Source organism: Pseudoxanthomonas sp. CF385, assembly GCF_900104255.1.
Lineage (GTDB): Bacteria > Pseudomonadota > Gammaproteobacteria > Xanthomonadales > Xanthomonadaceae > Pseudoxanthomonas_A.
Window position 1 is genome coordinate 673500 of sequence record NZ_FNKZ01000002.1, and the last position, 57547, is coordinate 731046.

Genomic DNA, 57547 nt, shown 5'->3' on the forward strand with positions numbered 1-57547 from the left:
TGCGTGACTACTCGCTGGCGGGGCAGTACCGCCGCCACAGCCTGCCCACGTTCGACGCCGATGCCGAAGGCATCGCGCTGTGGTCCTGCAGTGCCGAGGACGGGTACTGGATCGCGGTCGACCAGCTGACGCCGACCCGCTTCCGCGTGTTCGATCGCGCGACGCTGGCCCCGGCCGGCGTGTTCTCCGGCCGCGTGACCGCCAACACCGATGGCGAGGCCGTCTACGCCATGCCCACCCCGCGCTTCCCGGCAGGTGCGCTGTTCGCGCTGCACAACGATGTGTCGCTGGCCGCGTTCGACCTGCGCGACATCGGCCACGCCCTGGGGCTGCGCGAAGACTGCCTGCGGTGACCGGCCGGCGGGCCCTGGCGGCGCTGTGTGGCCTGGCCCTGCTGCTGGGCACGGTCGGCGATCTCGCCGCCGCCCGCCTCTACCGCTGGAAGGACAAGCAGGGCTATACGCAATACGGCGACCAGCCGCCGCCATCCGACCAGTTGGCGGGCAGCAGCCTGGACGTGGTGCGCTTCCGCAACCCGCCCAGCGCACTGGTGCGGCTGCGCCTCGAGAAGCAGGGCCTGCGCTACGAAGCCTGGGCCGACAATCTCATGCACGGGCCCGTGGAAGTGCAGCTGGGTTTCCGCCGCCAGCGCGACGTGCGCAGCGCCCCCGTCCTCCCGGCCCGCGCCATCGTGCCGGCGCGCAGCAGCGTGCTGGTGGCCAGCATCAGCGTGACCGATCCCCTGCGCGGCGGGGATTTCGAACTGACCCTCGACGGCATGCCCGGCGACCCCGGTAGCCGACCGCAGGACTACGACTACCGCCTGCCGTTCGACTACGGGCGCGTGCGTGTCGACCAGGGCCCCGGCGGGCGTTTCAGCCACAGCGATGCGCAGAACCTGCATGCGGTGGATTTCGCGGTGCCGGAAGGCACGCGGATCGTCGCCGCACGCGAAGGGCTGGTGATGCAGGTGGAATCCGATTTCGACAAGGCCGGCCTGAACCGGGAGAAATACGGCGGCCGGGCGAACTTCATCCGCATCCTGCATTCGGACGGCAGCATGGCGCTGTACGCCCACCTGAAGGCGGAAGGCGCGCAGGTGCGCGTGGGCCAGTACGTGCGCAAGGGCCAGTACATCGGCCTGTCGGGGAACACGGGCTTTTCCACCGCGCCCCATCTGCATTTCGTGGTGCAGGCCAACCGGGGCATGCGCCTGGAATCGGTGCCCTTCCGGATGTTCGGGCCGCTGGGCCAGCTGCAGTTCCCGTCCGCGCGCTGACCGGCGACCCTGTCCGCACCCGGTATAATCGCGCCCTTCCCGCCTTTCCAGCGCCCGTCCGGGCGTCCGACCCATGTCCGATCCGAAAAGCGCCGTGGCCAACGAAGCCACCCGTCGCCGCACCTTCGCCATCATTTCCCACCCCGACGCCGGCAAGACCACGCTGACCGAAAAGCTGCTGCTGTTCGGCGGCGCGATCCAGATGGCCGGCTCGGTGAAGGGTCGCAAGGCCGCGCGCCACGCGACCTCGGACTGGATGGCGCTGGAGAAGGAGCGCGGCATCTCGGTCACCTCGTCGGTGATGCAGTTCCCGTACGAAGGCAAGATCATCAACCTGCTCGACACGCCGGGCCATGCCGACTTCGGCGAAGACACCTACCGCGTACTGACCGCCGTCGACAGCGCGCTGATGGTCATCGACGTGGCCAAGGGCGTGGAAGAGCGGACGATCAAGCTGATGGAAGTCTGCCGCCTGCGCGACACGCCCATCATGACCTTCATCAACAAGCTGGACCGCGAAGGCAAGGATCCGATCGACCTGCTGGACGAGGTGGAAAGCGTGCTGGGCATCCAGTGCGCGCCGGTCACCTGGCCGATCGGCATGGGCCAGCGCCTGAAGGGCGTGGTCCACCTGATCACCGGCGAAGTGCACCTGTACGAACCCGGCCGCAACTTCACCCGCCAGGACTCCACCATCTTCGCCTCGCTGGACGACCCGCAGCTGGAAGCGCGCATCGGCAGCGAGATGCTGGCCGCGCTGCGCGACGAACTGGAACTGGTGCAGGGCGCCAGCCATCCCTTCGACAAGCAGGCCTACCTGGACGGCAAGCAGACACCGGTGTTCTTCGGCTCGGGCGTCAACAATTTCGGCGTGCAGCCGCTGCTGGATTTCTTCGTCGAACACGCTCCGTCGCCGCTGGCGCGCGAGACCACCGGCCGCGAAGTGCAGCCGGACGAGAACAAGCTCACCGGCTTCGTGTTCAAGATCCAGGCCAACATGGACCCGCAGCACCGCGACCGCGTGGCCTTCATGCGCGTCTGCTCCGGCCGTTTCGAAGCCGGCATGAAGACCTTCCATGTGCGCAGCGGCAAGGAGATGAAGCTGGCGAACGCGCTGACCTTCATGGCCAGCGACCGCGAGATCGCCGCCGAGGCGTATCCCGGCGACGTGATCGGCATCCACAACCACGGCACCATCTCGATCGGCGACACGTTCACCGAGGGCGAGGCGCTGTCGTTCACCGGCATCCCGAACTTCGCGCCGGAACTGTTCCGCCGCGCGCGCCTGCGCGATCCGCTCAAGCTCAAGCAGCTGCAGAAAGGGCTGGCGCAGCTGAGCGAGGAAGGCGCCACCCAGTTCTTCCGCCCGTTGATGAGCAACGACCTGATCCTCGGCGCGGTCGGCGTGCTGCAGTTCGACGTGGTGGCGTACCGCCTGAAGGACGAGTACGGCGTGGATGCGTCCTTCGAGAATGTCAGCGTGGCCACGGCACGCTGGATCCGCTGCGACAACGCGAAGAAGCTGGAAGAGTTCCGCGACAAGAATGCGATGAACCTGGCCCTGGACGCGGCGGGCCAGCTGGTCTATCTGGCGCCGACGCGGGTCAACCTGCAGCTGGCCCAGGAACGCGCGCCGGACGTGCAGTTCCTGGCCACCCGCGAACACGCGCACGCGGTCGAGGTGGGCTGACCGGCGGGGGTGCCCGTATTTCGTCGGTTACGCCTGCAACGACGCGCCCCGCCCCCGATTCCTCCGGTCACGCCGATCCGCTAGGCTTGGCGGGCCGCCATCCGGCGGCATCAATCGGGGAGATCAGGGATGTATTTTCTAGGGGCATTGCTGCTGCTGGTGGGCGCCATCTGGATGACCGTCAACGCCGCCAAGAAGGACGGCGCGGTGGCGGCGATCCTGTGCTTCATCTGCGGCTTCTACACGATCTATTACGGCATCAAGAACTTCGCCGAGAACAAGGTGCCGCTGATCCTGTTCCTGGTGGGCCTGGCGGTGTGCATCGTCTTCCGCCCGGACATGGCGGCGATGAGCGGCGCCGCGGCGATCTGACCCGCCGTCCCGCGCGGCGGAGGGCTCCGGCCACGCCGGAAGCCCTCCTGCCGCTGACTGGCGGCGGCGCCGGTCATGCAGCCCGTGCTGCATTGCGGTAACGTGGCCGCATGAGCCGCTCCTCCTCCTTCCAGGCCCTGCGCGCGCGCAAGCGGGCCGACCATCTCGTCGACGTGCGCGACGAGATCGCCAGCGCGCTGACGCACGGACTGGGCGCGGTCGCCGCGCTGGCCGGCGGCGCGGTCCTGATCACCCTGGCGGCAATCTACGGCGACGGCTGGCAGCTGGGTGCATCGATCGTCTTCGGCATCACGCTGCTGCTGCTCTACACCGCGTCCACGCTGTACCACGCCATCCAGCATCCGGTGGCGAAGGGGCGCTTGAAGGTATTCGACCACTGCGCCATCTACCTGCTGATCGCGGGCACGTACACGCCGTTCACCCTGATCGGACTGCGTGGTCCGTGGGGCTGGGGCCTGTTCGCGGCGATCTGGACGCTGGCCATCGCCGGCGTGATCTTCAAACTCTTCTATACCGGCCGCTTCAAACTGCTGTCCACGGCCATCTACATCGCGATGGGTTGGCTGGTGGTGGTCGCGATCAAGCCGATGCTGCAGTCCATCGACGGATGGACGCTGGGATGGCTGTTCGCCGGCGGCCTGTTCTATACGCTCGGCACCTTCTTCTACCATCGCGAGTCGATCCGCTACTCGCATGCGATCTGGCACCTGTTCGTCATCGGTGGCAGCGTCTGCCATTTCGTGGCCGTGACGAAGCAGGTGCTCTGACGCGCGTGTGAAGCCTTCGCGAGGTTCATGTCCCGCACATGAACCGATGACCGAAGGTTTCGCGGCACGTAAACACGCCGGCCCCAACCATGGGGGCCATGGACGACGCGCACCGCCCCCGCCGTTTCGCTCTGCGCCCCCTCTCGCGGTCACGCGCCGTCGTGCTGGGGATTCTCGCGGCCCTCATCGTCGTCGGCGCACTGCTGTTCGAATGGAACTGGCTGCGCGGGCCGATCGAACGCATCGTGACGTGGAAGACCGGTCGCAGCTTCGACATCGGCGGCAACCTCGATGTCGATCTCGGGCGGGTGACGACGGTGCGCGCCGATGCCTTGAGCTTCGGCAATGCGGCGTGGTCGAAGACGCCGGCCATGGCCGTGGCCGACCGCGCGGAGTTGAGCGTGGAGGTCTGGCCGCTTATCTTCAGCCGCGAGACGCGACTGACGTCCATCCGCCTGACAAAACCCCGGTTGCGCCTCGAGTTCGGCCCCGATGGCACGGGCAACTGGGTGTTCGGCGACAGCTCGGGCGAGAGCCGCATCCGCTATGACGGGCTCTGGATCGACGAGGGGCGGCTGGTCTTCGTGGATCCGCAGCGCCGCACCGACCTGGACATCCTGCTGAACAGCGTCGCTGGCGGGAACGCCACTTCGCCGCCCGTCGATGTGAAGGGCAAGGGCCGCTGGGCCGGCAATGCCTTCACGGTGGGCGGCCGCGTCGAATCCCCACTCGCCCTGCGCCAGACGGACAAGCCCTATCGCATCGATCTGCGCGCGACCGCGGGTCCGACACGGGCGCATGCCCGCGGGACGGTGCTCGATCCGTTCCGGCTGCGCGACTTCGACCTGCGGCTCATGCTCGCCGGCCAGAACCTGGAGGACCTGTTTCCCCTGATCGGGGTGGCCACGCCGCCCACGCCTCCGTATCGCCTGGACGGCCGCTTCACCCGCGACGGCAACACCTGGCACTACGACGATTTCACCGGCGTCGTGGGCGACAGCGATCTGGGCGGTTCGGCGGCCGTCACCGTGGGCCGCGAGCGACCGCTGTTGAAGGCGAACCTGGTGTCGAAGCGCCTGGATTTCGACGACCTGGCGGGCTTCGTCGGCGCACCGCCGCAGACCGGCGGCGCAGAAGCGAGCAATGCGGAACAGCGCGAGGAATCCGCCGAACTCGCGGTCGATGCGCGCGTGCTGCCGGACACGCCCTACGACTTGACCAAGCTGCGCGCGATGGACGCGGACGTGCGCTGGAAGGCGCACCGCATCAATGCGTCCAAGCTTCCCATCGACGACATGGACGCGCACCTGCTGCTGGATGCCGGCCTGTTGCGCCTGGAGCCACTGAATTTCGGCGTCGCGCAAGGCGACATCCGTTCCACGATCCGGATGGATGCGCGCAGCGACACCATCCGCACGCGCGCCGACATCGCGGTGCGCGGCCTGGACCTCGGCAAACTGTTTCCCACCGCGCAGCTGACCCAGAGCGCGATCGGCCGGATCGGCGGCAACGTATCGCTCACCGGCACCGGCAACTCGATCGCCGGCATCCTCGGCACGGCGAACGGCGATGTCGCCCTCGGCATGGGGCGTGGTCAGGTCAGCAACCTGCTGATGGAACTGGCCGGCCTCGATATCGCCGAAGCCCTGAAGTTCCTGCTGACCAAGGACCGGACCGTCGGGGTGCGCTGCGCGTTCGGCGATTTCGCGGTGAAGGACGGCGTGATGCAGACGCGTACGCTGGCCTTCGACACCACCGATACGATCATCGTCGGCAAGGGGCAGGTGAGCCTGAAAGAGGAATCGCTCGACCTCGAGCTGAAGCCGCGCCCGAAGGACCGGAGCATCTTCGCCCTGCGTTCGCCGCTGGTCATCGGCGGGACGTTCAAGGACCCGTCGTTCCGCCCGGACTTCAAGCGCCTCGGCCTGCGTGGCGCGACCGCGTTGGTGCTGGCGAGCATCACCCCGCCGGCCGCACTGCTGGCGACGATCGAAGTGGGACCGGGCGAAGACAGCGGCTGTGGCGGGCAATACGCGAAGTAGCGGCGCGACTCAGCCCGCGATGTAGCGCTGCAGTTGGTCCAGCTCCACCTGCTGGTCCTCGATGACCGCCTTGACCAGGTCGCCGATCGAGATCACGCCGACCACGGCATCGCCTTCGCTGACAGGAAGGTGGCGGATGCGGTGCGTCGTGACGACCTGCATGCAGTGGTCGATGGTGTCGTCCGGGCGCACCGTGACCACCTTCGCCGTCATGATGTCGCGCACCGGGGTGTTGGACGAGGAACGCCCCTGCAGCACCACCTTCCGCGCGTAGTCGCGCTCGGACACGATGCCGCACAGCCGCGGCCCCTGCATGGCCAGTACCGCGCCGATACCCTTTTCCGCCATCAGCTTGATGGCGTCCAGAACCGAGGCGTCGGGCGATACCGAGAAGACTTCAGGGGTCTTGGACCCCAGCAAATGACGAACCGTGCGCATGGCGATCTCCGGGGTGGGGAGCAGGTCGATCCGATGCCGGCAAGGATACTCCTGCCGCCCCCGGTTGCCACGTATCCACCAGGTAGAGCGGCCGCTGCTTGGACTCTTCGTACAAGCGGCCCAGGTACTCGCCGATCAGCCCCAGTGCCACCAGCTGCATGCCGCCCAGGAACAGGATCACCGTCATCATCGTCGGCCAGCCGGCCACCGGATCGCCCCACAGCAGCGCTTTCAGCACGATCCAGATCGCGAACGCGAACGCCAGGATCGCGGTCAGCACGCCGACGTAGGTTGCCATCCGCAGCGGCGCGGTGGAGAAACTGGTGATGCCTTCGAGGGCGAAGTTCCACAGCTTCCAGAACCCGAAGCTGCTGTGCCCGGCCACCCGCGCCTCGCGGTGATAAGGGATGGCGATCTGGTTGAAGCCGACCCAGCCGAACAGGCCCTTCATGAATCGGTGGCGCTCGCGGAGTTCGCGCAGCGCCGCGAGCGCCCGCGGCGACAGCAGCCGGAAATCGCCGGTGTCGGCCGGGATCGGCGTCTTGGAGAGGCGACCGATCACGCGATAGAACGCGTGCGCGGTGCTGCGCTTGATCCAGCTTTCGCCTTCACGCTCCACCCGCGTGCCATGCACGTTGTCGTAGCCCGCCTGCCATTGGCGCACGAACTCGCCGATCAGTTCCGGCGGATCCTGGCCATCGGCGTCGAGGATCAGCGCGGCGCCCGCCTGCACGCGGTCGAGTCCCGCCGTCAGCGCCGCCTCCTTGCCGAAGTTGCGCGACAGGCGCAGCGCCGACACCCGCGGATCGGCCGCGACCAGCGCCTGGAGTACCGCCCAGGTCCCGTCCTGGCTGCCGTCATCGACATACAGCACGCGGCCGTCGACGCCGGACAATCCGTTCAGTGCCGCCGCGAGGCGCGGCTGCAGCAGCGGGATCGCCTGGGCTTCGTTGTAGGCGGCGATCACCACCGTCAGCAGGGGTGCGTGCATGCGTTACAGGGCCTCCAGGTATGCCTTGCCGCCCAGTTGCCCGACCTGCCGCTGGATCCAGCGCGCGCGGCGTTGCACGTAGGGGCCGGGGTTGGCGGCGTTGTAGCGCCGGGGCGCCGGCAACACGGCGGCCAGGCGCGCGCTCTCGGCCGGACCGAGGCGTGCCGCGTCCTTGTTGAAGAAACGCACGGCCGCCGCCTGGCCACCGTACACGCCGTCGCCGAACTCGGCGACGTTGGCATAGACCTCGAGGATCCGCGATTTCGGCCACAGCGTCTCGATCAGCAGCGTGTACCAGACTTCCAGACCCTTGCGTGCCCAGCGCGACACCCGGTTCTGGCCTTGCCAGAGGAACAGGTTCTTGGCGACCTGCTGGCTGATGGTGCTGGCGCCGCGCAACCGGGTCACCGGCCGTCCGCGCTTTTCGGCGCGCGCCGTCATCTTCTTGTTGTGGGCCTGCGCCTTCTCGATGGCGGCCAGGTCGAAGCCATGGTGCGCGGCGAAGTTCTGGTCCTCGGCCGCCACCAGCGATACCGGCAGCGTGGCCGCCATCCGGTCGAGGTCGCGCCAGTCGTGCGCCAGGCGGAAGCCCCAGTCGCCCTGGCCCCATGCCTCGAGCTGGCGAGCGGCCATGAACGCTGTGAACGGCGGATCGATGAAGCGAAGCGCCAGCACCTGCAGGACCGTGACCAGCACGAACGCCAGCGGCAGCTTCCAAAGCCAGGGGAGCAGGCGTCGGCGCCGTCTTGGAAGCAGGGAATCGTCTGATTTTGAGAGCATGGCGTCCAAATGCGAGAATGTTAGCCTCAACAACCTGCTGGTCAATCGCCTCCATGAACACGTCCGCCGAGTCCCAGGTCGCTGCCTTGATGAGGGAAGGCGATCAACTGGCCCAGAGCGGCCAGGCCATTTCGGCGGCGGTACGCTGGCACAAGGTGCTGGAACTCGAACCGGATTTCCCCCCGGCGCTCAACCACCTGGCGATGCAGGCCATGCAGCGGGGCGATCTGTCCCAGGCGCGCGATCTGCTGCAACGTGCCGTAGCGGCGGCACCGGACTATACGATGGCGCATGCGAACCTGTCCCGCGTGCATTCGGCCCTGGGCGATTCCGACGCGGCGCTGGTACAGATCAATGCCGCGATCAGGGCCGAACCGGTCGCCTGGGGCGTGCACGTCGAGAAGGCCCGCCTGCTCGAAGAGCGGGGCAACATGCGCGGGGCGGCCGCGTCGTACAGCTCGGCGATGACCTACATGCCCGAGGCCGCCAGACAGGCGCCCGAGCTGCAGCCGTTGATTGAGCACGCGCAGCGCTTGGTCACCGAAAACCGGGCGCAGCTGCGCGAGTTCCTGATGTCCCGCATGGGGGACCTGCTGCGCACCGGGTCCCCGCGTCAGCTGGAGCGTTTCCAGCACAGTCTGGATGTCGTCACGGGGCGCCGCGACATGGCGCTGTCGAAACCGCTGACCCTGCCCTTTCCCCGCCTGCCGTCGATCCCGATCTTCCACCGCGAGGATTTCGATTGGGCGCCAGCCGTCGAGGCCGCCTACCCCGACATGCTGCGCGAGCTGCAGTCCCTGCTGGAAGAACAGGCGGAATTCGTCCCCTACGTCGAGATGTCGCATTACGAGCCCAAGGGCCAGTTCGCCCCATTGGATCGCAATCCGGACTGGGGCGCGTACTACTTCTGGAAGAGCGGCAAGCTCGACGAAGAGCATGCGCGGCGCTGTCCGAAGACCGTCGCCGCGCTGATGGACCACGCGCCCATGTGCACCGTGCCCGACCGCGCACCGGTCACGTTCTTCTCCGCGCTCAAGCCCGGCACCCACATCGCGCCCCACCACGGCGCGACCAACACCCGCCTCACGGTCCACATGCCGCTGATCATCCCGCCCGACTGCGCCCTGCGCGTCGGCGGCGAAACGCACGTATGGAAACCCGGCGAACTGGTCATGTTCGACGACACCATCCTCCACGAGGCCTGGAACAACAGCGATCGCCTGCGCGTGGTGCTGATTTTCGACGTGTGGCATCCGATGCTGACGCCCTTGGAACGGGAACTGGTCACCCACACTATTCAGGGGATGCTCGACTACAACGGCCGCGACACCATGGGTGAACTCTGAACGACTTCCTGACCCGCTTCCTGCTGCCCGGCGCCGGCGTGCGCGGCGTCGCCGTACGCCTGGACGACACCTGGCGGACCGTGTCCGGCCGTGCCGAGTACCCGGCGGCCGCGCACGAACTCCTGGGCGAAGCCATCGCGGCCAGCGTGCTGTTCACCGGACACACCAAGGTCGACGGCCGCCTGTCCATCCAGCTCCGCAGCCAGGGCGCCCTGCGCACCCTGTTCGCCGAGTGCACGGCGGCCGGCACCGTACGGGGCATCGTCCAGTTGCAGGAAGGGCAAGACGCTCCCCGCGACCTGCGTGATCTCGGTGAAGACGCCCTGCTGGCCATCACCATCGAAAACCCGGGCCTGGACCCGCGGGAGCCCCAGCGCTACCAGAGCCTGGTCTCCCTGCAGTCCAGCCGGCTGGCGGAGGCGTTCGAAGACTATTTCCGCCAGTCGGAGCAGCTGCCGACCCGCCTGCTGCTGGCAGTCGACGAGGGCCGCGCCTGCGGCCTGATGCTGCAGAAGCTGCCGGGCGACGAGGGCGATGCGGACGGCTGGAACCGCGCCGGCGCCCTCTTCGACACCCTCCGGGAACCCGAGCTCCTGGCGCTCCCCACCCGGGAGCTGCTGCATCGGCTGTTTCACGAGGAATCCCTGCAAATACTGACCGAGCGCCCAGTTCGCTTCGGCTGCTCTTGTTCCCGCGAGCGGGTTGCGAGCATGCTGCAGTCGTTGGGGGAGGAAGAAGCGACCGCGGCACTGGCCGACGGCGTGGCGGAAGTCCGTTGCGAGTTCTGTGGGCAGGAGTATCGGTTCAGTCCTGCCCAGATCGCGGAACTTTTCAGCCTGCCGCCGGTCGATGTGGAAGCGCCGGGTCGGTTGCAGTAGCCCGGCCGTCGGGCAGCCGCCCCCGGGGACTTGTTAAAGAAACATAAACGGCATAGCATCAGTTCCCCTTCGGGAGGGGAACTCCAGGTCGTCCCAGGAGTCTGAAGCGAGCCATGAACCTGCGTAGCCTCACACTGTCGCTTGCCCTGCTGCTCGCCTCCGGCGTGGCAGCGGATGCGCATGCGCAGAAGGCGCCACGCAAGCCGGCTGCGGATCCCCAAGCGACCGCCCTCCCCATCTGGAACAACGACGGCAAGGTCGAAGCGGTACTGCTGCTCGAACCCACGGGCCAGGCCGAAGCCGGTGCCCGCTGGCGGTTGGGGCGCAACACCCTGACCACCGCGTTCGGGCTCGACAGCGGGGACTCCCTGGGCCTGGTCTGCAATCGTAAGGCGGGGGTCGTCGGCAACATCGGCAACCTGGCCAGCCACTGCATGCTCGCCACCCTCGGCGACGAGGACGACGACACCGACAGCCAGCGCATCGGCGCGTCGGCGATCCTGAGCCGCCCGGGCGGCAAGCTGGGCCTCTCGGCCGGCACCGGGCGCGACACGCTGCCGGCCTGGCTGTCTTCCGGCCGCGCGGCAGGCCGCATCGAACAGAACGATCTGGCGGTGTTCGGCCAGAAGAACATCGGTCGCGAAGGGTTTGTCTCGATCGGTGGTGCCGTGGCGAAGGCCACGCTGGTACCCGTTTCGGATGTGCCGGCGTTCGCCGACCGCTGGAACACGCGCAGCGTCACCGTCGGGGGTGGCTATGGCCCCTTCAGCGCCAACATCATCGGCCGCGTCGTGGACGTCCCGGGCCAGCCCGGCAAATGGGAAGGCCTTGGCCTTGGCGTGACCTGGCGTACACCGTGGAGCGGCCAGCTGACGGTGGGCGCAGAGAATGTCATCACCCGCGGCAAGAACCCCTTCTCGCTGACCAACGAGAATGCCGACGAAGGCACCGTGCCTTACGTCCGTTACGAGCAGGATCTGTAATTTGTCCACCCATGACGGGTCGTCCGCGTCTCGCGGACCGCGCGCTAGCGTCGAAAACAGGCTCCTCAGAGTACGCAGCCTGCTGACGGCGGGCGATCTGCCGGGCGCTCGGGCGATCAGCGATTCCATCCTGGCCGAGCACCCGGGCGATGCCGGCGCCCTTATCCAGCGCTCACGGCTGGAATCGATGGACGACAACTACCGGGTGGCGCGGGAGTACGCGCTGTCCGCCTGTCGCGTCGGCGTGCGCAACAAGCGGCAATGCATGTTTCTGCTGCGCCGCCTCAAGACCTTCAATCTCATTCCCGAGCTGCACGGCTTCATCCCGCGCATTCCGCCGGAGCTGCTGCAGGACGTGGACGTCGCGCAGCTCGTGGCGCTGTTCCTGCAGACCTTGAACAAACCGCAGCTGGCGCTGCACCACCTGCAACTCGCCGATACGCACCATCCGTCCTCGGCGCCGCTGAAGTCGGATATCGGCGTGGCACTGCTCAACCTCGGGCGCTTCGAAGAAGCCGAGCAGCATTTCCGCGAGTCCTTGGACCTTCAGCCGGACCATGCGTCCGCCTGGTGGCACCTTTCGCGCCTGCACGAGAAAGGCGGCGCCGATGCTGACCAGGTGGAAGCACTGAAGCACGCGATCGCCCGCGCCACCGACCCTGGCAATGTGGCGCTGCTCGCTTATGCCCTGCATCGTGAGCTCGACAGCCTCGGCGACCACCCCGGCGCCACCGATGCGCTCGAGCAGGCGTGCACCTCGATGAGGAAGGTGGTGGCTTATTCGGGCGAGGAAGACGAGCGCTTGTTCGCGCTGCTGAAGTCGCTGCCGACGGAAGCCGGTCGCGACAGCGGGAAGGCGGACGCCCCCTTCACTCCCGTCTTCATCGTCGGCATGCACCGTTCCGGCACGACGCTGCTGGAACAACTGCTGTCCGGCCACACCGACATCTGTTCGGGCGGCGAACTCTATGACTTCACCAGCCAGCTCCGTCTGGCGGCCGACCACCATTGCAGTACCGAGCTCGACGCACAGATCGTCCAGGCCTCGCCGGACTTCGACTACGAGGCGATAGGAAGAGGCTATCTGGAGTCGGTGGATTGGCGCCGCTCCGCCGGAGAGCGTTTCGTCACCGACAAACTGCCTTCGAACTTCCTCAACATCGGCTTCATCCTCCGGGCGCTGCCCGGGGCCAAGATCCTGCACATGTCGCGCGATCCGATGGAAACCTGCTTCTCGAACCTTCGGGAACCCTTCTCGGGGACCACGTGCCGCTACTCATATGACCAGGCCGAGCTCGCCAATTACTACCGGCAGTACTTCGCCCTGATGCAGCACTGGCGTCAGCGCTTCCCCGGGCGTATCCATGACGTGACCTATGCGGCGCTGGCCACCGATCCTGCGGCGGAACTGAAGCGCGTGATGGCGTATCTGGGCACGGGATTCCAGCCGGCGATGCTGGATCCGCAATCGTCCACCGGCAGCGTCACGACGGCGAGCGCAGTGCAGGTCCGGCAGAAGCCCGGCCTGCCCCTGCGGCCCAAATGGCACGCCTATCGCGACCACCTCACCCCGTTGGCGTGGCGCTTGTCGGAGCTCGGTCAGCGTTATTGAGCCGTGTGCCGCAACAGCAGGGCGGACCCCGCCAGGCGTTGCAGCATGTCCGTCACGCGCGCTGCGGCCTGCGTCTCGATATCGTCTGCAGGCGCTGAAGCAAGACGACCCTCGCGCATCGCGGCCGCCGTGGCAGCCGCCAGTCCGTTCCGATCCAATGATCCATCCATCAGCGGGATCAGCAGGCGGTCGATATCGGTGAGCTCCACCGTGTCATGCCAGGCGTTAGCCACATGTTTCTTCTCCGGCGGGAGCGCGGCGACCTGCCGCCTGGCGACCGGATCCACGACCGGATGGTCGCTGGGCCCCGTCGCTTCGACAGGCGCCAGGCGGACTTGCGCCATGCCGCGCAGCGCCAGCCGCTCGCAAAGCTCGTCGACCGCTTCGCTCAGTATTTCGGGCGGCACCGGGTCATTTTCGCCTTGGGTGAGGGTGGCGTGGCGAATCATGTCCTCACGCGTCACCGTGCCGGGCCACGCTCGCGCAAGCGCATCCATGGCTTGCTTCAGGCCGCTGAGGCTGGCGCCGATGCTCGCCCTGTTGGGAGGTGCGACGAAGTCCTGCAACTGGCCGTCGAGACGAATGGCCCCGTCGGTGGCGGACAGGTTCGCCGCGAAGTGCATGCCGTGCAGTGTCTTGCGGTCAAGCTCCCAGCGCAGGTCCTGCGCACGCTTGGCATGCACGACCAGGGTCTGCCGAAAGACGCGACTCACGGCGAAATCCAGGTACTGCTCTACACGCACCTGATCGCCGCCGAGCGCACCGTACAGCTGCTCGGCGAGTTCCTGGCTGTAGTTGGACGGCAGCATCATCGATGGCTGCGCCTCACCCAGGTATGCGAGTCCATGCGCGCCGGTACGTTCCACGAACTCATAGAAGTAACACGGCCGGTTGTGGGGGGCGAGATACTCGTGGGCCACATAGTCCACGGGACCGTTCATGATCGAAGGCGTGCACTCGTCGACCGCCGCGGCGGTCAGGCCACCTGGCAAGGCCGTTTGCTTCAGGAAGTTGAGCATCGAACGGCCGTAGCCGACCTGCTCGTCGACAGTCGGTCGCGTACCGCCATGCATCCGCATCGCATCGCGGACGATCTCCTTCGTCTTCCAGCCCGGATACGTGTTGTAGCTGACGTAGGCGACGCCCTCGGGTGCGAGGCTACGTGCGATCAGGCGAAGGATCGCGTCCTGGACCTCGGGCGGCACCCAACTGTAGAGGCCATGGGCGATGATGTAATCGAATTCGCCGAGCGCACTGGCGTCGAGATCCAGCAGATCCGCTTCGATCAGCACGACGTTGTCGAGCCCCAGGCGCTCGACGGAGGCCTTGCCCTCAGCGACCTGGACGCCCGAAATGTCGACGCCGACCACCGAGCATCGCGGGTGGCGGAGCGCGATGGGAATGAGGTTGCCGCCCGATCCGCAGCCGAGCTCCAGCACACGCGCCGTCGCCACTTCACCGGACGGCAGGCCGAACAGGCTCGCGACGGCAGCCAGCTGTTCCGGCGCACTGTACTGGTAGGCGAACGAGCTGTACGGCAGATCGTCGTAGCGCGCCCTGGTTTCTTGATTGACGGATTTCATGGCTCTCCGGGACTCGTTTGCTTCAGCGCAGCTCGTTGAGGAGCGGCTGCAAGTACTGTTCGTAGGGGGCCCACTTGGGGACTTCACGCGCGATCACTTTCTCGCGCACCTGCACTGCGCTGGCCGTAGCGACGCTCTTGCCCTGGGAATTGGGCTGCAGCATCTTGTCGGTGAACGGGAATCCACAGAAGTCCGCCACCTTCCGCATGGTCGCCTCGGTATTGCGCGTCAGGTCAGCGTAGGTGACGTCGAGTATCCGTCCCGGCAACACCTGGTGCCAATGGTCCATCAGGTCCCGGTACTGGTTGCTGTAGTCGGCCAGCTCCACCTGATCGTAGGAGTAAGGCGCGGCGTGCGCGAAGAGTTCGCGCAGGTTGGAAAAGCAGGTCTCCCTCGGGTCGCGCGACATGTGGATGACCTTCGCGTGCGGCATGGCCTGGCAGATGAAGCCCACGTTCATATGGTTGGGCGGCCACTTGTCCGTGATGTGCGTATGCCCGTCCAGACGCCAGGCCACACCCTCCATGTAGTTGCGGCCCAGTTCCCTGAAGTCGATGCCCGGAGCGCGCGCGACCGCGATCGGGTCGGTCGCGCTCGGGAAGTAGTGATCGGTCGCATAGCGGACGCGCGCCGCCATGTCGTGCAACTCGCCGGCATTGAACACGCCGGGATCGCCGCCCACGAGTTGTTCCAGAAGCGTGGTGCCGGAGCGGTACATGCCGACGACGAAGATCGGCGTGACGTCCGACGTGTAGCCCGGCGCATTCGCCTGAACCGGCATCTGCTTCAACTGGGCGAACAGGCGGTGCGTACCTTCCTTGTCGTACTTGTGCGCGGCGCGATGGATGCGATTCGCGGTCTCGAGCGCCGCAAACGCGCCGGCGACATCGCCCAGATCGTCGAGTTCCTTGTGCAGGGCGTAGTACAGCCGCGTCTTGTCGACGAGGCTGAGCGACGGCTTCAGCAGTGCGCGCCGGATGCCATCCACGTGATGCTTGTCCGCGCTCCACTTGCGCATCCAGGCCAGCACCCAGTAAGCGTTCGCGAAGCCAGGATCCATCCGCAGGCATTCCATGATGTCCGCTTCCGCATCATCGAAGCGGCCCAGGAACAGCTCCATCGTCGCCCGCGCGAGGCGGAGCGAAGGCATCTGCGGCTGCAGTTGCATGGCCCGGCTGACGAACTCGATGGCCAGGGCCTGGTCGCCCAGCCAGCTGAGCTGCGCGGAGACCAAGTGCAACGTCTTGGGATCGGCCATGCTGCGCAGGAACGGCGATGCATCGATGTAACCGCGCAGGGCAGCGGATTCCTCGAAGTGCCTGAGGCACAGCAGGACGCTGGGCACGAGTGCCGGATTGCCGACCGCGGACGACAGTGCACGCAGGGCGTAATCACGACCCTTCCGGTAATTGTCGTTCGCCCGCGCTTCGAAACTGGACAGATGCAACAACGCCTCGGCGTTGTCACCCTGCTCCAGGACCTTGCGGTAATGCTCCGTGGCTCCCGCCATGTCCTTGGCGGCGACCGCATGCCGCGCACGCGACAGCCATTCATCGATTTGCGGCATACCCACGCTTGTCATGTCGTACTTCTCACGCATTCTACACGTAAAAAAAAGGGGCCCCTGACGGGGCCCCTCCAAACTCGCCAGAACCGCTATTACCAGTTCTGGGTGTAGCGGAAGTAGATCTCGCGGCCGATACCGTAGTACAGGGCGCTCTGGTAGTACGGCGGGGTGAAGCCCAACTGGTCGAGGCGCGGCTTCTTGCCGGTCACGTTGGTGGCGCCCAGCGTGATACGGCCGTTCCACGGCGTCTTGTAGCTGGCCGACAGGTCATGCGTGATGTACGGCTTGTTGTCACCGCAGTTCGACAGCAGGTAGCCGAAGTCCACCACGTCCTGGCAGGTGTAGCCCAGATCGTTGACCAGGTAGTCCTCGGTGTACGAGACCGTCTGATCCATGCCGTTGATGGTCCATGCCAGCGAGAAGTCACCCTTCTCCCACTCGTTGACCAACGTGGCGCGCCACTGCGGAGCGTCGGTGGTGTTGATGTTGTCAACGGTGACCGAGTTCGGACCGCCCTGCTCGAACTTGTTGATCCAGCTGACGGCCAGGTTGTTACGCAGCGAACCGAAGGCGCCCAGGTCGAAGCGGAAGGCGGCGTTGAAATCGAAACCGTCGGTCTCGATGAAGCCTTCGTTGGCGTAACCGGCACGGACCTGCAGCAGCGCGTTGTTGGCCGGGTCACGAACGGAGTACAGGCTCGACGGCAGGAAGCCACCGTTGCGTTCGCGGTTGATGACCGTCTGCGCCGAGAAGAACCGGATCGAGTTGGTCAGTTCGATGTTGTAGTAATCGAGCTTCAGGCTGACCCAATCGGTCGGATCCCACACCACGCCGGCGCTCCACTGCTTGGAGTCTTCCGCCTGCAGATCCGGGGTGGCCACACGCAGGCCGTCGATCTGCAGCGTCGAGCCGAGAGGCTGGCCGTAAGCGGCGGCGGTATCCGGGTCGACCACGCTGTCGGCCGAGAACGCATCCTTGGAGTTCAGGATGGTCAGCGGCGGCGCGCGGAAACCTTCACCGTAGCTCGCGCGCAGGGTCAGGCTGTCGATCGGGTGGTAGCGGAACGAGATCTTCGGCACGAACGAGGTACCGAAGTCCGAGTACGTGTCGTAACGCGCGGCCAGGTCGACTTCGAACGTGCTGTGGAACGGCATCAGCCACTCGAAGTACGCCGAGGAGAAGTTGCGGCTGCCCGAGCTCGAGTTGCCCGACGAACCGCCGATGTTGCCGGCTTCCGACTGCGCATCGTACAGGTCAGCGAACTCCTGCTTGTGGTGCTCGGCACCGACGACCAGGCCCGAGGTGCCGCCCGGCAGCTCGAACAGGTCGAAGTTGGCGCTGGCGTAGACTTCGTCTTCCTTGAAGATGCCATCGCGGCCGATCGTGGCGCGCACGGCGTCCAGCACTTCCTGCGGGTTGCCGATCGGGTTGAAGATGTCGTACGTGCCGTCCTGGATCAGCGCGGTCGCGATCGGGATGTTGACGTAGTTGCGGCCCAGCGAGATGTACTTCGACTCGGCACGACGCAGACCGATGTCCACCGCCACCGTGTCGCTCACCTGCCAGTTGAAGCCCAGGTTGGTGTCGTAGGTGTTGGTGTCGTCGTAGTTGTCGCGCGGACCGACGGCGGCGAAGCGGTGCTTCAGCACCACGTCCTGGCCGGTGGTGTTGTTGGGGCTACCTGCCGGAATGAAGATACCGGAGTCGGCCAGCGTCGGTGCGAAGCGGCCGAAGCTGCTGACGCGGGTCACGCTGGAATTCAGGTAAACGGTCCAGTCGTCGTTGATCTGGTAATCGCCACGCAGGAACAGGCCCTTCTGCTCAAGCGACGCCGTGTCGGCTGCGACCAGGTTGTAATCGTAACGGCAGGTATCGACCGCCGGAGCGGTGTCGAACCAGAAACCCGGGTTCGTACAGCCACCCGGCACCGCGGAGATGATCTTGCCGGGCGAAACGCGGCCGGTGATCGGGTTGGTGGCCGGGGTGTAGTAGTTGTTGGCGTTGGACGACGGGCCGCGGCGGCCTTCCATCCACGGCAGGTCGCGGATGTAGGAGATGTCACGGTTGGCGTACGACACGCCACCCAGCATGCGGCCACGGTCACCCGAGATGCCGAACACGACCGAGCCGGACTCGGTGTCACCGCCGTACTGGGCCTGGCCCACGCCGATGGTGGCTTCGACGCCGTTGAAGTCCTTGCGGGTGATGATGTTGACCACGCCACCGATCGCGTCGGCGCCGTAGATGGCCGATGCGCCGTCGGTCAGGATCTCGACGCGCTCGACCGAGGCCAGCGGGATCGAGTTCAGGTCCGAACCGGCTTCGCTGAACTGCGGCGACAGCGGCAGACGGCGACCGTCGATCAGGATCAGGCTGCGACCGCCGCCCAGGCCACGCAGGCTCAGCTCGGACATGGACTGCGCCGAGGAACCGGACGCCGGCTTGTTCGAACCGAACGAGTTGAAGGTGGAGTTCTGCAGCAGGTCAGCCACCGTGGTCTTGCCGCTGACTTCGATGTCCTGACGCGAAATCACAGTAACCGGTAGCGCGCCTTCGATTTCCGCACGCTTGATGCGCGAACCCGTCACTTCGATGCGGTCGAGGGTCTTGGTGTCCGAGCTGGAGCTTTCGGCTTCCTGGGCGATCGCATTGCCGGTGGCCAGCGATGCTGCGCTGGCGAACAACGCAAATTGGATTGCGCTGGGCAGCTTCTTGAGGTTGGTCATTTAGAGGCTCTCTCTCCAAAGTTCAATAAACGGCCGAGACCTTGCGATCCCGGCCAATGGTTCAGACGCCAACGGCTGCGACTGGTGGTCGAAGGATAACGTAAATTTTACGGCGATGAAAAGAACTCGCTGATTTTCTGAGAAAAAAGCGTTTTTTCTTGTTCGTCAGTTACTTAGGAAACCGTTTCGTATGCAACTATGGTTGTTGCACCGCGCCACAACTCTTGGCGTGAGCCGGTACGTGTTACCGCCCCCTATTCATAAAAGAAGAACGGGACCGCGACTCCCGTCGCGATCCCGTCCCAGTGTGTTGCCGATGGGGCCAGGCTACTCGAGACGCACTTCCGCACTGCCGGAGAACGTCTCCACGCTGATGCGCGCGTTGCCATCGCCATAGCGTGTCGTGAAGCTGGAGCCGGGGCCGCGGCGCTTCTCGATGGTCACACCCGTCGCCTTCAGCGAGCCGCTGAAACTCTCGCCGCTGACCTGCGCAGACACATCCTTCGGCAGGCGCAGGATCAGGTCGCCGCTGACGGATTCCATGCTGATCTCGCCGGCCGGCGCCACGTCCGTGCTGACCTCGACGCGTCCGCTGACGGTGCTCGCGCCCAGGTCGCGCACCTTTTCACCGTTGACGATCACTTCGATGCGTCCCGAGACCGTTTCGGCATCGATCTCGCCGGCAAGCCGTCCACGCAGCAGGATGGAACCGCTGACCGTGGCGACGTCCACATCGTCGCTGTTGAGCGTCAACGTGGCGTTGCCGCTGACGGTCTCGACATCGGCCTTGCGCGGCGCCGCGGCGGCGATCACGCTGCCGCTCACCGTACTGATCGACAGTTCGCCGGAGCCGGTACCGGTGACATGCACGTCGGCGGCCACGGATTCGATATCGAGGTCCGCGCGCAGCGGCACCATCACCACCAGATCGGTCGGCCCGGTCTTCTCGCCGCCCCAGCCGTTGTTGCGCGGATAACGCACTTCGACGCTCACCTGCGGACCGGAACCGTCGATGTCCAGCTTCTCCACGCCCTTGCCCAGGGTGCCGGTGACCTGCACTTCGTTGCGCTCCCAACCGCGCACTTCGATGCGCCCCTTGAGGTTGCTGATGTCCACGCGTCCACGCGCATCCAGCGGGCGGGTTTCGTTGATGGCAGTCTGCGCGAGCGCTGCGGGTGCGAGCAGGGTCGCAGCCAGGATCAGGGAAAAGGAAAGGGTCGTACGCATGGGATAACTCCTCAGGTCATGGCCGCGCGCTGGGTCAGCGCCAGGCGGCGGGCGTAAGTGCGGCGCAACTGGTCCAGCAGGAAGCGCGCGTTGGGATCGGTGGCGATGGCGTGGCGGATCTCGGCGGCGCTTTCGTCCAATGCGTGCAGCGCGGAGCCGTACTCGGGCGATCCCTTCGCCTGCACATCCAACTGAGCCAGGGCGCCGGTGTAGTCGCGGGTCAGGGCGGCGGCTTCGCGCTGGATCACGGCGTCGCCCGTGGGGGCACGCTGCAGTTGCCAAGTCACGGTGACGGCCAGCAGCACCGAGGCGGCCAGCGCGAACGGCGCAAGCGGGCGTCGCTTCGGTGCCGGCACCTGGCGGGGTGCGGACGCCAGTCGCGCGGCGATGTCGGGCCACAGGTCGCGTGCCGGCGGCACGTCCTGGCGCAGCGCGCGCAGCTGCCAGCGCAGGGCGTCGTCGGACGGCTGAGTGGGATCGTGGGGGGTCATGCGTGTACTCCTAGGCGCTCGCGCAGCAAGTGCCGCGCTCGGTGCAGCTGGGCTTTCGAACTGCCCACCGCCATGCCCAGCTCGGCGGCGATCTCTTCATGCTTCCAGCCTTCGACGTCGTACAGGACGAGTACCGCGCGGGCGCGCGGCGGCAGGGTGGCGACCGCCCGCTCCAGGTCCATCGACAGGGCGGTGGTCTGCCCGGCGCTGTCGGCCAGGCCCAGGCCTTCGATGGCGTCCTCGTCTTCGTCGAAGCGGGGGCCGTTGCGGCGGCTGCGCAATTCCATCAGCGCGGTGTTGACCGCCAGCCGATGCAGCCAGGTGCTGAAGGCGCTCTCGAACCGGAAGGCCGGCAACGCCTGCCAGGCACGCACGAAGGCTTCCTGGGTCAGGTCCTCGGCGCGGACGCCGTGGAAGCCGACCAGGCGCTGGATCACGCCGTGCACGCGTCCGGCGTGGCGGCGGTAGAGCGCCTCGAACGCCTGCGTGTCGCCGCTGGCGGCGGACCGCGCCAGCGCGCTGTCCACGGCGGCGGCCGCGTCCGGTGAGGGGCTGTCGGCGATCGGTTCCATGACGGTTGCATTCAGCATACTGACTACGATGCCTGTTCGCGCGGAAAGGTTTAAGCCTGCCGATCGACCGGCCGGAAAAGCAGAAAGCCGCCCGGAGGCGGCTTTCCACATGGCCGATGGTGGCAGGCCTTACTTCTTCAGGCGGGCCGCGATGGCGGCACCCAGGTCGCCCGGCGAACGGACGGTGGTCACCCCCGCGGCTTCCATCGCCGCGAACTTGCCTTCCGCCGTGCCCTTGCCGCCGCTGGCGATGGCGCCGGCATGGCCCATGCGCTTGCCGGCCGGGGCGGACGCGCCGGCGATGAAGCCGACGACCGGCTTCTTCACGTACTGCTTGATGTACTCGGCGCCGGCTTCCTCGGCGTCGCCGCCGATCTCGCCGACCATGATGATGCCTTCGGTCTGCGGGTCTTCGTTGAACAGCTTGAGGCAGTCGACGAAGTTCAGGCCGTTGATCGGGTCGCCGCCGATGCCGATGCAGGTCGACTGGCCCAGGCCCACTTCGGTGGTCTGCTTGACCGCTTCATAGGTCAGCGTGCCCGAGCGCGACACGATGCCGATCTTGCCCGGCATGTGGATGTGGCCCGGCATGATGCCGATCTTGCACTCGCCCGGCGTGATCACGCCCGGGCAGTTCGGGCCGACCAGCACGGTGTCCAGATGGGCGCGGGTCAGCACGTTCTTGACGCGCAGCATGTCCAGCACCGGGATGCCCTCGGTGATGCAGACGATGACCTTGATGCCGGCCGCAGCCGCTTCGAGGATCGCATCGGCCGCGAACGGCGGCGGGACGTAGATGACCGAGGCGTCGGCGCCGGTGCTCTTGACGGCATCGGCGACGGTGTCGAACACCGGCAGGTCGATGTGGGTCGTGCCGCCCTTGCCGGGGGTCACGCCGCCGACCACCTGGGTGCCGTACTCGATCATCTGGGTGGCGTGGAAGGTGCCCTGCTGGCCGGTGAAGCCCTGCACGATCACCTTCGTGTTTTTGTTGATCAAAACGCTCATGGAAGATTCCTGATTCGGTGACGTGGGTTAAGCGGCGTTCTTGACCGCTTCAACGACCTTCTTGGCGCCGTCGTTGATGTTGTCGGCCGGGATGATGGCCATGCCGCTGTCGCGCAGCAGCTGCTTGCCTTCTTCCACGTTGGTGCCTTCCAGGCGCACGACCACCGGAACCTTGACGCCCACTTCCTTCACCGCGGCGATGATGCCCTCGGCGATCATGTCGCAGCGGACGATGCCGCCGAAGATGTTGACGAAGATGCCCTCGACCTTGTCCGAGGACAGGATCAGCTTGAAGGCCTCGATCACGCGCTGCTTGTTGGCGCCGCCGCCCACGTCGAGGAAGTTCGCCGGCTCGCCACCGTTGAGCTTGATGACGTCCATCGTGGCCATCGCCAGGCCTGCGCCGTTGACCATGCAGCCGATGTTGCCGTCCATGGTCACGTAGTTGATGTCCAGCTCCGAAGCCGTCACTTCGGTCTCGTCTTCCTGGCTCTTGTCGCGCATCGCGACCAGGGCCTTCTGGCGGAAGTTGGCGTTGTCGTCGCTATTGAACTTGCCGTCCAGCGCGTACAGGTTGCCGTCGTCGAGGATCGCGAGCGGGTTGATCTCGACCAGCGCCAGGTCCTTCTCGTTGAAGATGCGGTACAGGTTCACCATGATGTTGGCGAACTGGCCGGCCTGTTTGGCGGTCAGGCCCATCTTGAAGCCGAACTCGCGGCCCTGGTAACCCTGCACGCCCTCGACGAAGTCGACGTTGAGCGTGTGGATCTTGTCCGGCGTCTCGGCCGCCACCTGTTCGATCTCCATGCCGCCTTCGGACGAGGCGATATAGGTGATGGTCTTGGTGCCGCGGTCGACGAGCACCGACAGATAGAGCTCCTTGACGATCTCGCCGGCGGTGGTCACCAGCACCAGGTTGACCGGCAGTTCGACGCCGGCGGTCTGGTAGGTGGCCATCTTGGTGCCGAGCATCTTGGCGGCAGCCGCCTTCACGTCGTCGGTGGTCTTGCAGAACTTGACGCCGCCGGCCTTGCCGCGGCCGCCTGCGTGGATCTGGGCCTTGACCATCCAGGGGCCATTGCCAAGGGACTGGGCGGCCGCGACCGCTTCATCCGCCGTGGACGCGACTTTGCCGGCCGGGACCGGGATGCCGTACTCGGCCAGCAGCTGCTTGGACTGATATTCGTGGAAATTCATGTGTCACCGTGGGAAGGGAACAGAAGACACCGCCCGGGGCCGGGGCCAGGGGCAGCGGCGTGGGCAAGCCCCCTATTGTCGCTGACCGGAGCGGGGGGCGCAAAACCTCGGGTCTAAGCCTTTGGTGGAAAAGGACAAGCTGGGCCAAGCAGGGGCGGTCGTGCCTATACTGTGAGCCTCGCTACAGGGGAAGTACGCGTTTGCGCCAGGCCCAGTCGCTGCTGTCCCGCATTGAATCGGTACCGCGCCGCGAGCTGTACTTCTTCGCGCTGTACCGTCTGCTGGAGGCCGGGATCCTGGCGGCGTTGCTGTTCAGCCCCGTGGGCGAAGTCCTCGGACGGCCGCGCCATGCCGAACTCGGTACCGTTGTCACCATCGCCTACCTTGTCCTGGCCCTGGTCCTGTTCTTCGTCGGCCGCAACGTCGGCTGGCTGACCTCGATCGTCTTCGCCAGCGTCTGCATCGATATCACGGCCGCCACCCTGGCCACCCACGCCCTGCCAGGCGCCACCGCCGGCATTGCGATGATGTTGCTGTTTAACGTGTCGGCGGCGGCGCTGCTACTGCCCTCCACGCGGATGGCCCTGCTGGTGGGACTGATCGCCATCGCGGCGCTGTTCGGCGAGTATTTCTTCACGACGGTCCACGACAGCACCACCAGCCGTTCGGTGGCGGAAGTCATCATGTTCGCGGTCAGTTACCTGGCGCTCGCCTACCTGGCGCACCAGGCCGGGCTGAAGGCGCGCGCCAGCCAGGCGCTGGCGGACAAGCGCGGCGAGGAAGTCGCCAACCTGTTCGAAGTCAACGAACTGATCATCCGGCGCATGCGCACCGGCGTACTGGTGGTGGATGCGGACAATCACATCAAGCTCGCCAACGAAGCGGCCAGCCTGTTGCTGGGCGACAGCGCCGACGGCCAGGGCGCGGACGGCAAGGGGATTTCGCTGCTGCACGCGGCGCCCGAACTCGCACGCCGCCTGCAGCGCTGGCGCAACGGGTGGCAGACGGACGAATCGCCGATGCAGCTCTCGCCCGAGCAGCCCGAAGTCCAGCCCCGCTTCGCCCGCCTCCTCGCCGACAGCGAGACCTCGCTGGTCTTCCTGGACGATGCCACCGTGGTGTCGCGCCGGGCCGAATCGCTGACCCTCGCCGCCCTCGGTCGCTTTTCCGCCAGCCTCGCCCACGAGATCCGCAACCCGCTGGCCGCCATCAACTATGCGGTGCAGCTGCTGGAGGAATCCCAGCAGGTCAACGACGGCGACCGACGGCTGTTGCAGATCATCCACCAGCAGTGCCAGCGCACGAACGGCATCGTAGAGAGCGTGCTGGGCCTGGCCCGCCGCGAACGGGCCACCCCGGAGCATGTGGACCTCAATACCTTTGCCCGCCGCTTCGTGGACGAGTACCAGCAAACATTGTCGATCGAGACCGATACGCTGGAGCCGATCATCGGGGCCCGCCCGGTCCCTGCCCTGGTCGACCCCCGCCACCTGCAGCAGGTGGTCACGGTGCTGGTGCAGAACGCGCTCAACTACGGCCGCCTGCCGGGCGAGTCGGCACGCGTGCGCCTGAGGGTCTTCAGCGCGGAAGGGCGCCCCACCATCGATGTGATGGACCGGGGGCCGGGCATTCCGGACGCCGTGGTCGCGCAGTTGTTCCGCCCTTTCTTCACCACGTCCGAGCACGGTACCGGCCTGGGCCTGTACATCGCGCGCGAGCTCTGCCGGGCCAACCAGGCCACGCTGGAGTACGTACCCGTCCCCGGCGGCGGCAGCTGCTTCCGCATCACCCTGCCCGGTCCGCATGCCCTGCTGCCCGCCTGAGGACGAGGCTCCCGGGGCGCTCGCCTATCATGATCAACATTCAGCCGTTACACTGGCCGCACAGGGGCATGAGGGGGATGCATGAATCAAAGCCGTAGCGCCCTGATCGTCGACGACGAACGCGACATCCGTGAACTGCTGACGCTGACGCTGGGCCGCATGGGCCTGCGCATCGACACCGCGGCCAACGTGGGCGAAGCCCGCGAACTGCTGGCCCGCAACACCTACGATCTCTGCTTCACCGACATGCGCCTGCCCGACGGCAACGGCATCGACCTGGTCGGCGAGATCTCGCGCAACTATCCGAATACGCCGGTGGCGATGATCACCGCCTTCGGCAACATCGAACTGGCGGTCGAAGCGCTGAAGGCCGGCGCCTTCGACTTCGTCAGCAAGCCGGTGGACCTGGCCGTGCTGCGCGGGCTGGTGAAGCACGCGCTCGAGCTCAACAACGCCGAACGCGCGCCGCCGCCGCCGCCGCCGCCGGAACAGGCCAGCCGCCTGCTGGGCAACTCCGCCGCCATGGCCTCGCTGCGCGAAACCATCGGCAAGGTCGCCCGCAGCCAGGCGCCGGTCTACATCATGGGCGAGTCCGGCACCGGCAAGGAGCTGGTCGCCCGCACCATCCACGAGCAGGGCGCCCGCGCCTCCGGTCCGTTCGTGCCGGTGAACTGCGGCGCCATCCCCGCCGAGCTGATGGAAAGCGAGTTCTTCGGCCACAAGAAAGGCAGCTTCACCGGCGCCCACGCCGACAAGCAGGGCCTGTTCCAGGCCGCCAACGGCGGCACCCTCTTCCTCGATGAGGTCGCCGAGCTGCCGCTGCCGATGCAGGTCAAACTGCTGCGCGCCATCCAGGAGAAGGCCATCCGTCCGGTGGGCGCCTCCGGCGAGGTGCAAGTGGACGTGCGCATCCTGTCGGCCACCCACAAGGATCTGGGCGAACTGGCCGCAGACGGCCGCTTCCGCCATGACCTGTATTACCGCATCAACGTGATCGAGCTGCGGGTCCCGCCGCTGCGCGAACGCACCGGCGACCTGGCCCAGCTGACCACCGCCATCCTCGAACGCCTGGCCAACCAGCATGGGCGGATGTCGCCCTCAGTGTCGCCGGAAGCCATGGAGGCCCTGGGCCGCTACGCCTTCCCGGGCAACGTGCGCGAACTGGAGAACATCCTGGAGCGCGCCCTGGCCATGTCCGAAGGCCACAGCATCGAGATCGACGACCTGTACCTGCCCCAGGCCCCGGCTGGCAAGAAATTCGGCGGCGATTTCAGTCCGGGCGAAGTGGTGCGCGACGTGCCTGGCGCCGTCGACGTGGACCCGGCCGCTGGCGCCCTGCCCGACTACATCGAGCAGCTCGAACGTGCCGCCATCCAGAAAGCGCTGGAAGAAAACCGCTGGAACAAGACCAAGGCCGCCGCCCAGCTGGGCATCACGTTCCGTGCGCTGCGGTATAAGTTGAAGAAGCTGGGGATGGAGTAGAGCCCGCGCCGACAGCCCGAGTGCTTCCGCCGGAGAACCGTCGCGGCGGGCCGGCGATCCGTGGAAGGCCTCCACGCGAAGGACCTTGGGAGTGTCGGGATCGAACCGCATGGCCCCCCAACGTCACAATGTGACGTATCGCGTCACACGGCCGTTTCCGTGCCAGTGCTTTGACGCCAATCACCGGCGCTACGGCAATGTTTGAATCTGTGATCGCGCCCCGGAATGACCGGCTTTCCCGATACACATCGTCATTAAATGATGCGATAGTCGCCCCCGACTTCGGCGTCAGGGTTCCATACCGGGGAAGGTTTGGGGGAACCGCTGGGGGCACTGAAAGTTGGCACACATCCTGCTCCATCCTCCTAGCACGTGCAGCCGTATGCGCGGCGCCCACGGTCCACGCTAGGGACACGGGGTTGTGTGTCCCTACCATCCAAGCCAATCCTGAAAGGGGAATTGTTATGAAGAAGAACATGCAGGGCTTCACCCTGATCGAACTGATGATCGTCATCGCCATCCTGGGCATCCTGCTGGCCATCGCGATTCCGGCCTATCAGGACTACCTGGCCCGCGCTCGCGCTGCCGAAGGCCTGAACATGGCCGCCCCGGCCAAGCTGGCCGTGTCGGAAGCCACTCTCGCCAGCACCAACGGCTTGACCTTCCCGACCACTAATGCGCTCGCCGGCTATACGGAAGCCACCTCGACGTACGTCGCGTCAATCCAGGTTGGCGGCGCGGGCGTGATCACCGTGACCACGCGGGACACCGGTTGCCCCGGTGGCGGCGCCCAGGTGTTCACGCTGACGCCGACCGTGGACGCTGGCAAGGTCGGCTGGCGCTGCACGGCGAGCAACGACGCCTGTGCGCCGGCCAGCTGCCGCTGATCCGACACATCGTCAGAAGAACCCCGGCACATGCCGGGGTTTTTTTTTCTTCCGCCTTGTGAGCCGCATGCCCATCCGACGCGAACCAACGACTTGGCTGTTCTTGACCGCACTGCTAGTGACGGCATGCCTGTATTGGCCCGGCCTTAACGGGCCCTTCCTGTTCGATGACCGCTTTAACTTCACCGTCATCCAGGAATGGCTGCGTGGCGAGGCGTCGCTGCAGAAGGCCATCTTCGGCCACCAGTCCCTGGCATGGAGCCGCCCCGTCGCAATGGCTAGCTTCGTCGCCAATGCCGCAGTGGGTGGCGATTCTTCTTTCTACTTCAAACTGGGCAACCTGCTCGTGCATCTAGTGTGCGGCACACTGGTCTGGCGGCTCTGCTTACGCCTCACGGCTCTCGATCCACGCCTTGCCCAGCTTGGTCGTTGGCCGGCACTGGCGATCACCGCCATCTGGCTGCTCCATCCCCTACATGTGAGTACGGTGCTCTACGCCGTGCAACGCATGGCCCAGCTCAGCAGTCTTTTTTGCTTGGCGGCCGTGCTGGTTTATCTGCGTGCGAGGTCTGGCCTGCAGCAACGCCAGCCCCTCAGCGCGACGATCCTCAACCTATATTTGAGCTTCCCGCTTCTGACCTTGCTCGGCGTCTTGAGCAAGCAAAACGCCGCCGTCGCACCGGCGTTGTGCCTCATGCTGGAATGGGCTTACTTCCAACGCGACCGCCTGCAATGGCGCGTGTTGGCGCCGTTCTACGGGATCTTCCTGATACTGCCAGCCTTGGCTTTGTTTGCGCTGTTGTTATGGAAGCCACACGCCATCTTGGCGGGCTACGAAGACTACGACTTCTCGCTCGCACAGCGACTACTAACCGAGGCGCGTGTCTTAATGGACTATCTCGGGCAAATTGTCGTGCCGCGTGCGCCTCTGATGGGGCTCTATACGGATGATTTCCCGATTTCCACCGGATTGCTTTCTCCAACTACGACGCTGCTGAGCGTGTTCGGACTAGCGGGTATAAGCATTTGCGCCTGGTGGATGCGCGAGCGTTCACCGACCGTATTCGCCGGCTGGTTCTTCTTCCTACTAGCCCACGTCATTGAGTCAAGCTTCCTGCCGCTGGACATCTACTTCGAACATCGTAACTACTTGCCAATGGTGGGCATACTGCTCGCGTTGACGGGAATCGCAGCACCATGGCTGCGCGAGTTACCCACGAATGTACTGCGGCCGCAGCAGCTGGCGTGGTTGGGCATGGGCGCACTCGTGCTGGCCCTTGGCTTCGCCACCTTTGGCAGGGTACTTGTCTGGCAGAGCAAGGATACGATCATCGCCCAGGGATTGCGATTTCATCCTGACTCCCTGAGAGCGCAGTTGGCGGAAGCCGGGGCTGCTGATGACAGGGGTGATCGGACCACTTATCGACGGATTATGGAGCGACTTAGCGCCAGCGAAGCACCCACGCCTCGCTTGGTGGGGTCGTTGTATCTATTGGCCATGTCATGCAGGCAAGATTCGTTGCCTGACCTCCGGTTGCTCCATCGGGCCGCTACCACGCGGCTGGAGCGCATCACTTTCACCGAGACCCATGCCTTCAACGTGCTGGCCCTCTCGAGTGAAAAGGGCTGCGGGCCGATATCCCAGCGCATGCTCGCTGATACCGTGACTCAGATCGCGGATGGCGCCACCGATCAGTCAGCTGATCGGCAACCGCAATGGTTGACCAGATTCGCCGCAGCAAATCTGTACGTTCGCGCTCAAGCATGGGATGAAGCGCTTCGGCAGGCCCAATTGTCGTGGCAGCCGGGTGCGGATCCGGGGATGGGAGCACTACTGATCCAACTTTATGCCCGCGAGGGCGATTTGGCGGCCGCCAGGCGCACGGCAGCGGAGACTGGCTCCCGCCTCAAATGCCACGACGACGCCAACCTGAGGAATCTGGGTAAGGTATGGGAAGCTGTCAGCCAGAGTGTACCTGCAGGTTCGGTGGACCCTTCACCGCCTGCGTTCTCCTGCAGGCGCTTGTAGGACACGCGTATTCATAACGTTCGGCTAGCGGCGTGCGACTGGTTCATCGCTCAAGGCGGAATAGCATGGCACCCCTAAGAAACCGGGGTGGCGGTCGGCCTTTCAGCGCAGGAGACCTATCCGTTCAGTGAGATTGGCGAGTAATCTCAACGATCGTGGGTCACACCCATGTCCACAATGATGAGGCCGCAGCTGGCCCGCTATTTGCATGATCGTCGGATAGGACACGAGAGAGCTGCTTATGAATGCTGTTGCCACCCCCAATCTCGTCGGCATCACCGGCATCGCCCGTCGTTTGGTGCAGGACGGCGCTATGGAAGAAGCCACCGCGCGCAGCGCCATGGCCAATGCCACCGAGGCGAAAGTGCCGCTGGCCCAGTGGGTGGCGGAGAAACGCCTGGTAACGCCGGCCCACCTCGCCGCCGCCAACGCGGTCGAGTTCGGCATGCCGCTGATCGACGTCACCAGCTTTGATCCCGCGCACCACGCCTTGAAGCTGGTCAGCGAGGAGCTGATCCAGAAGCACCAGGTGCTGCCGTTGTTCAAGCGGGGCGGAAAGCTGTTCGTCGGCACCAGCAATCCCACCCAGACGGCGGCGCTGACCGAGATCCAGTTCCACACCAACCTCGTGGTGGAGCCCATCCTGGTCGACGAGGACCAGCTGCGCCGCACCCTCGACCAATGGCTGAACGCCGCGAGCAACCTGTCCAGCAACTTTGGAAGCGGCGACGACGACGACGGACTCGACAACCTGGAAGTCGGGACCGACGACGACATGGGGGCCGGTGCCGACAGCGCCGTCGACGCCAAGGGCGACGATACGCCGGTCGTCAAGTTCGTCAACAAGATCCTGGTAGACGCGATCAAGCGCGGCGCGTCGGACATCCACTTCGAGCCCTACGAAACCGACTACCGGGTACGCCTGCGCATCGACGGCATCCTCAAGCAGGTGGCCAAGGCGCCGGTGAAGCTGAGCCAGCGCATCGCCGCACGTCTGAAGGTGATGTCCCAGCTGGATATCGCCGAGAAGCGGGTGCCGCAGGACGGACGCATCAAGCTGAACCTGTCGAAGACCAAGCAGATCGACTTCCGCGTCAGCACCCTGCCCACGCTGTTCGGCGAGAAGATCGTGCTGCGTATCCTCGACGGCAGCGCGGCCAAGCTGGGCATCGACAAGCTCGGCTACGAGCCGGACCAGCAGAAGCTGTTCGAGGACGCGATCCAGAAGCCCTACGGCATGGTGCTGGTCACCGGCCCCACCGGCTCGGGCAAGACGGTGTCGCTGTATACGGCGCTGGGCATCCTGAACGACGAGGTCCGCAACATCTCCACCGTCGAAGATCCGGTGGAAATCCGCCTGCCCGGCGTCAACCAGGTACAGCAGAACACCAAGCGCGGCATGACCTTCGCCGCCGCCCTGCGCAGCTTCCTTCGCCAGGACCCGGACATCATCATGGTAGGCGAAATCCGCGACCTGGAAACCGCCGAGATCGCCATCAAGGCCGCGCAGACCGGCCACATGGTGCTGTCCACCCTGCACACCAACGATGCGCCCCAGACGATCGCCCGCCTGATGAACATGGGCATAGCGCCCTACAACATCACCAGCTCGGTGACCCTGGTGATCGCCCAGCGCCTGGCCCGCCGCCTGTGCCCCAAGTGCAAGAAGCCGGTCGAATTGCCGCAAAAGGCGCTGCTGGCGGAAGGTTTCTCCGAGGCGGAGATCCAGGCCGGCTTCACCCTGTACGACGCCGTCGGCTGCGACGAATGCACCGAGGGCTACAAAGGCCGCACCGGCATCTATCAAGTGATGCCGATGTCGGACGAGATCCAGGCCATCGTGCTGGAGGGTGGCAACGCCATGCAGATCGCCGCGGTGGCCCAGCAGGCCGGCATCCGCGACCTTCGCCAGTCCGCCCTGATGAAAGTCCGCAATGGCGTCACCAGCCTGGCCGAGATCAATCGCGTCACCAAGGACTGACCGGCGCTGCGCAAACCCTGCCCCCCGTCACACGGGGGGTGCTTCCCTCCAGCCGATAACCGGCTACCATGGACGGAGACAGTCCGGGTGGGGAAAGCCGGACAGGGGAAAACCGTATGGCCGTCACCCGTTCCGCCATCAAGAAAGCACCCACGCCGGTTCGCGAGAACCCGCTGAGCCTGTTCGTCTGGGAAGGCACCGACAAGCGCGGCGTCAAGATGAAGGGCGAGCAGCCCTCCAAGAACGCCAACTTCTTGCGCGCCGAATTGCGCAAGCAGGGCATCACGCCCAATGTGGTCAAGGTCAAACCCAAGCCGCTGTTCGGGTCGGCGGGCAAGCCTGTCACCCCGAAGGAAATCGCGTTCTTCAGCCGCCAGCTGGCCACGATGATGAAGTCCGGCGTGCCGATCGTCGGATCGCTGGAGATCATCGAGGGCGGACAGAAGAACGTCCGCATGAAGAAGATGGTCGAGCAGATCCGCTACGACATCGAAAGCGGCTCGTCCCTGTCCGAGGCCATCAGCAAGCACCCGGTGCAGTTCGACGAGCTGTATCGCAACCTGGTCCGCGCCGGCGAAAGCGCAGGCGTGCTGGAGACGGTGCTAGACACCATCGCCAGCTACAAGGAAAACCTGGAAGCGCTGAAGGGCAAGATCAAGAAGGCGCTGTTCTACCCGGCCGTCGTGATCGCGGTCGCGCTGCTGGTCAGCGCCATCCTGCTGATCTTCGTGGTGCCCCAGTTCGAAGCGGTGTTCAAGCAGTTCGGCGCCGACCTGCCGGCCTTCACCAAGATCATCGTGGGCGCCTCGCGCTTCATGGTGTCGAACTGGTACATCGTATTCGGCGTGGTGTTCGCCGCAATCTTCGGTTTCATCTTCTTCAAGAAGCGCTCGCTGGCGTTCCAGCACTTCCTGGACCGGATCGTCCTCAAGCTACCGGTGATCGGCCAGATCATGCACAACTCGGCCATCGCCCGCTTCGCGCGGACGCTGGCGGTGACCTTCAAGGCCGGCGTGCCGCTGGTGGAGGCGCTGGAAACGGTGGCAGGCTCCACCGGCAACACGGTGTACGAGAAGGCCGTGTTCCGCGTGCGCGACGACGTATCCGTGGGTTATCCGCTGAATATGTCGATGAAACAGGTGAACCTGTTCCCGCACATGGTCATCCAGATGACGGCCATCGGTGAAGAAGCCGGCGCCCTGGACGCGATGCTGTTCAAGGTGGCCGAATACTACGAGCAGGAGGTCAACAACGCGGTGGATGCGTTGTCGAGCCTGATCGAGCCCTTCATCATGATCTTCATCGGCGGCATCATCGGCGCGATGGTCATCGGTATGTACCTGCCGATCTTCAAGCTCGCGGCGACGATGTAAGCTGGTTCGATGGCATTCCTGGATCAGCACCCCGAACTGGGGTATCCCGTGGTGGCGGGCCTCGGCCTGCTGGTGGGCAGTTTCCTCAACGTCGTCATCCTGCGGCTGCCCCGGCGGCTGGAGTGGGAGTGGAAGCGCGACGCCCGTGAAGTGCTCGAAGAGCCCGAGATCTACGATCCGCCCCCGCCGGGGATCGTGGTGGAGCGCTCGCACTGCCCGCATTGCAAGACGCCGCTGTCCTGGTACGAGAACATCCCGCTGTTCAGCTGGCTGGCGCTGCGCGGCAAGTGCCGCCACTGCAAGGCGCCCATTTCGCCGCAGTACCCGTTGGTCGAGCTGCTGACCGCCTTGCTGGCGGTGGCATCGGTGTGGCGGTTCGGGTTCGGCTGGCAGGGCTTCGGCGCCGCGCTGTTCAGCTGCTATCTGGTGGCCCTGAGCGGCATCGATCTCCGCACCCGCCTCCTGCCCGACCAGCTCACCCTGCCATTGATGTGGCTTGGCCTGATCGGCAGCCTGGACAACCTGTACATGCCGGCCAAGCCTGCGCTGCTGGGCGCCATCGCCGGCTATGTCTCGCTGTGGCTGGTGTGGTGGCTGTTCAAGCAGGTGACCGGCAAGGAAGGTATGGGCCGGGGCGACTTCAAGCTGCTGGCGGCGATCGGCGCCTGGGTCGGGCTCAACGGCGTGCTGCCCACGATCCTGCTCTCGTCCGTCGTCGGTGCCGTGATCGGCTCGGCATGGTTGGGCCTCAAGGGCCGCGACCGCGCCACGCCGATCCCGTTCGGCCCCTATCTGGCCATCGCCGGCTGGATCTCCTTCTTCTGGGGCCCGCAGATCATCGACGCCTACCTGCGCTTCGCCGGCCTGAAGTAATCCAGTCAGCCGGATACCGCAGGTGCGCCGCTCACGCTCCATAATCGGCGCATGAGTCACTATTTCATCGGCCTGACCGGCGGGATCGCGTCGGGCAAGAGCGCACTCGAGAAAGCCTTCGCGGCCCGCGGCATCACCGTGGCGGATGCCGATCTGCTGGCGCGTGCCGTGGTCGAACCCGGTGAGCCTGCTCTGGCCGCGGTGGTGGCGCAGTTCGGCGATGGCGTGCTGCAGGCGGATGGCCGGCTGGACCGGACCGCGCTGCGGGTCCGCGTCTTCAACGACGACGATGCGCGCCGCGCGCTGGAAGCCATCCTGCATCCCGCCATCCGCACCCGGCTGCAGGCCATCTGCGTCGCGGCGCCGAGCCCCTATGCGATCGCGATGGTGCCCCTGCTGACGGAGGGCGGCGGGCGCTCGGCCTATCCCTGGCTGCATCGCATCCTCGTCGTGGACGCGCCTGCGGAGGTCCAGCGCGCGCGACTGATGCAACGCGACGGCATCGATGCCGCGCTGGCCGAGCGGATGATGGCGGCCCAGGCCACGCGGGCCGAACGGCTGGCGATCGCCGACGACATCGTCGTCAACGATGGCGACCTCGACCGGCTGGTGCGGGCAGCGGACGCGCTGCATGCGCGTTACCTGGCGTTGGCAGCCGCGACAGCCGCCTGATCCCGGTCGCTTACGCGGCCGGCCAGAGTCCCCGGATCGCTGCGATGCCCTGCGCGCCCTGCTGGCGGGCAGAGGGAATGTCGGCCGCCTGCAGGCCTCCGATCGCGTACATGGGCAGCGAGACGTTCTCACGCAGGCCCGCGAAGCCCGGCCAACCCAGGGGATCGCCACCGGGGTGCGTTTCGGTCGGAAACACGCTGCCGACGACCGCGAAGTCGCATGCGAGCGCCTCTGCCTGGCGCAGTTCTGCAGCCGTGTGGCAGGACGCGGCGACGAGCGTGTCTTCGGGCAACGGCCGGAACACGAGATCGGCGAGCTGGGATGCGCGCAGGTGGACACCCACGCCGAGCGTGCGCGCCAGGTCGATGTCGCCGTTGAGCAGCACCTCCGCACCGGCTGCCTGGCAGCGCGCCACGGCCTGGCGGGCCAGCGACTCCCAGGCATCGCCTGACAGGCTGCGCGCGCGGACCTGCACGCGGCGGACGCCCTGCGCGAGCGCGCGCCCCAACGACGTCAGCCAGGCGGCGACGTCCGTCGGCTCCGGCGTGACCAGATACCGGTCCGGGTGCAGCAGCGCGGCGACGACCGGGCGGTCCGCAGGCGGCATGGCATAGCGCATCAGCTTGTCTGGGGCGACCCAGGCCAGCGCTTGTCCCTCATGTCCGCGGGGCGTGCCTTTCCAGCCGGTCAGATGGCGGACTTCGAGTCTCAGCCGCTTGTCCGGATACTGCTGCGGCACGCTGATGAGGTGTTCGCCGACCTGGGCTTCGATACCCAGCTCTTCGCGCAGCTCGCGCACCAGCGCGTCCTCCGGACTCTCCCCCGGCTCGCGCTTGCCGCCGGGAAACTCCCACCGTCCCGCCAGGTCCCGGCCTTCGGTGCGCCGGGCCAGCAGGATCCGCCCGCGGGCGTCGGTGATGACGGCGGCCATGACGTGGATCGAGCGCAGCGGGGTCAGCATGCGCAGAGAGTGCCGGGAACCGGCAGGTAGACGCAAATATCGCCGTGCTGAAAAAGCGGAAAGCCGCGCGGTGCGCGGCTTTCCGGAGTGTCGCGGATGCCCTGGCTTACGCCAGCTGGCCGTGGCAGTGCTTGTACTTCTTGCCGCTGCCGCACGGGCACGGATCGTTGCGGCCGACCTTGGGGGCATCGCGATGCGCCGGCATCGGGCCGGACTGCACGTAACCGCCGCCCTGCAGGGCCGCAGCCTGCGCCTGTTCCGCCTCTTCGTCGGCGCCGTAGCCGCCGGCGTCCTGATGCTGGAACTGCATCTGGCGCGCCTGCGCCTCGGCCATCGCGCGCTCCTGGGCTTCCAGCTCGGCGACTTCCTCTTCGCTGCGGATGCGCACGCGCGAAAGCAGGGTCACGACCTCGCTCTTCACGCGCTCCAGCATGCCGGAGAACAGCTCGAACGCTTCCTTCTTGTACTCCTGCTTGGGCTGCTTCTGCGCGTAGCCGCGCAGATGGATGCCCTGGCGCAGGTAGTCCATGCGCGCCAGGTGCTCCTTCCAGTTCTTGTCGAGCACGGTCAGCATGATGTGCTTCTCGAGCGCGCGCATGGTCTCGTCGCCGATGACCTGCGCCTTCTCGGCGAAGTGCGCATCCATGCCTTCCTGCACGCGGCGCTCGATGGCCTCCGCATCCAGCTCCTCGGCCTCTTCGCGCCAGCGGCCCACGGGCAGCAGCACGCCCATTTCCTCGCCCAGCTCGCGCTCCAGGCCCGGCAGGTCCCACTGGTCGTCCACCGAATTCGGCGGCACGAAACGGCCCACCAGTTCGGCCACCACGTCGCCGCGGATACCGTCGATGTTCTCCTGCACGGAGTCGGCTTCCAGCAGTTCGTCGCGCTGGGCGTAGATCACCTTGCGCTGGTCGTTGTTGACGTCGTCGAAGTCGAGCAGGTTCTTGCGGATGTCGAAGTTGTGGGCTTCCACCTTGCGCTGCGCCTTCTCGATCTGCCGGCTGACCAGCTTGTCCTCGATGACGTCGTCTTCCTTCATGCCGATCAGCTTCATCGCCTTCTGGACCCAGTCCGAGGCGAAGATGCGCATCAGGTTGTCTTCCAGCGACAGGTAGAAGCGGGACGAGCCCGGGTCGCCCTGGCGGCCCGAACGGCCGCGCAGCTGGTTGTCGATGCGGCGGGACTCGTGGCGCTCGGTGCCGACGATGTGCAGGCCGCCGGCGGCCTTCACTTCCTCGTGGCGCTTCTGCCATTCGGCCTTCACCGCGGCGCGTGCGGCGTCGTCGGCTTCTTCGCCCAGCGCTTCGTACTCGGCCTCCAGCGAACCGCCCAGCACGATGTCGGTACCGCGACCGGCCATGTTGGTGGCGATGGTGATCGCGCCCGGCCGGCCGGCCTGCGCGACGATGTGCGCTTCGCGCTCGTGCTGCTTGGCGTTGAGCACTTCGTGCGGGACGCCGGCCTTGTTGAGGAAGTCGGACAGCATTTCCGACGTCTCGATCGACGTGGTGCCGACCAGCACCGGCTGGCCGCGCTGGTAGCACTCCTGGATGTCGGCCAGCACCGCTTTGAACTTGCCCTGGCGGTTGAGGAACACCTGGTCGGGCGAATCCTTGCGCACGGTCGGGCGGTTGGTCGGGATGACGATCACTTCCAGGCCGTAGATGCTCTGGAACTCGAACGCTTCCGTATCGGCCGTGCCGGTCATGCCGGACAGCTTCTTGTACATGCGGAACAGGTTCTGGAACGTCACGCTGGCCAGCGTCTGGTTCTCGCGCTGGACCGGCACGCCTTCCTTCGCCTCGACCGCCTGGTGCAGGCCGTCGGACCAGCGACGACCCGTCAGGGTGCGGCCGGTGAACTCGTCGACGATCACCACTTCGCCATCACGCACGATGTAGTCCACGTCGCGCTGGTAGATGGCATGCGCGCGCAGCGCGGCATTGAGGTGATGGACGACCGACAGGTTGTTGGCGCCGTACAGCGGTTCTTCTTCGCTGATGATCCCGGCCTTGAGCAGCAGTTCCTCGGCGTGCTCCATGCCCGCTTCGGACAGGTGCACCTGCTTGCCCTTCTCGTCGACCCAGTAGTCGCCTTCGGCTTCCTCGTTCTCCTGCTTGATCAGCTGGGGCACGATGCGGTTGACGCGGATGTACAGCTCGGGCGACTCGTCGGCCGGGCCGGAGATGATCAGCGGGGTGCGCGCCTCGTCGATCAGGATGGAGTCCACTTCGTCGACGATGGCGTAGTGCAGGCCGCGCTGGAAGCGGTCGGCCTTCGACATCGCCATGTTGTCGCGCAGGTAGTCGAAGCCGAATTCGTTGTTGGTGCCGTAGGTGATGTCGGCGGCATAGGCGGCGTGCTTGTCGCCATGCGGCATGCCCGGGTAGACCACGTCCACCGTCAGGCCCAGCCAGTTGTAGAGCTTGCCCATCCAGGCCGAGTCGCGGCGGGCGAGGTAGTCGTTCACGGTGACGACGTGCACGCCCTTGCCTTCCAGGGCGTTGAGGTAGGTGGGCAGCGTGGCGACCAGGGTCTTGCCCTCGCCGGTGCGCATTTCGGCGATCTTGCCCAAGTGCAGCACCATGCCGCCGATCAGCTGCACGTCGTAGTGGCGCATGCCCAGCACGCGCTGGCTGGCTTCGCGGCAGACCGCGAACGCCTCGGGAAGGATCTTGTCCAGCGCCTCGCCGTTGCGGATGCGTTCCTGGAACTCCGGTGTCTTCGCCTTCAGCTGCTCATCGGTGAGCTTGTGCAGCTCCGGCTCCAGGGCATTGATCTTGTCGACGATGCGTTGCAGCTGCTTGAGCAGGCGCTCGTTGCGACTGCCGAAGACACGGGTAAGCAGGTTGTTGATCATGTAAGGAACCGGATGGGAAAAGGACGCCGGGGCGCCGCGCTGGCGGCAGGCCCAAAATGAAACAGGGCGCAAGGCGCCCTGTCTGGCAACACCGTATTGTAGCTTGGGGCGCCGCCGGGGGAATCAAGGCCGGCGATAGGACCGCCGGTTCCCCGTTTGGTTCCTCAGGCAGCCTCAGCCGCGCTTGATCTGCCCGACCGGCGTGGGGCCCTCGCCCAGGAACTGGCGCGGATTGACCACGCGCCCGTTCTCCCACACTTCGAAGTGCACGTGCGCACCGGTCGACCGACCGGTGGAGCCGGCCTTGGCCACTTCCTGGCCTACGCGGACCAGATCGCCGGCCTTCACCACCAGGCGCGAGTTGTGCGCGTAGCGGGTGACGTAGCCGTTGCCGTGATCGACGTCGACGACATTGCCGTAGCCGCCCTTCACGCCCGCGAAGCTCACCACGCCGTCCGCGACCGCCAGCACCGGGTCGCCCACGGCCGCCTTGAAGTCGATGCCCTTGTGGTACTGGCCGCCGCCGCCGAACGGGTCGGCACGGCCACCGAAGCCGGACGTGATGTAGCTGTTGGCGATCGGCATGCGGCCCGGGGTCGCGTTCTTGTCGAGCTCGCGATTGAACAGCAGCGCTTCCAGCACGGACAGCTGGCGACCGGACGCGGCGAACTGCTGCTCCAGCTTCTCTACGCCCGCCGTGAGTTCCGCCGGCTTCATGTCGTAGGACACGTCGTTGCCGCCGACGCCCACCGGCTCGTTGAAGTCGAATTCGCCGTCCTGCAGCTGGCCCACGCGGGTCAGGCGCTCCCCCAGGGCGTTCAGCCGGTTGGCCTGCGCCTGCAACTCGCCCAGGCGGGCGGCCATGGCGTTGATTTCCTGCTGGGCGCCGCGGCGCACCTGGTCCAGTTCGGCGTCGCGCTGGCCGGCTTCGGCCTGCAGCAGCGACACCTGGCCCATCCCGACGGCGCTCCGCCCACCCACACCGACCAACAGGCCGGCGGCAGCGAGCACCGCGGCGCTGGCGAGGGGGCGCGCGTGGAACGCGAGGCGGATACGGTACGCACCATGGGCGGACGCGTGGGCCCACCAGGTAAGCGAATTGTTTACGATGGTCTTAAAGCTCATAAATACCGATGTCTGATTCGAAGTCCAAGCCGCGCCGCGCCGGCATCGCGCAACCTGCCCTGCAGGCTGCCCTGACGGATGCCGCCACCGACCCGGTGCGTCGTGCCCTATGGCTCGACGCCTTGGAACAGCAGCTTCGCCCCTGCCTTCCGCCTGCCCTGGCGCCGCATTGCCGATTGGCGAACGTGGCGGGCAAACGGCTCGTTTTTATCGTCGATTCCCCCGTCTGGCATGCCAGGCTCCGCCTGGCCGCACCCGAGCTGATCAACGTGGCCCAATCCATCGGACTGGCGGTCACCGAAGTCACCGCCAAGACGAGCCCCGCGCCGCTTTCTAAGCCTGCGCATGACCCGGTCGTACCCGTATCGGAGGCTTCCCGCAGAGGGCTGCAAGCGGCCCTCGACCTCCTGTCCACCCCGGACTCCACCGGTGCGCCCCCCCCTAAGGGAGGTCATCGTGGGGGGCGGAAAATTTGACCCGGCCATCACGAAGGACGGGGCATGGTACCGGCCACCGCCTGTCGGGTCGTTATCCAAAGGTTAGGAAAATGTTATTTCCGGACCCAAAATCTGACCCAGTTCACATTTTCGCGAAGGCGTAACCATTCGCACACCACCGCGTGATCGCGGTAGGAAACCGGGCGACAACAGGCTCACCGTCCGGATCGGACGGGCGTCTCAGACCGCCAGTGCAGGCGTCGCATAGGTGACCGGCGAGGGCGCGATGCCGTTTTCGAAGGTCACTTCTTCCCACGCCGAGGTCTCGGCCAGCAGGGCACGGACCAGCTTGTTGTTGAGCGCGTGGCCGGACTTGAAGCCCTCGTAGGCGCCCAGGATGGGGCGGCCGGCGAGGTAGAGGTCGCCGATGGCGTCCAGGATCTTGTGGCGGACGAACTCGTCCGTGTAGCGCAGGCCGTCCTCGTTGAGCACGCGGAACTCGTCCAGCACGATGGCGTTGTCCATCGAACCGCCCAAGCCCAGGTTGCGCTCGCGCATGTATTCCAGGTCGCGCATGAAGCCGAACGTGCGCGCGCGCGCGACTTCCTTGATGTAGGCGCCGGCGGAGAAGTCCACTTCGGCACGCGACTGCGAGGCCGGGATCATCGGGTGGTCGAACTTCACCGTGAAACCCAGCTTGAAACCGTCGTACGGCTCGAAGCGCGCCACCTTGTCGCCCTCAGTGACTTCCACCGGACGGGTGATGCGGATGAAACGTTTGGGAGCGTCCTGCTCGGCGATGCCGGCGGACTGGATCAGGAACACGAACGGACCGGCCGAACCGTCCATGATCGGCAGCTCGGCCGAGGACAGCTCCACATAAGCATTGTCGACGCCCAGGCCGGCCATGGCCGACATCAGGTGTTCGACGGTCTGCACCTTGGCGCCTTCGCAGGTCAGGCCGGTGCACAGCGTCGTCTCGGTGACCAGTTCGGCGCTCGCGGGGATCTCCACCACCGGGTCCATGTCGATGCGGCGGAACACGATGCCGGTGTCGACCGGCGCCGGACGCAGCGTCATGTAGACCTTCTCGCCGCTATGCAGCCCCACGCCCGTCGCGCGGATCACGTTCTTGAGGGTGCGTTGCTGGGCCATCGGGAGGGGTCGCAGGTGTGGGGAACCTTGGCGGGGCAGCGAGAATATCACGCAATTCGCTGAATCTTAACGAAAGAACCGCTCTGTCCCATGGCTGAAACACCGGTCTGCTAAGGCGTTCCGGAAAGGGCTGCCGGGCCGGTGGGCCCGGCAGCAAAGGGACATGGCGTTGTACTGCGAGTACGGCACCCTCCCCTCGCGGGGAGAGCTTCCATCGGTCAGTCGGCCTGGCGGCGCAGGAACGCCGGAATGTCCAGGTAGTCCGACGGCAGGTCCGCCGACACCGGCGCGGACGCCGGCGCAGACGGCGCGGGCGACGCCGAACCGCGGCGCAGGCCCAGGCCGCTGGTGGCCGCACCGATCGGATCCATCGAGAAACCGTCGTCGATCGGCATGCCGGTGGTCGCATCGCGGACCAGCTTGATCGGCGCACGCATCGGCTCGCGCAGGTCGCTGCCGCGGCCGACCGGCTGGCGGGCGGCGTTGCGGTTCAGGCCGGTGGCCACCACGGTCACGCGCACTTCGTCCTGCATATCCGGGTCCAGCACGGTGCCGACCACGACGGTCGCGTCTTCCGAGGCGAACCCTTCGATGGTGCGGCCCACTTCGTCGAACTCGGCCATCGTGAAGTCCGGACCGGCGGTGATGTTGACCAGGATGCCGTTGGCGCCGTTGAGGTTCACGTCGTCCAGCAGCGGGTTCTGGATCGCGGCCTCGGCAGCGGCCTGCGCGCGGTCGTCGCCGCGGGCGCTGCCGGTACCCATCATGGCCAGGCCCATCTCGCTCATCACGGTGCGCACGTCGGCGAAGTCGACGTTGATCAGGCCGGGACGGACGATCAGGTCGGCGATGCCCTGCACGGCGCCCAGCAGCACGTCGTTGGCGGCGCGGAAGGCCTGGATCATCGTCGCGTTGCGGCCCAGCACGGTGATCAGCTTCTCGTTCGGGATGGTGATCAGCGAGTCGCAGTGGTGGCTCAGTTCCTCGATGCCCTTCAGCGCGACCTGCATGCGGCGGCGGCCTTCGAACGGGAACGGCTTGGTGACCACGGCCACGGTCAGGATGCCCATCTCCTTGGCCAGCTGCGCCACGACCGGCGCGGCGCCGGTGCCGGTGCCGCCACCCATGCCCGCGGTGATGAACACCATGTCGGCGCCGTCCAGCGCGTCGATGATGCGCTCGCGGTCTTCCAGCGCGGCCTGGCGACCGACTTCCGGATTCGCGCCCGCGCCCAGGCCCTTGGTGACGTTGCTGCCGAGCTGCAGCTGCAGCTTGGCGCCGCAGTTCTTGATCGCCTGCGAATCGGTGTTGGCGGTGATGAACTCAACGCCGTCCACGCTGCCGTTGACCATGTGCGCCACGGCGTTGCCGCCGCCGCCGCCCACGCCCACGACCTTGATCACCGCATTCGGGGCCATCTTTTCAACCAGTTCGAAATGTGCCATGTCCTTGTCCTCGTTTATTTAGTTATGTGCTGCTGGTGGAACGAACGTCGTGACGCCTACTCGACTCGCGGAATGCCGCCCTGCTCAGAACTCGCCGCGATACCAGTTCTGGAGTTTCTTGAACCAGCTGCCCGCCTTGCCCGTAGGCAGCGACGGACGCCGGGGATGTTCGATCTGGCTGCCCATCAGCAGCAGGCCGACGCCAGTGGCATGCACCGGATTGCCGACCACTTCGCCCAGGCCGGTGACGTGCTGCGGGATGCCGACGCGCACGGGCATCTGCAGCATCTCTTCGGCCAGCTCGACCACGCCTTCCATCTTCGCGGCGCCGCCGGTCAGCACCATGCCGGCGCGCACGCGTTCCTCGAAGCCCGAGCGGCGCAGTTCGGCCTGCACCATCTCGAAGATCTCCTCGTAGCGCTGCTGCACGGCCTGCGCGAGCGCATGGCGCGGCAGGCGACGCGGCGGACGGTCGCCCACGCTGGGCACCTGGATGCTTTCCTCGGCCGTCGCCAGCTGGGCCAGCGCGCACGCATAGCGCACCTTGATCTGCTCGGCTTCGGGCGTCGGCGTGCGCAGCATGTGCGCGATGTCGTTGGTGACCTGGTCGCCGGCGATCGGCAGCGAGGCCGTGTGGCAGATCGCGCCCTGCACGAACACCGCCAGGTCGGTGGTGCCCGCACCCATGTCGACCAGCACCACGCCGAGCTCGCGCTCATCGCTGGTCAGCACCGCCACGCTGGAGGCCAGCGAGGAGAAGATCAGGTCGTCGATCTGCAGGCCGCAGCGCTGCACGCACTTGCTGATGTTGGCCGCGGCGGACTGCGCGCAGAACACCAGGTGCGCGTCCACTTCCAGGCGCACGCCGGTCATGCCGACCGGATTGCGGATGCCTTCCTGCGAGTTGTCGAGCTTGTACTCGCGCGGGATGGCGTGGAGGATCTTCTGGTCGGCCGGGATCGCGACGGCCTTCGCTGCTTCCAGCACGCGGTCCAGGTCGCCCCAGGTCACCTCGCCGTCGCGGATCGGCACGATGCCGGGCGAATTGCGGCACTGCACGTGGTTGCCGGAGATCGAGGCGTAGACCGAGCGGATCTCGCAGCCGGCCATCAACTCGGCCTCCTCGATCGCGCGCTGGATCGACTGCACGGTGGATTCGATGTCCACGACCACGCCGCGCTTCAGGCCGCGCGACTCGTGCGAGCCGATGCCGATCACTTCGATCGGATTGCCCGGGGCGTATTCGCCGACCAGCGCCGTCACCTTGGACGTGCCGATATCCAGCCCGACGATCAGCGATTTGTCACCCTTGCGATTCATGTCCTGCCCTGCGAATGACCGCCTGCGGCCGCAACCGGCGCAGGCAGCGATGGAGTTTCCGTATGCGGCGTCCGCGGGGCGTCGCCCCAGCTGAGCGCGAAGCCGTTCGTGTAGCGCAGGTCCGCGCGCAGCAGGGGCTGCGCCTGCGCGGCCAGCAGCTGCGGCAGCATCCGCGCGAAGCGGCCCAGGCGCGGGCGCGCGTCGGTGCGGCCGACCACCACTTCGGTGCCGTTGCCTAGCAGCAGCGACCAGCTGCCGCGCGCATCCATCACCAGCGTGGTGACGTCAAGCCCCATCGGCGCGAACAGCTGCCGCGACTCGTTGTACAGCGCCGTCACTTCCTGCACCTGCGACTCCGGCCCGCCGAGTTGCGGCAGGTCCAGCGTCGCCAGTTCCTTCGGCATCGGGAACAGACGTCCGTGCTCCGACAACAGCTTGTCCTTGCCCCAGCGCGCGAACGGCTTGTGCTCGATCACGCGGATCTCCAGCACATCCGGCCAGCGCTTGCGCACTTCGGCGCGCTCGACCCACGGAAGGCGCTCGACCGCGTGCTTGGCATCGTCCAGGCGCACCGCGAAGAAGCCGCGCTTGGCGTGCGGCAACACGACCTCACGCAATTGCGCCGTGTCCACGCGCGCGAACTCGCCCTGCACGCGCAGCTTGCTCAGCGGCCAGCGGTCCGCGCCGATCCAGCCGTTCACGACGGCTACGACCGGCAGCGCGACCAGGGCCAGCGCGAGCAACCAGGCGACGATGCGCAGCGCGGCGTTCATCAGCCCGCCACCTCCGGCACCGTCTGTTCGAGGATGCGCCAGCAAAGGGCTTCGAAACCGATGCCGATCTTCGCCGCGGCCTTCGGCACCAGCGAATGACTGGTCATGCCGGGCGCCGTGTTGACTTCCATCAGCATGAAGCGGCCGTCGGCGTGGCGCATGACGTCCACGCGTCCCCAGCCGCTGCAGCCGGCCGCGCGGAAGCCCGCCAGCGCCAGCGCGCGGATCGCGGCCTCGTCGTCGGCATCGTCCAGGCCGGGGCACAGGTACTGGGTGTCGTCGGCGATGTACTTGGCGTGGTAGTCGTACCAGTCGCCGGCCGGCACGATGCGCACCGACGGCAGCGCCACATCGCCGAGGATGCCGACGGTGAATTCGCCGCCGGTCAGCATCTGCTCGGCCAGCAGTTCGCCGGCGTAGGTGCTGGCGAAGGCCTGCGCCGGCGCCAGGTCGTCGTCGCCCATCAGGCGGAACACGCCAACGCTCGACCCCTCGGCGGACGGCTTCACGAACACCGGGAAGCCGAGCGCGCGCGCGGCAGCGGCCAGATCGCCGCCAGCGGGAATGCGTTCGAAGCGCGCGGTCGGCAAATCTGCGGCTTCCCACACCTGCTTGGTGCGGATCTTGTCCATCGTCAGCGCGGAGCCGAGCACGCCGGGGCCGGTGTACGGCACACCCAGCGATTGCAGCAGGCCCTGAAGCACGCCGTTCTCGCCGTCGCCGCCGTGCAGGATGTTGAACACGCGGTCCACCTTGCCCGCGCGGATCGCTTCGATCAGCGCCGGGATGCCATCCACGGCGAACGCCTGCACGCCGCGCGACCGCAGCGCGTCGAGGACGTTCTGACCGGAATTCAGCGACACCTCGCGCTCGCTGGACACGCCGCCCAGCAGCACCGCCACGCGGCCGAAACGGGCGGGGTCATCGAAGCGCGGCGCGGGCACGGTGACCTGCGTCATGCGCCCTCCCGGGAGGTGAACCCGTGCGAGGCGATGTGCTGCGACATGTGCCCGATGTCGCCGGCGCCCATCAACAGCAGCAGGTCGCCGTCCTGGAGGACGTCGGGCAACACGTCGACCAGGTCGCTGACCTGGCTGACGACGACGGGTTCGTTGCGGCCCCGTGCGCGGATGGCACGCGCCAGCGACTTGGAGTCGGCACCGGCGATCGGTTGCTCGCCCGCCGGGTACACCTCGCTCAGCACCAGCGCGTCTGCTTCCGACAGCACGGCGGCGAAGGCATCGAACTGGTCGCGCGTGCGGCTGTAGCGGTGCGGCTGGAAGGCGACGACGAGGCGCTTGTGCGGCCAACCGCCACGCGCCGCAGCGAAGACCGCGGCCAGTTCCTTCGGATGGTGGCCGTAGTCGTCGACCAACTGCACGCGCGCGCCCTGCGGCGTGGCGATCTCGCCCAGGTCGTTGAAGCGGCGGCCGATGCCGGCGAACTTCTCCAGCGCGGCGGCGATGTTCTCCGGCGACACGCCCAGCTGCCAGCCCACGGCAGCCGCGGCCAGCGCGTTCTGCACGTTGTGGCGGCCCGGCAGCGCCAGGCTGACGCGGATGCTGGCGTCTTCCGGCAGGCGCAGAGTGAAGTGCATGCGTCCGCCTTCCTGCTCCACGTCCTCGGCGCGCACGTCGGCGTTCTCGGCGAAGCCGTAGCTCATCACGTGGCGCGGCGTATCGGCGGCGATGGCCGCGACTTCCGGATCGTCGATGCACAGCACGGCCAGCCCGTAGAACGGCAGGCGCTGGAGGAATTCGGCGAATGCGGCCTTCACGCGCTCGAAGTCGTTGCCGTAGTTCTCCAGGTGATCGGCATCGATATTGGTGACGATGGAGATCAACGGATTCAGGCGCAGGAAGCTGCCGTCGCTCTCGTCGGCCTCGGCCACCAGCCACTGGCCGTCGCCGAGCTTGGCGTTGGCACCCGCCGCCAACAGCTGGCCGCCGATCACGAAGGTCGGATCCAGGCCGCCTTCGCTCAGGATCGCCGCCGCCAGGCTGGTGGTCGTGGTCTTGCCGTGCGTGCCGGCCACGGCGATGCCGCGACGGAAGCGCATCAGCTCGGCCAGCATCGCGGCGCGCGGCACGATGGGAATGCGCTGGCTGCGCGCTTCCATCAGCTCGGGGTTGTCGTGCTTGATGGCGCTGGAGACCACCACGCAGTCCGTGCCCAGCACGTTGGAGGCGTTGTGGCCGCGCATCACCCGCGCGCCCAGCGACGCCAGGCGACGGGTCGCCGCGTTGTCGGCGTTGTCGGAGCCCGACACTTCGTAGCCCAGCGTGCACAGCACCTCGGCGATGCCGCTCATGCCGGAACCGCCGATGCCGACGAAGTGCACCCGGCGGAATGCCTGAGCCAGGTTGCCGGTGTGTTGCAGGCGGCGCTCGCGTGCAGCAGCCATCATCATGCCTGCGTCCTCATTTCGATTGCTTCCTCAAGAATGATGTCGGCGATGCGGTCGGCCGCATCGGTCTTGGCCAGCGTGCGCGCGGCCTCGGCCATCGACAGGCGCGTGGCCGCATCACCTGCCAGACGGCGCAGCGTGGCCGCCAGCGCATCGGCCAGGGCGTCGTCCTGCTTCAGCAGCAAGGCGGCACCGCGCTCGACCAGGTATTCGGCGTTGCGCGTCTGGTGGTCGTCCACGGCCTGCGGGAACGGGACCAGCACGCTGCCCACGCCCACGGCGCACAGTTCGGCCAGCGTGGAGGCGCCGGCACGGCAGACCACCAGGTCCGCCCACGCGTACGCGGCGGCCATGTCGGTGATGAAGGCTTCCACGCTCGCGGTGACGCCGGCATCGGCGTAGGCCTTGGCGGCTTCGTCGCGCAGCTTCTCGCCGCACTGGTGGCGTACGTCGACGCCGCCCGCGGGCAGCGTGGCCAGTGCGCGCGGCACGGCCATGTTCAAGGCGCGGGCGCCCTGGCTGCCGCCGAGCACCAGCAGGCGCAGCGGGCCTTCGCGGCCGGCCAGGCGCGACGCCGGCGGCGCGACCGTGGCGATCTCTTCGCGCACCGGATTGCCGACGACTTCCTCGCGACCCGGGAACGCGCCCGGGAATCCCGACATGATCCGGCGCGCCACCTTGGCCAGCATGCGATTGGTGAAACCGGCCGCACGGTTCTGTTCGTGCACCAGCAAGGGCGTTCCCATCAGGCGGGCCGCGACGCCACCGGGACCCGATGCGAAGCCGCCGAAGCTGACCACCGCGCGCGGCGCGCGACGGCGCAGCACGAAGCCCGCCGCGCGGATCGCGCGCAGCACGCGTACCGGCGCGCCAAGCAGGGCCAGCTTGCCCTTGCCGCGCAGGCCGCTGATCGCCAGCGTGTCCAGGTCGATGCCGTGCTGGGGCACCAGGCGCGTCTCCATCGCCCCGTCGGCGCCCAGCCACACGACGGGCACGCCGCGCGCGCGCAGCACCTTGGCCACGGCGAGCGCGGGGAAGATGTGGCCACCGGTGCCGCCGGCCATCATCATCACGGGAGCGGAGGACGTCGCGTGCGTCATGCGATCCTCTCGAAGGTCGGCTCGACGCGCGTGCGCAGGCGGCTGGTGCCGCGCAGCTTCTCGGACAGCGAGGGCGCCGGCTGCGGCGCGACATCGGCAGGCGCCCGCGCTTCGCCCGCCGACGGCGAGGTCTGCAGTGCTTCGCCGCGCAGCGCGACCTGGCGCTGGGTGCGCTCCAGTTCGTACGACACGCGCAGCAGCAGGCCCATCGCCACGCAGGTCATCAGGATGCTGGAACCACCCGAGGAGATCAGCGGCAGGGTCAGGCCCTTGGTCGGCAACAGGCCGAGGTTGACACCCATCGAAACGAAGCTCTGCATGCCGATCCACAACGCCACGCCGAACGCGACGTAGCCGGCGAAGTGGCGGCGCATCTCCACGCAGCGCAGGCCGATCACGAAAGCACGGCCGACCAGCAGCGCGTACAGCGCGATCACCAGGCAGACGCCAACGAAGCCGAGCTCCTCGCCGATCACCGAGAAGATGAAGTCGGTGTGCACTTCCGGCAGGTAGTTGAGCTTGAGCACGGAGCCGCCGAGGCCGATGCCGGACCATTCGCCGCGGCCGATCGCCATCAGGGCGTTGGTCAGCTGGTAGCCGCTGCCAAAGGGATCCGCCCACGGATCGGAGAATGACGTCAGGCGACGCATGCGGTACGGCTCGGCGATCGCGATCACCGCCAGGATCGGCAGGCCGACCAGCACCGGGCCGAACATGCGCGGCATGTTCACCCCGCCCAGCACCAGCATGCCGGCGGTGATCGCCAGCAGCAGCGAGGACGAACCGAAGTCGGGCTGCATCAGCAGCAGCGCGACCAGCAGTACCACCACGCCCAGCGGCTTGAGCATCGCAGCCCAGGTCGCGTTGACCTCGTCGCGGAAGCGCACCAGGTAGCTGGCCAGCCAGACGATGAAGAAGACCTTCACCACCTCGACCACCTGGAAGTTCGACACGCCCAGGTTGATCCAGCGGTGCGCGCCTTTCACGCTGACGCCCAGGCCCGGCACGAACACCATCAGCAGCAGCACCACGCAGCCGAGCAGCAGCAGATGGTTGCGCGCCTCGATGCTCTTCAGTTCCGTGCGCGTCACCCACCAGGCCAGACCCGCGCCCGCGACCAGGAACATGCCGTGGCGGATCAGGTAGTAGAACGGATTGCCATGCTGGTAGATCGACGCCGACGCGACCATCACCACGCCCAACGACGCCAGCGCCAGCATGGCGCCGAGCAACCAAGGGTCGAAGCGGCCCCCGATGGCTTCCAGTCGCGTCGCTTGGCGTGGCGTGTCGTTCATCAACGGACCTTCAGCGTGGCCAGGCCGACGAGGACGAGCACGACGGAGATGATCCAGAAGCGCACGATCACGCGCGGCTCGGGCCAGCCCTTCAGCTCGAAGTGGTGGTGGATCGGCGCCATCCGGAACACGCGCTTGCCGGTCAGCTTGAACGACGCCACCTGGATCATCACCGAGAGCGTCTCGATGACGAAGATGCCGCCCATGATCACCAGCACCAGCTCCTGGCGCACGATCACGGCGATGGTGCCCAGCACCGCGCCCAGCGCCAGCGCGCCGATGTCGCCCATGAACACCATCGCGGGATAGGTGTTGAACCACAGGAAGCCCAGACCCGCGCCCGCGATGGCCGCGCAGATGATGGTCAGTTCGCCCGCGCCCGGCACCTGCGGGATCTGCAGGTAGCTGGAGAACACCGCATTGCCCGACGCGTATGCGAACACGCCCAGCGCGCAAGCGACCAGCACCGTCGGCATGATCGCCAGGCCATCCAGTCCGTCGGTCAGGTTGACCGCGTTGGAGAAGCCGACGATCCAGAAGTACGCGATGGCCACGAAGCCGATCCCGGCCAGCGGCATGGCGATGGACTTGAAGAACGGCACATAGAACGTGGTCGCCGCCGGCACGTCGGCGTACAGGTACAGATACAGGCCGGCGGCCAGGCCGAAGATCGACTGCAGCAGGTACTTCCAGCGCGACTTCAGGCCATTGGGGTCGCGACGGACGATCTTGATCCAGTCGTCGTACCAGCCGATCACGCCGAAGCACACCATGACCAGCAATACGACCCACACATACTTGTTGCGCAGGTCGCCCCACAGCAGCACCGAGGCCGCCACAGTGATCAGGATCAGCGCGCCGCCCATCGTGGGCGTACCCGCCTTGGAGAAGTGCGACTGCGGACCGTCCTTGCGGATCGGCTGGCCGCCCTTCAGCTGGCCGAGCTTGCGGATCACCGCCGGGCCCAGCCACAGCGAAAGCGCCAGCGACGTCAGCGCGGCGAGGATGCCGCGGAAGGTCAGGTAGCCGAACAGGCCGAAGAAGTTCTCCAGGCTCTGCAACCAGCGAGCCAGTTCAAGCAACATGCGGTTTGTCCTCCCCGGTGGACAGCAAGGCGGCGACGATCCGGTCCATCGCGCTGCCGCGCGAGCCCTTGACCAGACAGCGCACGCCGGCCCGCAGCTCGGCGCGCAGCGCGTCGGTCAGCGAGGCGTGATCGTCGAATGGATGCGCGCCCTCGCCGAAGGCGGCGGCGGCGGCGGCGCTGAGCGGCCCCAGCGTGTACAGGCGGCGGATGCCTGCGCTCTTCGCGCGGCGGCCGGCCTCGGCGTGCAGCGCTTCGGCGTCAGCGCCCAACTCGCGCATGTCGCCCAGCACCAGCCAGCCCTCGCCCTGCGCCTGCGCGCTGGCCGCCGCCAGCGTGTCGATGGCGGCCATCAGCGAACCCGGGTTGGCGTTGTAGCTGTCGTCGATCACCACCGCGCCATTGGCCAGCGTGCGCGCAACCTGGCGGCCGGCGACGGGCTGCGCGGCGGACAGGCCCTCGGCGATCGTCGCCAGCGACACCCCGCACGCGATCGCGACGGTTCCCGCCGCGAGGGCGTTCAGGACGTTGTGGCGGCCCGGCAGATGCAGGCTCACCGGCACTTCCCCGTGCGGCGCGACCAGCACGAAGTCGGTTCCTTCGGCGGTCGGGCGCAGCGCGCGCGCCGTGATGTCGGCGGTCGCCTCCAGGCCGAACCGCAGGATGCGGCGGTCCGGCACGCGGCTGGCGAAGTACTCCGCGAAAGCATCGTCGGCATTGATCACGGCGGTGCCGTCGGCCGGCAGCGCTTCGTAGATCGCGCCCTTGGTTTCGGCCACGCCCATCAGCGAGCCCATCCGCTCCAGATGGGCCGCGGCGATGTTGTTCACCAGCGCCACTTCCGGGGTCACGATGTCGGTCAGGTACGCGATGTCGCCCGGCTTGCCGGCGCCCATCTCGTAGACCGAGAAATCGGCGTCGTCCGGCGCATCGATGACGGCCATCGGCAGGCCGATCTCGTTGTTGCGGTTGCCGGGGTTGAAGTAGGTGACACCCGCACGCTGCAGGATCGCCACGACCAGCGTCTTCACCGTCGTCTTGCCGTTGCTGCCGGTGATCGCCACGGCTTTCTCGACGCGATCGCGCTGCAGGCCGGCCGCGATCCGCGCCAGCGCCATCAGCGTATCCGGCACCACCACCTGGGGTACGTCGACCTTCACTTCGTGATCGACCAGCACCGCCGCCGCGCCGCGCATGGAGGCGTCATAGGCGAAATCATGGCCGTCGAAGCGCTCGCCGCGCAGCGCGATGTACAGGCTGCCCGGCACCAGCGTGCGCGTGTCGTGCGTCAGCGAACCGATCACCAGATCGTCGCCGAGCAGTTCGCCGCCCGCCCAGTGCGCCAGCAGGGAAAGGGGAAGGCGCTTCATGCGCGCTCCTCCAGGGCCTTGCGTGCCACGGCCGTGTCGTCGAACGGATGCTTCACGCCCTGGATGTCCTGGTAAGGCTCATGGCCCTTGCCGGCCACCAGCACGATGTCGTCGGCACCGGCCAGCGCGATGGCGTGGGCGATCGCCAGGCCGCGGTCGCGCTGCACCGTCGCGGTTTCCGGCCGGGCGAAACCGGCCAGGATGTCGGCGACGATGCGGTCGCCGTCTTCGGTGCGCGGGTTGTCGTCGGTGACGATCACGACATCGGCCAGGCGCTCGGCGATCTCGGCCATCTGCGGGCGCTTGCCCGCATCGCGGTCGCCGCCGCAACCGAACACGCAGACCAGGCGGCCTTGGACGTGATCGCGCAGGCTGGCGAGTGCCTGTTCCAGGGCGTCGGGCGTGTGTGCGTAATCGATCACCACCAGCGGCCGACGCTGGCCGGACGCATCGGTGTCGCCGCCCAGGCGGTTCATCCGGCCATGGATCGGCAGCAGGCGCGACAGCGTGCGCGCGATCTCGGACGGCGTATCGCCGAGCGCATGCAGCGTACCGGCCACCGCCAGCAGGTTGTCCACGTTGAAACGGCCCAGCAGGCGCGACTGCACCGGCTGCCGCTCCTCGCCGACCACCAGGTCGAACGCGATGCCGTTGCCATCCAGGCGCAGCGCATCGGCACTGACCGCGGCCTCGACCTGGCCGCGCGAACTCACGCCCACGCGCTGCAGGCCATGCGGCAGGCGGGCGAACAGTTCACGACCGTAGGCGTCGTCGAGATTGACCACGCCCGCTTTCAGACCGGTGCGGAAGAACAGCAGCGACTTGGCGGCGCCGTAGCGCTCCATGTCGCCGTGGTAGTCCAGATGATCGCGGGTGAGGTTGGTGAACACGCCTACGTCGAAGTGCACGGCATCCACACGACCCTGGTCGAGCGCATGCGAGCTGACTTCCATCGCGACGGCCTTCGCGCCCGCATCGCGGAACTGCGCCAGTAGCGCATGCATCTGCAGCACCAGCGGCGTGGTGAAGCCCGTGGGCACCACTTCTCCGTACATGCCGGCGCCGAGCGTGCCGACCGTGGCGCAGCGGACGCCGCGCAGATGCCAGGCCTGCGCCAGCAGCTGCACCGTCGAGGTCTTGCCGTTGGTGCCGGTGACGCCGACCATCTTCATGTCCTGCGACGGCGTCGCGTGGAAACGGTCCGCCATCGCGCCCATGCGCGCACGCAGACCCGGCACCGGGATCGCATCGCGCGGGGCCTCCAGGCCATCGGGTACCGGCGGCTCGAACAGCACGGCGCTGGCGCCGTTCTCCTTCGCCTGCACGGCGAAGTTCAGGCCATGCGCGCCGAAGCCGGCGATCGCGACGAACGCGTCGCCGGGCTGCACGGCACGGCTGTCGAGGGTCAGGCCGCGCACGACGATGTCGCGCGGCACGTCCACATCGGGCAGCAGCTCGGCAAGGGCCATCATCCGCCTCATCGCGCCGCTCCGGTTGCCGGCAGCGAAGCGTGCGGCGCGTCGAAGGCGGAAGGATCCGTCGTATCGACCGCGTCGTCGACGATCGGCGCCGGCGCGGGTGCGGCTGCCACGCCATTCGGCTTCTGCGTGTTCTTGGCCTGCGCGGCCAGCCAGGTCTCGATGTCGTCCGGCGGCACGTCCATCAGGCGCAACGCGCCATCCATCACATCGTGGAACACCGGCGCGGCGACCAGGCCACCGTAGTAACCGCCTTCCTGCGAATCGTTGATCACCACGACCGCGGCGAAGCGCGGGTTGCTGGCCGGCACCAGGCCGGCGAAGAACGAGGCATAACGGCCTTTCGCGTAGCCGCCGCCGGACGCGATGCGGGCGGTACCGGTCTTGCCCGCCACGCGGTAGCCCAGCACCCCGGCGCGCTTGGCGCCGCCCTGGGTCACCACGGTTTCCATCATGCCTACGACCTCGTGCGCGATCGCCGGGTCCAGCACCTGCGGCGCTTCGCTGCGCTGGCCCTTCACGAACGTCGGCGTCACCAGCCTGCCGCCATTGCCCAGCGCCGAGTAGGCGCGCGCGATCTGCAGCGGCGTCACCGCGAGGCCGTAGCCGTACGACATCGTCGCCTTCTGCAGGCCGTTCCAGCGATCCGGCGGCGCGAGCACGCCGGCCGATTCGCCCGGGAAACCGCTGCCCGGCTTCTGCCCGTAGCCGAAGCTGTGGATGCTTTCGTAGAAGTAGGCGTTCTGCAGCTTTTCCGCGATCTTGATCGAACCGATGTTGGAACTCTTGGTGATGACGCCCGTGACGGTCAGCACGCCGTTGTTCCGGGGCACATCCCGGATGGTGTAGCGGCTGTTCAACGCCATGTAGCCGGGATTGGTGTTGATCAGCGTGGAGGGCGTGACCACGCCGGCCTTCAGCGCCGTCGACACGGTCAGCGGCTTCATCGTCGAACCCGGCTCGATCATGTCGGTCAGCGCGCGGTTGCGGCGCGCATCCGGCTTCACGCGTTCGATCGCGTTCGGGTTGTAGGTCGGCAGGTTGACCATCGCCAGCACTTCGCCGGTGACCACGTCCATGATCACGATCGAGCCGCTGCTGGCCTGGTGCTCGAGCAGGGCGTTGCGCAGCTCACGGTGCGCGAGGTACTGGATGCGGCGATCGATGCTGAGCGTCAGGTCCTTGCCCGGCTGCGCGGAGCGGATCAGGTCGACGTTCTCGACGATGCGGCCGCGGTTGTCGCGGATCACCTTCTGCGCGCCCGGCGTGCCGCTGAGCCATTCGTCGAAGGCCAGCTCCAGCCCTTCCTGGCCGCGGTCGTCGATATTGGTGAAACCCAGCACGTGGGCCATCGCCGGCCCCTGCGGATAGAAACGACGGAACTCGCGCTGCGAGAACACGCCGGGGATCTTGTGCGCCAGGATCTTCTGCGCCTCGTCCGGATTGATCCGGCGCTTGAGGTACAGGAATTCCTTGTCGGCCTTCTGCGACAGGCGGTTGGTCAGGTGGTCGAGCGGCACGCCCAGCGCCTGCGCCAGCTCGGGCAGGCGGTCGGGCGCCTTCAGCAACTCCTGCGGGTTGCCCCACACCGACTCCACCGGCGAGGACACCGCCACCGGCTCGCCATTGCGGTCGGTGATCATGCCGCGCGAGGTCGGGATCGGAATCTCGCGCAGGAAGCGCGCATCGCCCTGGCGCTGGTAGAAGTCGTGGTTGATCAGCTGCACATACGCCGCGCGCCCGACCAGGCTGATGGAGCACAGGCCCATCGCACCCAGCACCAGGGCCAGGCGGCCACGCAGGTTGAAGCGGGCGCGGTTGCGGTTCTTGGCCGGCGCGGCGTTCATGGGCGCACCACCACGATGTCGGCCGCTTCCGGCGACTTCATGCCCAGGCGCACGCGTGCGATCTGGTCGATGCGGGTCGCTTCCGCCACCGTGGCCTGCTCCAGCTGCAGGCGGCCGAACTCGACGTTCAGTTCGTCGCGCGCGCGTTCGAGGCGGGTCACTTCGTCGAACAGCACGCGGTGGCGATGGCGCGCATAGACCACGCCGATCGCCGAAGCGATCGCGGCCAGTACGAGGACGATCATCAGGAAGCGGCTCATGCGGCCACCTCCAGCTTTTCCGCCACGCGCAGGACGGCGCTGCGGGCGCGGGGGTTGGAAGACACCTCGTCGGCGTCGCCCTTCTGCCCGCTGCCGATGGCCCGCAGCGTGGGGACGAACTCGATCGCGACGGGCAGCCGGCGATTGGCCGGCGGTGCCTTGGCGTGCTTGTTGATGAACTGCTTGACGATGCGGTCTTCAAGCGAATGGAAGCTGATGACCGCCAGACGGCCACCGGCCTTCAACCGCGCCAGCGCCGCATCCAGTCCGGCTTCCAGATCCGCCAGTTCGCGGTTGATGTGGATGCGGATGCCCTGGAAGCTGCGGGTGGCGGGATGGATCTTCTCGCCGCGCGGCATCACCGATGCGATCACGGCGGCCAGGTCGCCGGTGCGGGTGAACGGCTGGGTGGCGCGGCGGGCGACGATGGCGCGCGCGATGCGGCGGCTCTGCTTCTCTTCGCCGTAGGTCCACAGCACGTCGGCGATCTCGCGCTCGTCGGCGCGTGCGATCCATTCCGCTGCGCTCTCGCCGGACTCCGGGTCCATGCGCATGTCCAGCGGACCGTCCTTGCCGAAGCTGAAGCCGCGCTCGGCGACGTCCAACTGCGGCGACGACACGCCCAGGTCCAGCAGCACGCCATCCAGGCCGGCGGCGGTTTCATCCCACTGCGCGAGCGACGCGAAGCTGCCGCGGAAGATCGACACGCGCGCATCGCCCGCGAACGTCTGTTCGGCATGCGCGATCGCGTCGGGATCCTTGTCCATCAACAGCAGCCGGCCTCCCGGGCCGAGTTGTTGCAGCACGCCGCGCGCGTGGCCTCCGCGCCCGAAGGTGCCGTCCAGGTACGTTCCGTCCTCTTTCACCTGCAGCCCTTCCATGACCTGCGTGTACAACACCGGCAAGTGCAGCGCTGGGAGGTGACCGGCCGGCGCGGACTGCCGCTTGCCGTCACCCTTGCTCACAAGCGCAGCTCGAGCATGTGTGCGCTCAGATCGTCGTCGGTGAGGGTCTGACGGATCTGCGCGTGGTGCGCCTGCTCGCTCCAGAGCTCGAACTTCTCGCCCATGCCCAGCAGCACCGCCTTCTTCTCGATGCCCACCGCACTGCGGTGGCTGGCGGGGATGCTGATGCGACCGTTGCCGTCCAGTTCCACGGGGGAGGCCGCACCGATGAGCTTCAGTTGCAGGCTGCGGTGGGCGCGCTGGGTGCTGGGCAGCTTGTTGACGTCGTCGCGGACGCGCTGCCAGACCTTTTCGGGATACAGGTACAGGCTGCCGGCTTCGAACGGGTTGTAGGTGATCACCAGGCGGTTGCCGCAGTCGCGCGCGACGACATCGCGGTACGCGGTGGGCACCGCGAGCCGTCCCTTGTCGTCCACTGTGATGGCGGTCTCACCTTGAAACACAACCCCTGCCCTTCGATCTGCCGCTGGACGGTCATTGAACCACGAAAAACCACTAAAACCCGGGTTTTCCCTCTGTTGCCCACCTTAGCACCGCGCACAGGGTTGTCAACAGGAACCCGAAGGGGAAATCGCTTGGCGGATCAATGGTTTGCGGCGAACTTCAGAGACTTGTTCAAGCCTTATCCACAAGTCGCTGTTTCGTCTCAAATTTTGAGATTGAGCCACGATTCAGTGAGGTGACCGTCGCTTCACATCCGGCCCGTCCGCGTGCATGCGAGCGGAGTGGAAGTGCGCAAACCGGGGGTCCAGAATCGCGGGATGTGCCTGGTTGCGCTCGCCTGGAATGTCCACCCCCGCTGGCGGCTCGTGCTGGCCGGCAATCGCGACGAGTTCCACGCCCGTCCCACGGCCGCCCTGGCCGCCTGGGAGGCGCCGGCCGGGATCCTCGCCGGCCGCGACCTGCAGTCCGGGGGAACGTGGGCCGGCACCGACCGGCAGGGGCGCGTGGCCGTCGTGACGAACGTGCGGGACC

General features: G+C 66.9%; 49 protein-coding genes (2 of these 49 only partly in view). 20 read left to right on the plus strand and 29 right to left on the minus strand.

What is annotated here, in order from left to right:
* The 6 genes from BLT45_RS13400 to BLT45_RS13430 form a co-directional block, all read left to right on the plus strand.
* Positions 1-353, plus strand: partial view of an NHL repeat-containing protein gene (locus tag BLT45_RS13400; protein ID WP_175455848.1) — the 3' end only. 739 nt of this gene lie to the left of the window's left edge; only the last 353 of its 1092 coding nucleotides appear in the window; its start codon lies off the left edge, out of view; its stop codon occupies positions 351-353.
* Positions 350-1279, plus strand: coding sequence for a peptidoglycan DD-metalloendopeptidase family protein (locus BLT45_RS18175; RefSeq protein ID WP_175455849.1), 930 nt, complete (start codon positions 350-352; stop codon positions 1277-1279). Before BLT45_RS13400 ends, BLT45_RS18175 begins: the two co-directional genes overlap by 4 nt.
* 73 nt (positions 1280-1352) lie before the next feature.
* A complete protein-coding gene (locus BLT45_RS13415; protein ID WP_093300897.1) occupies positions 1353-2969 on the plus strand; it encodes a peptide chain release factor 3 in 1617 nt (538 codons plus the stop codon).
* A 129-nt stretch (positions 2970-3098) separates the two neighbouring features.
* Positions 3099-3341: a hypothetical protein gene (locus BLT45_RS13420; RefSeq protein ID WP_139188020.1), complete on the plus strand. Its 243-nt coding sequence runs from the start codon at positions 3099-3101 to the stop codon at positions 3339-3341.
* Between the two features lie 110 nt (positions 3342-3451).
* Positions 3452-4129 (plus strand): PAQR family membrane homeostasis protein TrhA, encoded by a 678-nt coding sequence (locus BLT45_RS13425; protein WP_093300900.1) that lies wholly within the window; start codon positions 3452-3454, stop codon positions 4127-4129.
* Between the two features lie 98 nt (positions 4130-4227).
* A complete protein-coding gene (locus BLT45_RS13430) occupies positions 4228-6171 on the plus strand; it encodes an AsmA family protein (RefSeq protein WP_093300902.1) in 1944 nt (647 codons plus the stop codon).
* A 9-nt stretch (positions 6172-6180) separates the two neighbouring features.
* Here the strand turns inward: BLT45_RS13430 and BLT45_RS13435 are convergent, their stop codons facing one another.
* Genes BLT45_RS13435 through mtgA form a run of 3 tightly spaced genes read right to left on the minus strand, consistent with a single transcriptional unit; the run spans position 6181 to position 8380 of the window.
* Positions 6181-6609, minus strand: coding sequence for a CBS domain-containing protein (locus tag BLT45_RS13435; RefSeq protein ID WP_093300905.1), 429 nt, complete (start codon positions 6607-6609; stop codon positions 6181-6183).
* A complete protein-coding gene (locus BLT45_RS13440; RefSeq protein WP_093300908.1) occupies positions 6569-7600 on the minus strand; it encodes a glycosyltransferase family 2 protein in 1032 nt (343 codons plus the stop codon). Before BLT45_RS13440 ends, BLT45_RS13435 begins: the two co-directional genes overlap by 41 nt.
* Before the next feature lie 3 nt (positions 7601-7603).
* Positions 7604-8380: a monofunctional biosynthetic peptidoglycan transglycosylase gene (gene mtgA, locus BLT45_RS13445; RefSeq protein WP_093300911.1), complete on the minus strand. Its 777-nt coding sequence runs from the start codon at positions 8378-8380 to the stop codon at positions 7604-7606.
* Positions 8381-8433: 53 nt separating this feature from the next.
* Between mtgA and BLT45_RS13450 the strand changes: the two genes are divergently transcribed.
* The 4 genes from BLT45_RS13450 (at position 8434) to BLT45_RS13465 (ending at position 13199) form a co-directional block, all read left to right on the plus strand.
* A complete protein-coding gene (locus BLT45_RS13450) occupies positions 8434-9726 on the plus strand; it encodes an aspartyl/asparaginyl beta-hydroxylase domain-containing protein (protein WP_175455850.1) in 1293 nt (430 codons plus the stop codon).
* Positions 9723-10604 carry an Hsp33 family molecular chaperone HslO gene (locus BLT45_RS13455; RefSeq protein WP_093300917.1) on the plus strand — a complete coding sequence of 294 codons (882 nt, stop codon included), beginning with the start codon at positions 9723-9725 and terminating at the stop codon, positions 10602-10604. Before BLT45_RS13450 ends, BLT45_RS13455 begins: the two co-directional genes overlap by 4 nt.
* A 119-nt stretch (positions 10605-10723) precedes the next feature.
* On the plus strand, positions 10724-11587 hold the full coding sequence (locus BLT45_RS13460; protein ID WP_093302085.1) for an XOO1806 family protein: 864 nt from the start codon (positions 10724-10726) through the stop codon (positions 11585-11587).
* On the plus strand, positions 11538-13199 hold the full coding sequence (locus BLT45_RS13465; protein ID WP_093300920.1) for a sulfotransferase: 1662 nt from the start codon (positions 11538-11540) through the stop codon (positions 13197-13199). Before BLT45_RS13460 ends, BLT45_RS13465 begins: the two co-directional genes overlap by 50 nt.
* On the opposite strand, the gene BLT45_RS13470 is transcribed toward BLT45_RS13465, so the two are convergent.
* From BLT45_RS13470 to sucC, 8 genes are all read right to left on the minus strand, one after another.
* The gene (locus BLT45_RS13470; protein WP_093300923.1) at positions 13193-14782 is read right to left on the minus strand and encodes a methyltransferase regulatory domain-containing protein; all 1590 of its coding nucleotides are present in this window, start codon (positions 14780-14782) and stop codon (positions 13193-13195) included. The genes BLT45_RS13465 and BLT45_RS13470 overlap by 7 nt on opposite strands.
* Before the next feature lie 22 nt (positions 14783-14804).
* Positions 14805-16364: a sulfotransferase family protein gene (locus BLT45_RS13475; RefSeq protein ID WP_175455851.1), complete on the minus strand. Its 1560-nt coding sequence runs from the start codon at positions 16362-16364 to the stop codon at positions 14805-14807.
* 77 nt (positions 16365-16441) lie between these two features.
* Positions 16442-19075: a TonB-dependent receptor plug domain-containing protein gene (locus BLT45_RS13480; RefSeq protein ID WP_093300928.1), complete on the minus strand. Its 2634-nt coding sequence runs from the start codon at positions 19073-19075 to the stop codon at positions 16442-16444.
* A 327-nt stretch (positions 19076-19402) separates the two neighbouring features.
* Complete coding sequence (locus BLT45_RS13485) at positions 19403-20302, minus strand: DUF4097 family beta strand repeat-containing protein (RefSeq protein ID WP_093300931.1); 900 nt, start codon at positions 20300-20302, stop codon at positions 19403-19405.
* An 11-nt stretch (positions 20303-20313) separates the two neighbouring features.
* Complete coding sequence (locus tag BLT45_RS13490) at positions 20314-20793, minus strand: hypothetical protein (RefSeq protein WP_093300933.1); 480 nt, start codon at positions 20791-20793, stop codon at positions 20314-20316.
* Complete coding sequence (locus BLT45_RS13495; RefSeq protein WP_254771889.1) at positions 20790-21365, minus strand: RNA polymerase sigma factor; 576 nt, start codon at positions 21363-21365, stop codon at positions 20790-20792. Before BLT45_RS13495 ends, BLT45_RS13490 begins: the two co-directional genes overlap by 4 nt.
* A gap of 129 nt (positions 21366-21494) precedes the next feature.
* Positions 21495-22373 (minus strand): succinate--CoA ligase subunit alpha, encoded by an 879-nt coding sequence (sucD, locus tag BLT45_RS13500; protein WP_093300939.1) that lies wholly within the window; start codon positions 22371-22373, stop codon positions 21495-21497.
* A 27-nt stretch (positions 22374-22400) separates the two neighbouring features.
* On the minus strand, positions 22401-23570 hold the full coding sequence (gene sucC, locus BLT45_RS13505) for an ADP-forming succinate--CoA ligase subunit beta (RefSeq protein WP_093300942.1): 1170 nt from the start codon (positions 23568-23570) through the stop codon (positions 22401-22403).
* A 200-nt stretch (positions 23571-23770) separates the two neighbouring features.
* Between sucC and BLT45_RS13510 the strand changes: the two genes are divergently transcribed.
* The 8 genes from BLT45_RS13510 (at position 23771) to coaE (ending at position 34690) form a co-directional block, all read left to right on the plus strand.
* Positions 23771-25393, plus strand: a complete 1623-nt coding sequence (locus BLT45_RS13510; protein WP_093300944.1) for a sensor histidine kinase — start codon at positions 23771-23773, stop codon at positions 25391-25393.
* A gap of 81 nt (positions 25394-25474) precedes the next feature.
* Positions 25475-26875: a sigma-54-dependent transcriptional regulator gene (locus BLT45_RS13515; RefSeq protein ID WP_093300947.1), complete on the plus strand. Its 1401-nt coding sequence runs from the start codon at positions 25475-25477 to the stop codon at positions 26873-26875.
* Between the two features lie 464 nt (positions 26876-27339).
* Positions 27340-27762, plus strand: coding sequence for a pilin (locus BLT45_RS13520; protein ID WP_093300949.1), 423 nt, complete (start codon positions 27340-27342; stop codon positions 27760-27762).
* A gap of 103 nt (positions 27763-27865) precedes the next feature.
* A complete protein-coding gene (locus tag BLT45_RS13525; RefSeq protein ID WP_175455852.1) occupies positions 27866-29791 on the plus strand; it encodes a hypothetical protein in 1926 nt (641 codons plus the stop codon).
* Positions 29792-30032: 241 nt separating this feature from the next.
* On the plus strand, positions 30033-31772 hold the full coding sequence (gene pilB / locus BLT45_RS13530; protein ID WP_093300954.1) for a type IV-A pilus assembly ATPase PilB: 1740 nt from the start codon (positions 30033-30035) through the stop codon (positions 31770-31772).
* Between the two features lie 116 nt (positions 31773-31888).
* Positions 31889-33145 (plus strand): type II secretion system F family protein, encoded by a 1257-nt coding sequence (locus BLT45_RS13535; protein ID WP_093300957.1) that lies wholly within the window; start codon positions 31889-31891, stop codon positions 33143-33145.
* Positions 33146-33154: 9 nt separating this feature from the next.
* The gene (locus tag BLT45_RS13540; protein ID WP_093300960.1) at positions 33155-34018 is read left to right on the plus strand and encodes a prepilin peptidase; all 864 of its coding nucleotides are present in this window, start codon (positions 33155-33157) and stop codon (positions 34016-34018) included.
* Between the two features lie 51 nt (positions 34019-34069).
* Positions 34070-34690: a dephospho-CoA kinase gene (coaE, locus tag BLT45_RS13545; protein WP_093300963.1), complete on the plus strand. Its 621-nt coding sequence runs from the start codon at positions 34070-34072 to the stop codon at positions 34688-34690.
* Between the two features lie 10 nt (positions 34691-34700).
* On the opposite strand, the gene BLT45_RS13550 is transcribed toward coaE, so the two are convergent.
* From BLT45_RS13550 to BLT45_RS13560, 3 genes are all read right to left on the minus strand, one after another.
* Positions 34701-35651 (minus strand): Nudix family hydrolase, encoded by a 951-nt coding sequence (locus BLT45_RS13550; protein ID WP_093300966.1) that lies wholly within the window; start codon positions 35649-35651, stop codon positions 34701-34703.
* A 106-nt stretch (positions 35652-35757) separates the two neighbouring features.
* The gene (gene secA, locus BLT45_RS13555) at positions 35758-38511 is read right to left on the minus strand and encodes a preprotein translocase subunit SecA (RefSeq protein WP_093300969.1); all 2754 of its coding nucleotides are present in this window, start codon (positions 38509-38511) and stop codon (positions 35758-35760) included.
* Between the two features lie 174 nt (positions 38512-38685).
* A complete protein-coding gene (locus BLT45_RS13560; RefSeq protein ID WP_093300972.1) occupies positions 38686-39636 on the minus strand; it encodes a M23 family metallopeptidase in 951 nt (316 codons plus the stop codon).
* An 8-nt stretch (positions 39637-39644) separates the two neighbouring features.
* Here BLT45_RS13560 and BLT45_RS13565 point away from each other — a divergent pair, with 8 nt between their 5' ends.
* Positions 39645-40112: a DciA family protein gene (locus tag BLT45_RS13565; protein ID WP_093300974.1), complete on the plus strand. Its 468-nt coding sequence runs from the start codon at positions 39645-39647 to the stop codon at positions 40110-40112.
* 201 nt (positions 40113-40313) lie between these two features.
* Here BLT45_RS13565 and lpxC read toward each other — a convergent pair whose 3' ends face one another.
* The 15 genes from lpxC to mraZ all read right to left on the minus strand — a co-directional run bounded on the left by lpxC (position 40314) and on the right by mraZ (position 57015).
* Positions 40314-41228: a UDP-3-O-acyl-N-acetylglucosamine deacetylase gene (gene lpxC / locus BLT45_RS13570; protein ID WP_093300977.1), complete on the minus strand. Its 915-nt coding sequence runs from the start codon at positions 41226-41228 to the stop codon at positions 40314-40316.
* 218 nt (positions 41229-41446) lie between these two features.
* Positions 41447-42673, minus strand: coding sequence for a cell division protein FtsZ (ftsZ, locus tag BLT45_RS13575; RefSeq protein WP_093300980.1), 1227 nt, complete (start codon positions 42671-42673; stop codon positions 41447-41449).
* An 84-nt stretch (positions 42674-42757) separates the two neighbouring features.
* Positions 42758-43993, minus strand: a complete 1236-nt coding sequence (ftsA, locus tag BLT45_RS13580; RefSeq protein WP_055940270.1) for a cell division protein FtsA — start codon at positions 43991-43993, stop codon at positions 42758-42760.
* The gene (locus tag BLT45_RS13585) at positions 43990-44766 is read right to left on the minus strand and encodes a cell division protein FtsQ/DivIB (RefSeq protein ID WP_093300983.1); all 777 of its coding nucleotides are present in this window, start codon (positions 44764-44766) and stop codon (positions 43990-43992) included. Before BLT45_RS13585 ends, ftsA begins: the two co-directional genes overlap by 4 nt.
* Positions 44766-45725 carry a D-alanine--D-alanine ligase gene (locus BLT45_RS13590; protein ID WP_093300986.1) on the minus strand — a complete coding sequence of 320 codons (960 nt, stop codon included), beginning with the start codon at positions 45723-45725 and terminating at the stop codon, positions 44766-44768. The genes BLT45_RS13585 and BLT45_RS13590 overlap by 1 nt, the downstream gene beginning before the upstream one ends.
* The gene (gene murC / locus BLT45_RS13595) at positions 45722-47173 is read right to left on the minus strand and encodes a UDP-N-acetylmuramate--L-alanine ligase (RefSeq protein ID WP_175455881.1); all 1452 of its coding nucleotides are present in this window, start codon (positions 47171-47173) and stop codon (positions 45722-45724) included. The genes BLT45_RS13590 and murC overlap by 4 nt, the downstream gene beginning before the upstream one ends.
* A complete protein-coding gene (gene murG / locus BLT45_RS13600) occupies positions 47173-48273 on the minus strand; it encodes an undecaprenyldiphospho-muramoylpentapeptide beta-N-acetylglucosaminyltransferase (RefSeq protein ID WP_175455853.1) in 1101 nt (366 codons plus the stop codon). Before murG ends, murC begins: the two co-directional genes overlap by 1 nt.
* A complete protein-coding gene (gene ftsW, locus BLT45_RS13605) occupies positions 48270-49568 on the minus strand; it encodes a putative lipid II flippase FtsW (protein ID WP_093300992.1) in 1299 nt (432 codons plus the stop codon). The genes murG and ftsW overlap by 4 nt, the downstream gene beginning before the upstream one ends.
* On the minus strand, positions 49568-50653 hold the full coding sequence (gene mraY / locus BLT45_RS13610) for a phospho-N-acetylmuramoyl-pentapeptide-transferase (protein ID WP_093300994.1): 1086 nt from the start codon (positions 50651-50653) through the stop codon (positions 49568-49570). Before mraY ends, ftsW begins: the two co-directional genes overlap by 1 nt.
* Positions 50643-52022: a UDP-N-acetylmuramoyl-tripeptide--D-alanyl-D-alanine ligase gene (gene murF / locus BLT45_RS13615; protein ID WP_093300997.1), complete on the minus strand. Its 1380-nt coding sequence runs from the start codon at positions 52020-52022 to the stop codon at positions 50643-50645. The genes mraY and murF overlap by 11 nt, the downstream gene beginning before the upstream one ends.
* Positions 52019-53503 carry a UDP-N-acetylmuramoyl-L-alanyl-D-glutamate--2,6-diaminopimelate ligase gene (locus BLT45_RS13620; protein ID WP_093300999.1) on the minus strand — a complete coding sequence of 495 codons (1485 nt, stop codon included), beginning with the start codon at positions 53501-53503 and terminating at the stop codon, positions 52019-52021. Before BLT45_RS13620 ends, murF begins: the two co-directional genes overlap by 4 nt.
* A complete protein-coding gene (locus BLT45_RS13625) occupies positions 53500-55347 on the minus strand; it encodes a peptidoglycan D,D-transpeptidase FtsI family protein (protein WP_093301002.1) in 1848 nt (615 codons plus the stop codon). Before BLT45_RS13625 ends, BLT45_RS13620 begins: the two co-directional genes overlap by 4 nt.
* The gene (ftsL, locus tag BLT45_RS13630) at positions 55344-55607 is read right to left on the minus strand and encodes a cell division protein FtsL (RefSeq protein ID WP_093301005.1); all 264 of its coding nucleotides are present in this window, start codon (positions 55605-55607) and stop codon (positions 55344-55346) included. Before ftsL ends, BLT45_RS13625 begins: the two co-directional genes overlap by 4 nt.
* On the minus strand, positions 55604-56572 hold the full coding sequence (rsmH, locus tag BLT45_RS13635; RefSeq protein ID WP_256385846.1) for a 16S rRNA (cytosine(1402)-N(4))-methyltransferase RsmH: 969 nt from the start codon (positions 56570-56572) through the stop codon (positions 55604-55606). The genes ftsL and rsmH overlap by 4 nt, the downstream gene beginning before the upstream one ends.
* Positions 56569-57015 (minus strand): division/cell wall cluster transcriptional repressor MraZ, encoded by a 447-nt coding sequence (gene mraZ / locus BLT45_RS13640; RefSeq protein ID WP_056878016.1) that lies wholly within the window; start codon positions 57013-57015, stop codon positions 56569-56571. Before mraZ ends, rsmH begins: the two co-directional genes overlap by 4 nt.
* Before the next feature lie 318 nt (positions 57016-57333).
* Between mraZ and BLT45_RS13645 the strand changes: the two genes are divergently transcribed.
* Positions 57334-57547, plus strand: the beginning of a protein-coding gene (locus tag BLT45_RS13645; RefSeq protein ID WP_093301008.1) for an NRDE family protein. It continues 557 nt past the right edge of the window; only the first 214 of its 771 coding nucleotides appear in the window; the start codon lies at positions 57334-57336; the stop codon falls past the right edge of the window.

What these genes read in the sequence shown, in the direction of transcription:
- lpxC (WP_093300977.1), bottom strand. Translation starts at nt 41,228, where the DNA reads ATGGCCCAGCAACGCACCCTCAAGAACGTGATCCGCGCGACGGGCGTG.
- sucC (WP_093300942.1), bottom strand. Translation starts at nt 23,570, where the DNA reads ATGAATTTCCACGAATATCAGTCCAAGCAGCTGCTGGCCGAGTACGGC.
- BLT45_RS13520 (WP_093300949.1), top strand. Translation starts at nt 27,340, where the DNA reads ATGAAGAAGAACATGCAGGGCTTCACCCTGATCGAACTGATGATCGTC.
- ftsZ (WP_093300980.1), bottom strand. Translation starts at nt 42,673, where the DNA reads ATGGCACATTTCGAACTGGTTGAAAAGATGGCCCCGAATGCGGTGATC.
- BLT45_RS13475 (WP_175455851.1), bottom strand. Translation starts at nt 16,364, where the DNA reads ATGACAAGCGTGGGTATGCCGCAAATCGATGAATGGCTGTCGCGTGCG.
- mraY (WP_093300994.1), bottom strand. Translation starts at nt 50,653, where the DNA reads ATGTTGCTTGAACTGGCTCGCTGGTTGCAGAGCCTGGAGAACTTCTTC.
- BLT45_RS13535 (WP_093300957.1), top strand. Translation starts at nt 31,889, where the DNA reads ATGGCCGTCACCCGTTCCGCCATCAAGAAAGCACCCACGCCGGTTCGC.
- BLT45_RS13470 (WP_093300923.1), bottom strand. Translation starts at nt 14,782, where the DNA reads ATGAAATCCGTCAATCAAGAAACCAGGGCGCGCTACGACGATCTGCCG.
- ftsL (WP_093301005.1), bottom strand. Translation starts at nt 55,607, where the DNA reads ATGAGCCGCTTCCTGATGATCGTCCTCGTACTGGCCGCGATCGCTTCG.
- BLT45_RS13590 (WP_093300986.1), bottom strand. Translation starts at nt 45,725, where the DNA reads ATGACGCAGGTCACCGTGCCCGCGCCGCGCTTCGATGACCCCGCCCGT.
- BLT45_RS13480 (WP_093300928.1), bottom strand. Translation starts at nt 19,075, where the DNA reads ATGACCAACCTCAAGAAGCTGCCCAGCGCAATCCAATTTGCGTTGTTC.
- BLT45_RS13485 (WP_093300931.1), bottom strand. Translation starts at nt 20,302, where the DNA reads ATGCGTACGACCCTTTCCTTTTCCCTGATCCTGGCTGCGACCCTGCTC.
- secA (WP_093300969.1), bottom strand. Translation starts at nt 38,511, where the DNA reads ATGATCAACAACCTGCTTACCCGTGTCTTCGGCAGTCGCAACGAGCGC.
- BLT45_RS13420 (WP_139188020.1), top strand. Translation starts at nt 3,099, where the DNA reads ATGTATTTTCTAGGGGCATTGCTGCTGCTGGTGGGCGCCATCTGGATG.
- mtgA (WP_093300911.1), bottom strand. Translation starts at nt 8,380, where the DNA reads ATGCTCTCAAAATCAGACGATTCCCTGCTTCCAAGACGGCGCCGACGC.
- BLT45_RS13435 (WP_093300905.1), bottom strand. Translation starts at nt 6,609, where the DNA reads ATGCGCACGGTTCGTCATTTGCTGGGGTCCAAGACCCCTGAAGTCTTC.
- pilB (WP_093300954.1), top strand. Translation starts at nt 30,033, where the DNA reads ATGAATGCTGTTGCCACCCCCAATCTCGTCGGCATCACCGGCATCGCC.
- BLT45_RS13540 (WP_093300960.1), top strand. Translation starts at nt 33,155, where the DNA reads ATGGCATTCCTGGATCAGCACCCCGAACTGGGGTATCCCGTGGTGGCG.
- BLT45_RS13425 (WP_093300900.1), top strand. Translation starts at nt 3,452, where the DNA reads ATGAGCCGCTCCTCCTCCTTCCAGGCCCTGCGCGCGCGCAAGCGGGCC.
- BLT45_RS13625 (WP_093301002.1), bottom strand. Translation starts at nt 55,347, where the DNA reads ATGAACGCCGCGCCGGCCAAGAACCGCAACCGCGCCCGCTTCAACCTG.
- BLT45_RS13495 (WP_254771889.1), bottom strand. Translation starts at nt 21,365, where the DNA reads ATGGAACCGATCGCCGACAGCCCCTCACCGGACGCGGCCGCCGCCGTG.
- BLT45_RS13430 (WP_093300902.1), top strand. Translation starts at nt 4,228, where the DNA reads ATGGACGACGCGCACCGCCCCCGCCGTTTCGCTCTGCGCCCCCTCTCG.
- BLT45_RS13560 (WP_093300972.1), bottom strand. Translation starts at nt 39,636, where the DNA reads ATGAGCTTTAAGACCATCGTAAACAATTCGCTTACCTGGTGGGCCCAC.
- ftsA (WP_055940270.1), bottom strand. Translation starts at nt 43,993, where the DNA reads ATGAATCGCAAGGGTGACAAATCGCTGATCGTCGGGCTGGATATCGGC.
- BLT45_RS13585 (WP_093300983.1), bottom strand. Translation starts at nt 44,766, where the DNA reads ATGAACGCCGCGCTGCGCATCGTCGCCTGGTTGCTCGCGCTGGCCCTG.
- murG (WP_175455853.1), bottom strand. Translation starts at nt 48,273, where the DNA reads ATGACGCACGCGACGTCCTCCGCTCCCGTGATGATGATGGCCGGCGGC.
- murF (WP_093300997.1), bottom strand. Translation starts at nt 52,022, where the DNA reads ATGAAGCGCCTTCCCCTTTCCCTGCTGGCGCACTGGGCGGGCGGCGAA.
- BLT45_RS13440 (WP_093300908.1), bottom strand. Translation starts at nt 7,600, where the DNA reads ATGCACGCACCCCTGCTGACGGTGGTGATCGCCGCCTACAACGAAGCC.
- BLT45_RS13620 (WP_093300999.1), bottom strand. Translation starts at nt 53,503, where the DNA reads ATGAGGCGGATGATGGCCCTTGCCGAGCTGCTGCCCGATGTGGACGTG.
- BLT45_RS13565 (WP_093300974.1), top strand. Translation starts at nt 39,645, where the DNA reads ATGTCTGATTCGAAGTCCAAGCCGCGCCGCGCCGGCATCGCGCAACCT.
- murC (WP_175455881.1), bottom strand. Translation starts at nt 47,173, where the DNA reads ATGATGGCTGCTGCACGCGAGCGCCGCCTGCAACACACCGGCAACCTG.
- BLT45_RS13450 (WP_175455850.1), top strand. Translation starts at nt 8,434, where the DNA reads ATGAACACGTCCGCCGAGTCCCAGGTCGCTGCCTTGATGAGGGAAGGC.
- BLT45_RS13515 (WP_093300947.1), top strand. Translation starts at nt 25,475, where the DNA reads ATGAATCAAAGCCGTAGCGCCCTGATCGTCGACGACGAACGCGACATC.
- ftsW (WP_093300992.1), bottom strand. Translation starts at nt 49,568, where the DNA reads ATGAACGACACGCCACGCCAAGCGACGCGACTGGAAGCCATCGGGGGC.
- BLT45_RS13550 (WP_093300966.1), bottom strand. Translation starts at nt 35,651, where the DNA reads ATGCTGACCCCGCTGCGCTCGATCCACGTCATGGCCGCCGTCATCACC.
- BLT45_RS13415 (WP_093300897.1), top strand. Translation starts at nt 1,353, where the DNA reads ATGTCCGATCCGAAAAGCGCCGTGGCCAACGAAGCCACCCGTCGCCGC.
- coaE (WP_093300963.1), top strand. Translation starts at nt 34,070, where the DNA reads ATGAGTCACTATTTCATCGGCCTGACCGGCGGGATCGCGTCGGGCAAG.
- sucD (WP_093300939.1), bottom strand. Translation starts at nt 22,373, where the DNA reads ATGAGCGTTTTGATCAACAAAAACACGAAGGTGATCGTGCAGGGCTTC.
- BLT45_RS13490 (WP_093300933.1), bottom strand. Translation starts at nt 20,793, where the DNA reads ATGACCCCCCACGATCCCACTCAGCCGTCCGACGACGCCCTGCGCTGG.
- BLT45_RS13465 (WP_093300920.1), top strand. Translation starts at nt 11,538, where the DNA reads ATGCCGACGAAGGCACCGTGCCTTACGTCCGTTACGAGCAGGATCTGT.